The sequence below is a fragment of the Acinetobacter sp. UBA991 genome (assembly GCF_002292065.1).
Lineage (GTDB): Bacteria > Pseudomonadota > Gammaproteobacteria > Pseudomonadales > Moraxellaceae > Acinetobacter > Acinetobacter higginsii.
Genome location: NZ_DBBF01000015.1, coordinates 57,672 through 115,342 on the forward strand (window position 1 = coordinate 57,672; position 57,671 = coordinate 115,342).

A 57,671-nucleotide genomic window follows, 5' to 3' on the forward strand; every position below is an offset into this window, starting at 1 on the left:
AGCTCAAAACTTGTTGAACTTACTTGTTGGTCAGCCAGTTCCTCAGAACTTACTCCCTCAACAACAAGTGGCGAGTATCACGCAACAAAACGTGTTTAGCGCTGGCTTACCAAGTGACTTGCTCAATAACCGTCCAGATGTGAAAGCATCTGAATACCAGTTAAGTGCTGCGGGTGCGAATATTGGTGCTGCTAAAGCCCAACTCTTCCCAACTATTAGCCTGACTGGTTCTGCTGGTTATGCATCAACTGACTTGAGTGACTTATTCAAATCAGGGAATGCGTTATGGTCAATTGGTCCAAGCTTGAATATCCCAATTTTTGACTGGGGTACTCGTAAGGCCAATGTCAAAATCTCTGAAACTGATCAGAAAATTGCACTTGCTAACTATGAGAAGTCAGTACAGTCAGCTTTCCGTGAAGTAAATGATGCTTTGGCAACACGTGCTAACATTGGTGACCGTTTAACCGCTCAACGTCGTTTGGTTGATGCAACTAATACAACATACAAGCTTTCAAATGCCCGCTTCCGTGCTGGTATTGATAGCTATTTAACCGTATTGGATGCACAACGTTCTGCTTATTCAGCAGAACAAGGTTTATTGTTATTACAACAAGCAAACCTCAACAACCAAGTTGAACTTTACAAAACACTTGGCGGTGGTCTCAAAGCCTCAAGCAGTGAAACGGTAACGCATCAGCCATCGAGCTCTGAACAACATTACGCAAAAAAATAATTTCATCTTTTGCGGATAAAAAAGCTCACTTCGGTGAGCTTTTTTATTGCAACCATTGCCAATATTTCTTATCTTCAAACTGAATATATTAATGATTTAGAAAATACGATGTTACTAAGCAGTTTAGAGTCTGTACCGGGCCATGAAATCTTACGCCAGCTAGATGTGGTGTATGGCAGCACCGTTCGTAGTAAACATGTTGGTCGTGATTTGATGGCAGGTTTAAAGAATATTGTGGGTGGTGAGTTAACGGGTTATACCGAATTGCTGGAAGAGTCACGTCAGGAAGCCACTCAACGTATGATTGATAAGGCCAAAGGTTTAGGTGCCAATGCCATTGTCGGTATTCGTTTCTCAACTTCAAATATTGCCCAAGGCGCATCAGAGTTATTTGTCTATGGTACAGCGGTAGTAGTACAACCCGTTGCGCCTAAACTTCCTGATCCATTTGGCGCATAGGCAAAATTATGGATGGATTAATTTTTCAGATTGTCCTGTTTCTGATCCTATTTTCAGTCGGTTGGGGTTTTGGTCGTCATATCGAGCAGAAACACTTACGTGAACTGGATCAGAAAGAAAAGCAATTTTCCCATATCCGTATTGACACCAATCGCTTTGTAGAAACCTCAGCCTATGGGCAAATGGTCAGCAGCAATGTGGTGATCTCCCACGATTATTTTAAGTATGTACTGGCAACCATTCGAAACTTCTTTGGTGGGCGTTTGGTCAGCTATGAAAGTGTGGTGGAACGGGCGCGTCGTGAAGCTGTGGTTCGCCTGAAGCAAGAAGCGCATGCCATGGGTGCGAACCATATTATGGGGGTTCGACTCAGTACCACTGAATTGGGTATGCAAGGTGGAATGGTTGAAGTATTTGCTTATGGTACGGCAATCATCCATACACAATAAAAAAATCCTGTGCCATGCACAGGATTTTTGCTTAGGATTCGGCAAAGATCGCTTGCCAATAATGATAGGTTTTCTCTTCCCCATCTTCTAACTTAAACTGGTATGACATCTGACGAATTTCAGTAATTTCAAATTCAACAGGATGTTTGAATATACCGCCTGCATAAGCAAAGGTATGGTATTCGCCATTTTCACCACAAACATCAACGTCGCTTGGCATCCGTTTAATCAAAGCTGCATCGATATCCTGCCCAATAAACGACTCATCGAGCTTACTGGCATCAGTTACAATGATTTTGGTTTGAATGCCTGAATCCAAGAAATCCTGCATCACTTCAAGCGAGTTCAGATTCCATATCGGCTCAACCACTTCAATACCTAAAGGATGCAAACGGTCTTCACGATATTTGCGTACATCGCTGAGGTAAATATCACCAAAGATAAAGTGCTCAACACCCTGTGCCTTAAAATGATTGGCTGCATCGAGCATACGTTGCTCATAGACAGGCAGACTTTTTGGTAGAAATACAGGATAAAGTGGAATACCAATACTTTCAGCCTGCTTTTCAAGCAATGCATGTGGAATGGCATGCATAGATGACAACGCTGTTTCTTCATTGACCGTGGTTAATAAAGCAACTACCTCAAATTCATTTTGCTGTAAGACTTTATACAGTGCCAATGAAGAGTCTTTACCACCGCTCCAATTAAAAACGGCTTTCTTACGATTATTCACACTCATTTCACTTTCATTTTGCGAATCATCTTATACAACAAGTTTGGTGACAATCGAGAAACCAACACACCTAATTGTTCTTTTTTGCCACCGACCACAATATATTGCTCGCCTGCCATCAACGACTCCACCACCCGCTCAGCAAACACATCAGCATCTAAACCATTTTCAATGGCTTCATCCTGATGGCCTTGTGGCTTGCCTTCACCATTTAAGGCATTAAAAGAGACATTGGTTTTGACAAAGCCAGGGAAAACCACCGAAACTTCAACGCCATCTTTCGACACTTCAGCACGCAAACTGTTGGCCCACATATGAATCGCTGCCTTAGCCGCAGAATACGTAGCACGATATTGTGTTCCTAAAAGACCCGCGACACTGGAAACGAACACTACTCGACCTGATTTTTGTTGCAGCAAAGTCGGTAACACGGTTTTAGTAAAAAAGACCTGTGAAAAGTAGTCAACCTCCATGATGGCACGTTCAGTTTGCATCGCAGTGTCTTGAATCAAGGCACGTTGACTCAAACCTGCATTATTGATCAGCCAGTCAATACGTCCTTTACAGGCCAAGACCTGTTCATGCGCATGGCGGACTTGAGCTTCATCGGTAATATCTGCGGCAATCGAAAGATGCTGTTCGGGCTTGAGTAATCCAACGCGTACTGCTTCCAGTTCATCATAACGACGCGAGGTCAGCACCACTTGTGCACCTTGCAATGCGCATTCACGAGCTAAAGCTTTGCCTAAGCCAGATGAAGCGCCAGTAATCCAGACCACTTTATTTTCGAGAGTTTTGAGTTTTGCCATGTCCATGTCCTACCTATGCTTGATGACGCATAAATTTCAGGAAGTAATCTACATATGTTGCCGCGACTTGCTGATCAATTTGCGTGCCTAATTTTTCCAAACGCTTATAACCCAAATGTGTAGTCATATTAATGACCCCATTAAGGGTTTTATCGACCACGAAATTAAACTTGAGACATTTCTTTGGTTCACGAATCAAATGGGTCACACCAGCATCAATCACTTCAGTGAGAAGTTTGAGTGCATTTGAAATTTCTCGATGATCTCCGCCTGCCAACTTTTGGCTAGAAGCGATGACCTTCTGAGCCAAATGCTGCTCAACAGGATAAGTCATATATACCTGTTCATCTTCAAGTTGTAAGGTTTTAGAGAGGTATTCCACCAAAGGGATTAAGCGGTCATTGCCAAAAAATGAAATCGACCATGGCATATATTTGCGAATTGCTTCCAAAATTTGCTGAATCACTTTTTCAGATTCACCCGTTTGTGAATACTGCTGATTTTCTTGTAACAGCACCATAAACACTTGTTCAATCACTTCACAAGCCATTTCTGACAATACACTGCCCAAAGCATTGGCCTGACTTTCTTTATGTCCTTGCAATAATTGCGCTCGAATATGTGCAAACCTTGCATAAGTATCCGCATGAATATTTAAAAAAACGGCGGTGTCCATTTTAATAACCCTAATTGTAAGATTCCATAAAAAAAGAGCTTGTTAAACAAGCCCTTTTATCAAATCTATTTTTCTATCATTTTTGGCATTGTACACGCCGAATTTAGCACAATCTATTCTGTATCGACATGCATAAATGCTAAAAAATGATTGACGCAATCGGTTGCTGCATTGCTATCCACTTGATTACCCATTTTCTCTAAACGCTTATAACTTAAATGGGCAGTCATATTGATCACCCCATTTAAGGTTTTATCCACCACAGTATTAAAGTTGAGACATTTTTTCGGTTCACGGATCAAACTGGTCACACCCAAATCCACGATTTGAATCAAGGTTTGAAACACATCGACCATATCACTGATTTCATTATTCTTGAGTTGCGTGACCAAACGATGTGCCTGCTGCACCAATTGTCGATCAATCGGATAAGATACATAAACCTGCTCATCGTGATACTTGATCATATTGGAAAAATAATTGGCAAAGGGACACAGACGTTCATTCCCAAATAAAGCAATCGACCACGGCATATATTTACGTACCGCCCCAATGATCTGTTGAATCACCCTTTCAGATTCAGCAGTATTTTTCTGGGTGAGCTGCGTCGGCTGACGATTTTGAATCAAGAGTACCGAAAACACTTGCTCGACAATCTCACACGCAATTTCGGATAACACCTCACCCAAGATACGGGATTGGCTCTCATGCGTACCAGCATTGAGCTGTTGGCGGATGGTTTCAAATTGTCCATGTGTGACGTCATTAATTTTCAACAGGATTGAATAACTCATGAGAAGCATCCCTTTTTTAGTTTTTTGCATTCTTATATTGTTGTTTTGAGCATCAATATTTTTAAGTTATGTGATGCATTACACAAATCTAATCCTATTTGTATAAAAATCCAACGCCTTTCATCGGCTTTTTTCAAAAAAATGAAGTCTATAAAGACTTTATCTTGATTGAGCTGTCGATCATCAGGCATAAAAGCCACATGATGAAGCTGTACTAAACGTCTCCTTTATAAAAGCTCAAAAAACAGCAATTCAGACATTATTTAAGCAGCTTTTCGCATTAACACTTGGCGCGGCTGAAATGCCTACAGAAGCGAGGATTTTTTGCTACAATAGATCTAATTTTTTATTCAATTTTAATCTTCTGTACTATGACTGACGCTCAATCTGCTCAAAATATTGCAACCACTTACGATCCAACCGAGATCGAAAAGAAATGGTATCAAATCTGGGAACAACAAGGTTATTTCAAACCATCAGGTCAAGGTGAATCATTCTGTATCATGATTCCACCACCGAACGTCACCGGTAGCTTGCACATGGGACATGGCTTTAACAATGCCATCATGGATGCACTAACCCGTTACAACCGTATGATGGGTAAAAATACCTTATGGCAGCCAGGAACCGACCATGCGGGGATTGCAACGCAGATGGTGGTCGAGCGTCAATTGGGTGCGCAAGGTGTCAGCCGTCATGACTTAGGTCGTGAAAAGTTCATCGAAAAAATTTGGGAATGGAAAGAGCAATCGGGCAATACCATCACCCGTCAGATTCGTCGTTTAGGTTCGTCAGTCGACTGGTCACGCGAACGCTTCACTATGGATGAAGGCTTGTCTAATGCAGTAAAAGAAGTGTTCGTAAAACTGCATGAAGATGGCTTGATCTATCGCGGTAAACGTCTGGTTAACTGGGATCCGAAACTACAAACAGCACTATCAGACTTAGAAGTTGAATCGGATAAAGAAGAAGCAGGTTCATTGTGGCACTTCAAATATTTCTTTGAAGATAAAAACCTACGTACCCATGATGGTAAAGACCACATCGTTGTCGCGACCACTCGTCCTGAAACCTTGTTAGGTGATACCGCGGTTGCTGTGGCACTTGATGATGAACGCTATACGCACCTTGTGGGTCAGAATATTATCCTGCCAATTACAGGCCGTGCTGTTCCAATCGTTAAAGATGAATATGTAGATAAAGAATTCGGTACAGGCTGTGTGAAAATCACCCCGGCACATGACTTTAATGACTATGAAGTCGGTAAGCGTTGTGAATTGCCAATCATCAATATCTTCAACAAAAATGCTGAAGTATTGGCTGAGTTTGAATATATCGCCAAAGCGGGCGAGCAAATTTCTAAAACCATCCCTGCCCCTGCAGACTATGTTGGTTTAGAGCGTTTTGAAGCACGTAAAAAACTGGTCGAACAAGCAGAAGCTGAAGGCTGGTTAGATCAAATCCAACCTTATACGCTTAAACCACCTCGCGGTGACCGTTCAGGTGTGATCGTTGAGCCTTTATTGACAGATCAATGGTATGTAAAAATTGCACCATTGGCGCAACCTGCAATTGAAGCGGTTCAAGACGGTCGTATCAAGTTTGTTCCTGAACAGTACAGTAACATGTACATGGCGTGGATGAACAACATCCAAGACTGGTGTATCTCTCGTCAGCTTTGGTGGGGTCACCGTATCCCAGCTTGGTACGATGCTGAAGGCAACATCTATGTGGGTCGTGACGAAGCAGAAGTCCGTGCCAAAAACAACATCCCTGCTGATGTTGTGTTAAACCAAGATGAAGACGTACTGGATACGTGGTTCTCATCTGCGCTGTGGACCTTCTCAACTTTGGGTTGGACTGGCGATGCCAAGAAAGATGCGGAAAACTATTTCCTCAATACGTTCCACCCAACTGATGTATTGGTGACTGGTTTTGACATCATCTTCTTCTGGGTTGCTCGTATGATCATGTTTACGATGCACTTCATGAAGAATGAAGATGGTACGCCACAAGTACCGTTTAAAACGGTCTATGTTCACGGTCTGGTTCGTGATGGCGAAGGTCAAAAAATGTCGAAGTCTAAGGGTAACGTGCTTGACCCTCTTGACTTGATTGATGGTGTTGACCTTGAGACCTTGGTACAAAAACGTACTACGGGTCTAATGAACCCGAAACAAGCGGCGAAGATTGAGAAATCAACCCGTAAAGAATTCCCAGAAGGTATTCAAGCTTATGGTACCGATGCAGTTCGTTTCACGTTCTGTGCATTGGCGAACACGGGCCGTGACATCAAATTCGACATGAAGCGTGTTGAAGGCTACCGTAACTTTGCCAACAAAATCTGGAACGCAACCCGTTTCGTATTGATGAATGTTGAAGGTCAAACGGTTGCTCAAGAAGCGCGTCCTGAGCTGTGGGAACTTCCAGAAAAATGGATCATGAGCCGTCTGCAAAAAGCAGAGGCTGCGGTACATCAAGCATTTGCTACCTATCGTTTAGACCTTGCTGCACAAGCGATCTATGACTTTATCTGGAATGAATACTGTGACTGGTATGTTGAGTTAACTAAGCCAGTTCTGAACGATGCCAATGTCTCTGAAGAGCGTAAAGCTGAAGTTCGTCGTGTGTTACTTGCGGTGATGGAAGCATCTTTACGTTTGGCTCATCCGTTGATGCCTTATTTGACTGAAGAAATCTGGCAAACCCTTGCGCCAATGTTAGGCAAAGGCGGTGCAACGATTATGACTGCGCAATACCCTGTTCCTGATCAAGCGAAAGTGAATGATCAAGCTGAAGCAGACATGCAGTGGTTACAAGGTTTGATTGGTGCGGTACGTAATATTCGTGGTGAAATGGGCTTAGGTAATGCGCGTTTATTGCCTGTATTACTCAAGAACATTTCTGACGCTGAGCGCGAGCAAATCATCCGTATTGAAGCTTTATTCAAAGCATTGGCTAAAGTTGAAAGCATTGAGTTCTTGAGCAATGAGCAAGAACCACCGTTGTCTTGTTCTAGCGTTGTCAGCCATGCATCGGTATTTGTACCAATGAAAGGCTTGATTGATCCTAAAGCTGAATTAGGTCGTTTGCAGAAGGACTTGGATAAAGTTCAAAAGCAACATGATCAAATTGCCAATAAACTTTCAAATGAAGGTTTTGTTGCTAAAGCACCAGCAGCGGTTGTTGAGGGTGAAAAAGTGAAATTGGCTGAGTTTGCTGATCAGTTAGCGAAAATTAAGCAAAGTATGGAGCAGATTGCTGCGCTTTAAATAATTGCTAAATGATTAAAAATTAAGATAAAATCCCCTCAAATTCGAGGGGATTTTTTACATATATGAAATTAATAAATAAGTTCCAAGAGAGCTAAAAAATGTCCAAGGCCTATTCATACAGATGACAAAGACTGTTCTATAAAAAGCTAAATATAGAAGTCCTAATACTCTTTCATTTCAGTTCTTTTTTGTATATCTGTTTCTTTAAGAAAACATGCATATTCACTCAACTTAGAGAGCCTCTTCTCTCTAGGTTTTATGTCCAACCAATATTTCACATCCAAGAAGATATCATTCTCAATATCCCATATTTGCTTATAGCGGATATCAATTTCTTTTTTCCCACCAATAAACAGTTGAAAAGTATTTTTTAGAAAACCATCTTTTTGAATTACTGTTAAGTGCTCATCATCTAAACGATACAATTTTCTATCGAATAGAAAAAAAATAAACTCTTCGCAACCCAAAATTGCTACTAATTTTTTATGTTTATCTACATCAATAAAAAAACCATATCCATCCGCTGCACGATTTGTTATAGATATATTTGATTGGTCTAATTCTTTATTTTCAAAATTAAAAGAATAAAGTTTTTCTTCGTTATTAATATTTAAAAAAATTACTGGATTATTGTCCATTCTTTAAAATCCAAATAATTCTAATACTACTATGTTGCTGGATTCTATTCACGCTAAAAGTAGCAGATTTTCTAACACAGATTCGATATATCGATATTCCCTCTCCTTTTAGGAGATGAGCAGCACTGCTGCGCAAGGGGAGAGGTCTTATTAGAAAGCGACCAACATTTATTCCATAAATCATCCAAAACTCTCTCAGTATTTTTTAAAATTTCATGATTCCAATACCGTACTACTTTTAAATCCAAAGCCTCTAAAAACTTGGTTCGTCCAGCATCATATTCAATCGCATCTTCAGCTCCGTGCTGGCTGCCATCTAGTTCAATCACCAAACCCAATTCATGACAGTAAAAATCGACAATATAGGGGGCAATCACATGCTGTCTGCGAAATTTAAGATTCATAAATCGTTTAGCACGAAGTAGTTGCCACATCAGGTGTTCTGCCTCAGTTGCATTACTTCGCATAGTTTTGGCGAATTCTAATAACTGTGGGTCTAGTTTCATTTTTTTCCTATTTTTAATTTCCCTCACCCCAACCCTCTCCCTAAGGGAGAGGGAGCATCCTTTGTGAATTTGATAGTTATTCGATACGCAATAAAGTTCACTCTCCTTTCAGGAGAGGGCTAGGGATAGGTATTTTTAAAAAAGCTTACAAAACCCCATGCCCCAACAACATCTCCACCCCACTCACTTTTTTCATATGCTTTAAACGCTCTTTTTCCCACTTCAATTGCTGCTTTAACTCAGCACAATCCGCATCTATGGCTTTATACACATCCCCAATATTCAGATGCTCGGCTTTGACTTTCTTCGCCAACTGAAAAGAATCCAAAATCTCTTCAATTTGACTTTCAAGCTGCTGACTTTGTGCATCCAAAGCCAGTTTATAAAACTTCACTTGCTCGGCCGATAGCTCTTTAGCGCCTACACCTTTATTCTGTTCAAGCTGTAATTGAAGTTTCAATAAATAAAACAAATCCTGCTGTTCATAAGCCTGACTCGCTTGCTGGAATAACTCGGTTTTTTCTTCTTTCTTGGTCTCGTCTTGCTCACGGTCAGGATGAATCATCGCAGCAATTTTTAAATACACGGTTTTCAATGACTGCGCTGCCATCTGCTCAGCTTGTTCACGTTTCTGCTGTTGTCGAAGTTGTTTGGCCTGTTCCCTTGCTTGTTGCTGCTCGGCTGCATACTGCTCAAAATCATCTTGTTCTAATGCTGCACTTTGCTCATAACTTTGATGCTGTTCCAACTTGGCTGACTGTACTTTTTTAGTCTTTTTAAGCGATTGCTGGGCATGTTGCTGATAAAAAGTATCAATCTGCTTGACCAGCTTTAACTGTTCATCACTCAACATCTTGGAACGCTTTAACATTTGGGCAAGCTGAGCAATTTTTTCATCCAGTTGCTGTATATCCGCTTTGGAAAACTCATGCTGCTGTAACAGCGTCCAAAGCTGATCTAACTGCTGAAACAAAATTTCATGCAATTCACTATACACAGGCATCAGCTTTTGCCGTGTGTGTTGTTGAATCTCGGCTTGCGCATTCTGCCATGCGGCAAGGCTGATTTTTTGCTGTTCTATTTGATCAATCAGGCGATTCAGCTTCTTCTGCTGTGCAGAAGGTTGAGCCCTTTGCTTTAAATTGACTTTGAGATCAAAGGACATAATGCTGCCGCCTAAAAATTAAAAAGTGTAGCAATAATCAACCAACAAAGTCAGCAAACACTTTCAATATCGTGTTTGGACAAACAAATCGCTTAACTAAGCTTTACTCATCGCCAAATAAGGCATTGGCTGAAACGACCTTGGTGATTTTAACTTTATCTTGTTTCAGCAAGGGATAGATTTTTTGTCTAAGTACATCACTGGTCATGCTGCCATTCAAATTCAGTAACACAGGCTCTTCGCTCAGTGACCCTTTACCTAAGTATTCTTGATTCAAATCATTGGTGGTTGCTTGATTGACCACCACAAAATAGCCTGAAATGCCTTTGACCTGACCACAAGCCAAACTTTGTGGTGACCAATCCCCTTGGCGAATCACTTTTTGCAACGTATAGCCTTTGCTTTTTAATTGCTGCGCTTGCTCTGCTGTTGCGATTGGAAAATCAATCCGCTTTTGCTGTCCTTTCCAGCTCACCAACAAATGACTGGATTGACAAGATTCACGCATAACACCTCCACTTCCTCTCAGCGCGCCTTCATCTGGATCAAAACAGGATGAAATCACTTGAAAAGTCGCTTCACCACAATGCAACGACTCGGATTGATAGGTCTTGAATGGTGTTGCTTGGGCTTGGCTCAACTGAGTTAAACAGACTGATAAAAGACAAAAACTGATGAATTTATTGTTCATATGAAGTCGTATTAGAATTAAAGGTTGACTCATTCTATCTTAAAAATTGAGTGACTAAAGAAAGTCCTCATACTCCTCAATTTGAATTAAACATTAAAAATGACAAACCCAACTTTTAAGCTAAAATCCGTTATATACATCATCATTTAAATACTCGAATTGTATGAAGAATAAAGTCCTATTGCTCACCTCATTTATTTTGCTCGCTGGATGTAATGAAAAACCAAAAACATCATCAGAAAGCGATCACCCCACACAAAAGGCAGTTCAACAGACTCAAGCCGTATCAGAACCTGTGCTTATTCCCACTACACCTGAATCCGATTATCTCGCCAATAATTCAACTCCACTACCAAAAGGCTATTCAGTCGATACAACCCATCTCAAAAAGCCTTTGTTTATTGATTTTGATGGCGATGGAAATCTGGATACCTTTCGAGTGCTGAAAAACCCAAATAAAAAAGGAATGAAATATCTCTTTGAATTCCGTATCTCAAGTAGCAACAAAGTTTATTACTACGAAAATACAGATAAAGATTATGACCTCGATATTTTCGGAACTTTTGAAGTTGCACCTAAAACAGATATTTACGTGAATGAAGACTATCGCTTTGATGAAGATGGAAATATCTTAGCTGATGAGCAAATTGATCCAAAACATTATCTAAAGTTCAAAGGTGATGGTATTTCTGTCAATGTTCTAGAAGAAACCTGTGCAACTTCTGTTTTTTTCTTAACAGATGAAAAAATTAAACGAATTGCGCTGTGCTAACGCATCACGTTCATTTCATAAAAAAGCCGCCCAATTGAGCGGCTTTTTTAATCAGATAAACGTATTACTGTGCGGTATAGCCACCATCCATCACCACCGCCTGTCCTGTAATCCCTGCCCCTTTGTTGCTGGCTAAGAAAATCGCATAGTCGGCAATTTCTTCAACGCTGAGTAAACGCTTCTGTGGCACCATCGCCAAAATCACATCTTCCAAAGCACTTTCCAGACTGACATTACGGTTTTTGGCCAAGTCAGCAATTTGCCCACGCACCAAAGGCGTATCCACATAACCCGGACATAATGCATTCACGGTAATCCCGTCACGGGCACATTCCAGAGCTGCCACTTTGGTCAAACCAATCACCCCATGCTTGGCGCTGTTATACCCTGCCTTACCCGCAAAACCAATCAAGCCATTGATCGAAGACATATTGATAATCCGACCATATTGCTGCGCTTTCATAATCGGAAAAGCATGTTTAATTCCGATAAATGAACCTGTCAACATCACCTGTACCAGTTTCTGATAAATCTCTGTTGAGAAGTCTTCAATTGCTGCAACATGCTGAAAACCTGCATTGTTAATCAGGATATCTAAACATCCAAAAGTTTGTGTGGTCAAATCAATTGCCGCTTTATAAGCCTGTTCATCTGTTACATCACAAGGCGCAGACAAAGCCTCAAAACCCTGCTGTTTTAACTGCTCCACCGCTTGCTGGCATTTCTCGGCATTAACATCAGAAATCACCACTTTCGCACCTTCCTGAGCAAATTTTTTCGCAATTTCTAATCCAATACCGCTCGCCGAACCAGTAATAAAGGCCACTTTGGCTTCGAGTTGTTGAGTCACTGTGTTACTACTCCTATTCTTAATCATTTTGATTGCTCACCAGTCAGTACTGGCAAGCTCAAATTAAAATTCAACTAGACAATACCGAACCATGTAAATGCAGCAATCACCACAAATACCGCTAAGGTTTTAATAATGGTGACCGCAAAAATATCTTTATAGGATTGCTTATGAGTTAAACCTGTGACCGCAAGCAAGGTAATCACCGCGCCATTATGCGGCAGTGTGTCCATACCGCCCGATGCCATCGCCACCACGCGATGCATCACTTCTGGTGGAATACCTGCCGCCACAATAGCGGCGTTATAAGTTTCAGCCATCGCACTCAAGGCAATACTCATCCCCCCCGATGCCGAACCAGTAATCCCTGCCAATACGGTCGTGGTCACCGCACCATTGACCAAAGGATTGGTAAAGGTGGTACCGAGTGCATGACTAATCAAAGCAAAGCCCGGCAATGCCGCAATAATCGCACCAAAACCATATTCAGAAGCGGTATTCATCACTGCCAATAATGAACCACTGATACTGGCATTGACGCCTTCTTTAAAGTTGGTTACCACGCGCTGATAATCAAATAAAATTGCGGCAATAATCCCGACAATCAAGGCCAAACCCACTGCCCAAATCGCCCCAGTTTTTGCTACATCAACAGTGTAGTTGGCTAAACCAATTGCATTAAAATCAAAACCATTCGGATACCATTCTTTGATGGCTGTGGATAGATAACGGTTCATCACCGCAACCAGAATCAACGGCACAAAGGCCATGCCTTGACGTAGTACTGAACCATTGTGCTGCGTAGATTGTTCAACATCGGCAGTCGCTGGTGTGACTGCCTCTTCAGCAGCAAAACCAGCATAACCTTCACCTGTACGAACAGCAGCTTTACGGCGTGATTCCAGATAGAGTAGACCCATGCTCAAGACGAAAATCGCCCCAATGACACCTAAAAACGGCGCTGCATAAATATTGGTGCCAAAGAAGGTGGTCGGAATTACGTTCTGAATTTGTGGTGTCCCCGGCAAGGCATCCATGGTGAATGTAAATGCGCCTAGGGCAATAGTGCCGGGAATCAAACGTTTTGGAATATTGGCTTGTTGGAACAACTGATTGGCAAATGGATAAATCGCAAATACCGCCACAAACAGACTGACACCGCTATACGTCAGAATTGCACCGAGTAAAACCACCGTTAAAATGGCTTTCTTTGCACCAATCAAATTGACAATAGTACGGGCAATCGACTCGGCAATACCCGACATTTCTACCACTTTGCCAAAGATTGCACCAAGCAAGAACACCAAGAAATAGTCTTTAATGAAATTGACCATCTTCGGCATGAAAACGCCCGAATAAAACGGCAGCACATTGGCGGGGTTAATCAGAAAAACCGCGAGCAATGCACATAACGGCGCCATGAGAATCACGGAAAAACCGCGATAGGCCGTGTACATCAGCAAGCCTAAAGACAGCAGAATGACAAATAAGTCCCACATATTCTTTTACTCCATTCCAAAGAATATATGTCAGGGTCAACCAAATTATTTTTTTTATACTGTGTGGTGGTTATCCTAACCATAAATAAAATCAAAATACTGCTAATTACAGTACAGAATCTAAAACCATGACGCATGTTAAAACGTATTTTAAAATAGCATTAAAATCACAAAAAACAAGATGATTAAAACAAAATACAATATTTTTAATTGTTTATAAAAATCAATATCTTACATAAATTAAAATTAAATAATTTAATTGATTAATAAAACAAATCAACTATTCAAAAATACTCATCAATCCCATTCAGTTATATTTAGCTTATTCTTTTTAAAATCCATTTTTCGATATTAAGCTACAATAAATCAATAATCGCATATCGCATTTTTAAAAATAAACGGCTTGCCTCTCGCCACCGAATTAACAAAAATGCCAGTCACAATGTGCTGTTTTTTTTATAAATTACAGCATATAAATCAAAAACTTTCCGCATAGGTCGTCCACCATGACTTTAAAGCAACTCAAAGCATTTCTGGCTTTGACTCGTACCCTGAATTATGCAAATGCCTCTGCTGAATTGCATCTCAGTCAATCTGCTTTAAGTCTAAGTATCAAATCACTGGAAGAAGAACTGGGCGGCAAGCTGTTTAAACGCAATACCCGTCGGGTTGAACTAACACAGGAAGGAAAATCATTGATCCCCTATGCCAAGAAATTACTGGCCAATTGGGAAGATATGGAAAAAGACGTCAAGCAACGATTTAAACTCAATCGCGGCACACTGAATATTGCCTCGATGCCCTTTGTCACCCATGCGATTTTGCCGCAAGTCATTCATAGTTTTTTAGCCAAACATCCCAATATCAGCTTTTCCATTCATGATATTCCCAATGAAAAAGTACTGGAAAATGTTCAGGATGGTATTTTTGAAATTGGGATTTGCTTTGAGCCACCGCGCAATGATCAACTGGAATTTAAGCCTTTATTTGAGGAAGATTTCCTTGCGCTCTTACCGAAAACACATCCACTAGCAAGCGCGGATTCGATCAGTTGGAAACAGCTGTGTGCCAATCCCTTTGTGACCTTGCAGCATCCCTCCATTGTTCGGCATCTGATTGAAGAAAACTGTCTTAAAAACCATCTAACTTTAGATTTAAAAGTCGAATGTCATCAAATCAGTTCCCTCTCCAGCTTTGTCGCATTGGATATGGGAGTCAGTGCCATCCCCCGTCATTTTCAAAACTTTATCGACAAGGAACATAATGTCTTAATCGAAATTGAGGATGGCAAATTGCCGCAAGCGATTGGCATTGTCTATAAAAAAGACTTTGAGCTTTCCAATATTTCAGCCGAGTTTATCGAGATCTTGCTACAACATGATTTTGGCTAACCCTGATTGACTGCTACACCAATACAGACTCGCTCCGTCATCCTGCCCTTTTGAGTAAAATAGATGAAATTTATTGTATTAATGAGTTTCCCTCATTAATCCTTTAAAAATTTAAACTTCTGTAAATAATCCCTGAGTGCTAAAACTATTAGAAACCAAGGAATTTACAGGTGAAAAAAATGAATAAAGTCTATTCAACCGCAGCACTGGCACTGCAAGATGTGGTGCAAGATCAACAGACATTTGCGGTTGGCGGTTTTGGCCTATGTGGTATTCCTGAGGCATTAATCCAAGCACTGAAAGAAACTGGTGTAACAGGCCTCACTTGTATTTCCAATAATGCAGGCATTGATGATTTTGGCTTGGGTGTCTTGCTCAAAACCCGACAAATTAAAAAAATGATCTCGTCTTATGTGGGCGAAAATAAAGAATTTGAACGCCAGTATCTGAATGGCGAACTTGAAGTTGAACTCACACCCCAAGGCACATTGGCGGAAAAACTACGCGCTGGTGGTGCAGGTATTCCTGCCTTTTATACCGCAACAGGTGCAGGCACCTTGGTGGCTGAAGGTAAGGAACAACGTGAATTTAATGGCCGTACTTACATCCTTGAACCATCACTGACCGCAGATGTGGCACTGGTCAAAGCCTATAAGGCGGATAAAGCTGGCAATCTGGTATTCCGTAAAACCGCTCAAAACTTTAACCCTGAATGTGCGATGGCTGGAAAAATCACCATTGCCGAAGTCGAGCAAATTGTTGAAATCGGCGAACTTGATCCAGATGAAATTCATTTGGCGGGCATTTACGTCAATCGTGTGGTGCTGAATGCCTCACCAGAAAAACGTATCGAACAAAAAACCCTAAAAGCACAGGACGCATAATCATGGCATGGACACGTGAACAAATGGCACAACGTGCCGCGCAAGAATTACAAGATGGTTTCTACGTCAATCTTGGTATTGGCCTGCCAACCCTCGTTGCCAACTACATCCCAGAGGATATGGATGTATGGTTGCAATCGGAGAATGGTCTGCTCGGGATTGGTGAATTTCCTACCGAACAGCAACTCGACCCAGATTTAATCAATGCAGGCAAACAAACTGTCACCGCTCGTGCAGGTGCGGCATTTTTCTCTAGCAGTGAATCCTTTGCCATGATTCGTGGCGGCCACGTCAATATCGCCATTCTGGGGGCTATGGAAGTCTCTGAACAAGGTGACCTCGCCAACTGGATGATTCCGGGCAAAAAAGTCAAAGGCATGGGCGGCGCGATGGACTTGGTTGCAGGCGTTCAACGTGTGGTGGTGCTGATGGAACACAATGCCAAAGATGGTACCGCTAAAATTGTCAAACAGTGCAGCTTACCGCTGACAGGTCAAAAAGTGGTGCATCGTATTATTACCGACTTGGGCGTTTTGGATGTTGTCGCAGAAGGCATCAAACTGGTGGAGTTAGCACCGGATGTGACTGAACAACAAATTCTAGATGCTACAGGTGTTGAGCTGTTGATTGAAGCCAAAGCTTAACGCTCCCCCCCCTTTATTTTTCTCGTTGAAGTGATGCTGTAATGGCATCACTTTTCGCTGTTTTCGGGAGCAGCACATTCATTTAGGACAAATGAATCAGATACAACAAAATTAAAAATGGATGCTATACATGAATAAACAACCTGCCTTGTTAGAACGGTTTGCCCTGCGGATTAGTAACTGGTCGGAAAAATGGTTTCCTGACTCTTATATCTTTGCCCTGCTCGGTGTGATTATCGTTTCCTTTGCTGCAATCAGTATCGGTGCATCGGTACAAGATGTGGCGAGCTCCTTTGGGAATGGTTTTTGGAGTTTAATCCCTTTCACTCTGCAAATGACCATGCTGATTATTGTTGGCTATGTCGTTTCGGTTTCTGCACCTGTGAAAAAACTGATTCAGAAGATGGCGCGTATCCCCCATTCGGGACGCAGTGCCATTGTGTTGGTGGCCACGGTCAGTTTATTGATTTCTTTGGTCAATTGGGCAGTCAGTACTATTCTGACGGCGTTATTGGTGATTGCGCTGGCAAAACGTAAAGAACTACAGATGGACTATCGTGCTGCCGCAGCTGCCGCAATCATTGGTATGGGCGCAACGTGGGCACTGGGTATCAGCTCTTCTGCAGCTCAATTACAGGCCAATAAAGCCAGCCTGCCTGAGTCGATCTATAACTTAACCGGTGTGATTCCATTTACCGAAACCATCTTCCTGTGGCAATCCATGCTGATGACCCTAATTTTAGTGATTGTCTCGATTGCGATTGCCTATTGGTCTGCACCGAAAGGCGATAATGTCAAAACCATGCAGGATTTTGAGCTGAGTTTTGAAGAAGAGGAAAAGACCGAAGTCAAATCGACCCGACCGGGTGATTGGTTGGAGAACTCACCGCTTTTGACCATTATTGTGGTGGCATTAGGCTTGATCTGGATGTTTATCGAATTTTCTAAAACCAATCCGATCATCGCCATTTCCAGTCTCAATACCTATAACTTTGTGTTTTTGATGCTGGGTCTGGCACTACACCGCACCCCGCGTAACTTCCTTAATGCCGTGAGTCAGGCGGTGCCTGCTGTATCAGGGATTCTGATCCAATTCCCACTCTACGGCAGTATCGCCTTTATTATGACCCAAGCGCTGAATAGCCAGGATTTATCGCTATCGCACTATATCGCTGAATTCTTTGTCTCGATCGCATCCAAGGAAACCTTTGCGATTGTGATGGGCATCTACTCTGCGGTACTCGGTTTCTTTGTGCCATCAGGCGGTGGGAAATGGATTATCGAGGCACCTTATGTGATGCAGGCCGCCAATGATTTGCAGGTGCATTTAGGTTGGTCGGTGCAGATTTATAATGCGGCAGAAGCATTGCCCAATCTGATCAATCCCTTCTTTATGCTGCCGATGCTGGGAATTTTAAAACTCAAGGCCAAAGATGTGATTGGTTTTACCGTCACTCAATTGGTGTTCCATCTGCCTTTAGTACTGTTCTTATTGTGGATTTTAGGCCGTACCCTCAGCTATAGCCCACCTGTTATGTAAGACCAGCAACAATTACACAGCGCTGCTTTTTATATTGAACATCACAGATATAAAAAGTGGCGTGAGCAACTCCTGAACACAGCAAAAAACCTCTCCTCATTTGCATTCAAATCCCCCTAGACGCCTTTCATTTAGAAATGCCCAAAACTGTGCTATTTTTAGGCAAATTGCACCACTTTTCATCAAAATGATAATTTAACCTCTAAATTGGTGCGTTTTTTGCATTAGATATTTCATCAAATTGAGCTGTTGCGATATAGCTTGAGTTTTTAGATTTACTAAATCTATTTTGGTGCAAAAAACGAATCAAATATTTGCACCAAAATAAAATTTAGCACTTTTTTTGAGCGCCACTATGCAAAACGTAGATCTATTTTTTTTACTGCTCGGGGCAGTACTGGTATTAGCAATGCACGCTGGCTTTGCATTCTTGGAATTGGGCACGGTACGCCATAAAAACCAAGTCAATGCATTGAGTAAAATCCTCACCGATTTTGCCATTTCAGCAATTGCCTATTTCTTTGTAGGCTATTGGATTGCATATGGCCAAAACTTTTTCCATGCAGGCAGTACCTTAGCAGCTGATCATGGCTATAACCTGATGCGCTGTTTCTTCTTACTGACCTTTGCTGCTGCAATTCCTGCGATTATTTCAGGTGGGATCGCAGAACGTGCCAAAATGCGTGCTCAAGCGATTGCAACATTGATTTTGGTGGCACTCATCTATCCGTTCTTCGAAGGCATGATCTGGAATGGTAATTATGGCCTACAAAAGTGGTTAGAGAACTCTTTTGGTGCAAGTTTCCATGACTTTGCAGGCTCCGTTGTGGTGCATGCCATGGGCGGTTGGATTGCCCTTGCTGCAGTAATTTTACTTGGTGCCCGTCATGGTCGTTATAAAAATGATGGTCGTGTCAGTGCTCATCCACCATCATCTATTCCATTCCTTGCTTTAGGTTCATGGATTCTGATTGTTGGTTGGTTTGGCTTTAACGTGATGAGTGCACAACGGGTTGAAGCGATTTCTGGTCTGGTTGCAATCAATTCTCTCATGGCAATGGTCGGTGGTACTTTAGCAGCCAACTTTATGGGCCGTAATGACCCTGGTTTCTTACACAATGGTCCATTGGCTGGCTTAGTCGCAATCTGTGCGGGTTCTGATATTGTGCACCCAATTGGTGCACTAGTGATTGGTGGTACGGCGGGTGCACTGTTTGTTTACCTGTTCACCTATACCCAAAACAAACTTAAAATTGATGATGTCCTTGGGGTATGGCCTTTACACGGTGTTTGTGGTGCATTGGGTGGAATTGCAGCGGGCATCTTTGGTCAACAAGCTTTAGGTGGCTTAGGTGGTGTCTCCATCATCTCACAAGTCATTGGTACGGGGCTTGGCATTATCATTGCCTTGGTCGGTGGTTTTATTGTCTATGGTCTATTAAAAGCGACTATGGGTATTCGCCTGTCACAAGAAGATGAGTATCGTGGTGCGGATCTTTCAATCCATAAAATTTCAGCCAATTCGGAAGAATCAATGTTCTAATTTTTTAAACTCTTTTAAGCGACGGAAACGTCGCTTTTTTTATCTCGACTAAAAACGAGCTAACTTTTCGTTTTCGTATTTGATCATTCTATTCCAATCAACCTTGCCTATACATAGCGGTTTTAATATTGGGATAAAGCAGTTGTACAACCGACTCTGCCCCAGTGAATCCAAGCGATCATGGCACATATCATGCTTTATATTTCTTGCAATTTTTACTGTAATTTACAGCTTTTAAATTACGCCATTCATCCACCATTACGATTAACAAAACCGTAAAGAATATCGCTTGAGCATGCGCATTGAACTCTATTAAGATGAAAAATAATGTTTTTTAATACATCAAAAAGAACACATTATTTTTCATAACAATGAACGGTTAAACCGCAACAATGACGCATGCGATCATAACGATACAAAAGGAGTTTTGTACATGATTTATAAACGCACCATGACCTCTCTGCTTTGTGCAGGCACATTGGTATTCGGACTCAGTGCTTGTAGTGACAACAAAGCGCCGGCTACTGGCGACAAAGCGACTGAAGCGGGTGCCTCCACTTCGGGAACATTAAACAAAATCAAAAGCTCTGGCACGATAGTGCTGGGATATCGAGATTCATCAATTCCCTTTTCTTATATTGCATCGACCCCAAACCAACCTGTCGGTTATGCGCATGATCTGCAACTTAAAGTTGTTGAAGCCGTAAAGCAGAAGCTGAATATGCCAGACCTGAAGATTCGCTATAACTTGGTCACCAGCCAGAACCGTATTCCACTGGTCTCGAATGGGACTGTCGATCTGGAATGTGGCTCAACCACCAATAATAAAGAACGACAACAGCAAGTCGATTTCTCTGTCGGTTTCTTTGAAGTGGGCTCTCGGCTGTTGACTGCAAAAAATTCAGGAATTAAAGATTTTTCAGATTTAAAAGGCAAAAAACTGGTCACCACAGCAGGAACCACATCTGAACGCTATATTCGTCAACACCAACAAGAACTTGGCATTGGCGAAATCATTTCTGCCAAAGACCATGCTGAATCCTTCCTGATGCTGCAAAATGGTCGTGCTGTCGCTTTTATGATGGATGATATTCTGCTCGCAGGTGAAAAATCTAAAGCCAAAGATCCGAATCAATGGGACATCGTTGGTACTGCGCCAATTCATGAAATCTATGGTTGTATGCTGCGTAAAGGAGATACTGGTTTTAAACAGGTGGTCGATGATGCCATCAAGGCAACTTATGCCTCTGGTGAAATCAACAAGATGTATGAAAAATGGTTCCAGCAACCGATTCCACCAAAGAATATTAATTTGAATTTTGCCATGTCGGATCAGCTCAAAGCCTTAATCAGCAATCCACATGATCGCGATCAATAATTCGCTCCCCTTATCGCAAGCATAGTAGTGTGAGATCGGGAAACAGTGGATGTTGTCCCGACTCTACTCAGGAGTTGTTATGAATTATAGCTGGAACTGGGGAGTTTTATGGCAATCCACAGGTATCGGAGATACCACCTACCTGAACTGGATCATTACGGGTCTGGGCTGGCTGGTTGTGATTGCTGTGGTCGCATGGACTATTGCCCTGCTGCTGGGCAGTATCCTCGGCATTATGCGCACGCTCCCCAATAAAACCGCCAGAGCCATCGGTACCACCTACGTTACCCTGTTTAGAAATGTACCTTTACTGGTTCAATTATTTATCTGGTTTTATGTGGTTCCCAACTTTCTGCCCGCCCCGATTAAAAACTGGTGGATGAATGATCTAGGAGCCAATACCACTGCCCTGATTTCGGCCAGTATCGGGCTGGGTCTGTTCACTGCTGCGCGGGTATGTGAGCAAGTCCGAACTGGGATTGAAGCCCTGCCCAAGGGACAAATCAATGCAGGCTATGCTATGGGCTTTTCCACGGCGCAACTGTATCGCTATGTCATTCTACCGCAGTCATTTCGCACCATTTTACCGCCGCTAAGTTCAGAGTTGACCAACTGTGTCAAAAACACCTCGGTCGCCTCTTTAGTCGGTGTTGCAGAAATTATTTCGCAGATGAAAACCATCAGTGAATACACTCAGAATACCATCGAAATTTATACCTATGTCACGCTGATTTTTATTCTGATTAACATCTGTCTTATTTTTAGCATGAACCTGTTGGAAAAGCGTCTGCGTATTCCTGGTTTAATATCAGGAGGAAAGTAGTATGGAATGGCTAATCTCTTTTCTCAGTGACTTACAGCAGTCTGGACCTGCGCTGTGGTATGGATTCAGCATTACCTTAAAAGTCGTGGTGATTGCGACCATTGGTGGTATTGCGATTGGTACTCTCGTGGCCCTGATGCGCCTGTCATCAATCAAAATTTTAAATTGGATTGCACAGGCTTATGTGGATCTGTTCCGTTCCATTCCGCTGTTACTGGTGCTGATGTGGTTCTACTTTGCCGTGCCATTTTTTTATACCGCAATTACAGGACAATATCTGACCATTGATACCGCTTTGGTTTCAAGTATCGTGGCCTTCATGCTGTTTGAAGCCGCTTATTTTTCTGAAATTGTCCGTGCAGGAATTCAGTCCATTCCCAAAGGTCAAGCTGCCGCTGCTTCTGCATTGGGCATGAGCTATGGCCAATCCATGCGTCTGATTATTCTGCCACAGGCATTCAGAAAAATGACACCCTTACTGCTTCAACAGACCATCATCCTGTTTCAGGATTCCACCATGGTCTATGCCATTGGCTTACTCGATTTTTTCAGAACAAATTATGTTCGTGGCGATTTAATGTCTCTACTCACCCAATATATTTTATTTGCAGGGCTGGTGTACTTCACGATTAGTGCTTTAGCAACATTCGCAGTGAAACGTTTACAAAGGAGGTTAAGTGTATGAGCAACAATAAAGTAATGATAGACCTCCAGAATGTCAGTAAATGGTACGATCAATTTCAGGTCCTAACCGAATGCAGTACCCAAATCTGCCAAGGTGAAGTGGTGGTGGTCTGCGGTCCATCAGGTTCAGGAAAATCAACCTTGATTAAAACCGTAAATGGGCTAGAACCCTTTCAGCAAGGTAAGATCTTTGTCGATGGCGTGCCCGTTCACGAACCTAAAACGGATATGACTAAACTACGTAGCCGTGTCGGTATGGTGTTCCAGCACTTTGAATTGTTTCCTCATCTCAGCATTACCGAAAATCTGACCATTGCGCAGATCAAAGTGCTGGGCCGTTCAGAAGCGGAAGCCAATAAAAAAGGACTGGCCTATCTGGATCGGGTGGGGCTCAGTGCCCATGCCAATAAATACCCTGCTCAGCTTTCAGGAGGGCAACAACAGCGAGTTGCGATTGCGCGTGCCCTTAGCATGGATCCGATCGCAATGCTGTTTGATGAGCCAACTTCTGCGCTTGACCCTGAAATGATCAATGAAGTTCTCGATGTGATGGTGGGACTAGCCAAAGAAGGTATGACCATGATGTGTGTAACGCATGAAATGGGCTTTGCCCGTCAGGTCGCCAATCGGATAATTTTCATGGACCAAGGCAAAATCGTAGAAGACTGTTCTAAAGATGAATTCTTTGGTACACCACGTGGCGAACGTGCACAGCAATTCCTGAATAAAATTCTGCACTAATCAGTTCTGGCTTACAGCAGAAATAAAGCAGCCAAATGGCTGCTTTATGCTGAAATGGGACAAGGAAGAATCATAAAATATACTTAAACAAAAAATTAAATAAATATTTTCAAATATTTAAGAAATAAACTTACACTTATTTTTAACTCCCCTCCACTACCATTTTTTTATGATAATTTAAGAGCCAATTAAGCTTATTCACATTAAATAACACAATTGTCATCTGATTTTAATAATACGTTCCATGATTTTGAAAACACCTTTCTTCGCATTGATAAGCTTTCTATTATTGGTCAGCTTTTTCATCTTGTTGTTCGTGTTTCCAGTCGGTGGAACCATTGACATGCAACTGATTCAACCTTGGGTCAGTCAACATGGTGGCTTCCCTTATAAAAATGATTGGTTTCTCGATAAACTTAACCATACTTACGTCAAACAACTTTTAACGCTTGTTTATGTGGTTTTTTTCTTTTTGTGGTGCGCCTCTTTTAAAGTCGAAAAGCTGAAACCACAACGTTGGCAATATGGTTATATGTTTTGGGTCAGCATGCTCTGTACAGGTATCGTAGGACTACTCAAAGCCCATTCTTATCACGCTTGTCCATGGTATATGACCCATGAAACGCCAACAGGCTTTATCTGGGATTTCTCTGCAACTGCTGGACACTGTTTTCCTGGTGGGCATGCTAGTACAGGCTTCGCACTGGTCACAGGCTATTTTGTCTATCGTTTGCATCAAACACAACGTGCTTGGTTTTATCTCGTTGCAGCAATGATCATTGGCTTTGCGATGGGTTGGGCACAGATGATGCGTGGCGCCCATTTTTTGAGTCATAATTTGTGGACTGCATGGGTTTGTGTTGCTGTGAACCTTGTGTTGTATGCGTTCACTTATAAACGCCACCAAGCCATTACAAATCGTAATTCTATACCGTTATCGACAATTGATGTGGTAAAGTGAACGCCCGTACTCAAACAACGAGTATGTTTGACGCTCACATTAGGATTATTTTTGCTGCCGTATGTCTGACTATCAATCTTTTTTGGAATCCACTTTAGCAACGCAATCCGACTCTATTCAGTCTTATGAACTAGATTCACGTAAAGTATGGCTTAAAAAAGCATCTGAACGTCATGGTTTGTGGTTATATACGCCTCTGAAATGGCTAGCAAAAATATTTAATCTCGGCTCCATTACCCCAGTTCCTAACCAAGGGGGATCAGTTGCAATCCAATGTGAATTCAAACGTATCCATCAGCTCAAAGCATTAGGGATTTCAACACCGAATGTATTGGCGCTCTCAAAAAAAGGCATTTTGCTCGAAGATGTCGGCTCACAACGTCAAAGCCATGTCAGCCAACTAGACCAGAAAATTGCAAGCCTTAAAGATCATCCAGAACAACAATTCGGCTTATTTCATCAGGCCATTCAGGCCATTCGCAAGTTGCATGCGAATGATGGTTATTTAAGTGAAGCCTTTGCGCGGAACATTCTGGTCGATGAACAAAATCAGTTTACTTTTATTGATTTTGAAACAGATCCGCGGGATGTGCTCAGCCTGCATGACTGTTTTGTTCGTGACTGGTTACTGTTTATCTTCTCGACAGCCTATCATTTTGAATTTGAACGACTCGAGCCAGCCAGCCAACTGCTTTATCAAGCTTTACTGGATGAACCTCAAGTCTATAAAGATATTTGTAAGGTCGGTAAACGTTTAAACTGGGTATTACGCTTGAATGTCAGCAAAGTCGGCAATGATGGTAAACGTATCCAGAAATGTGTGTTATTTCTGCGCGATCTGAAACAGCAATCTGAAGCCAATACTCAGTCAAATTAAGCCCTCGTTATATTCAATGCGGTTCATGATGCGCAAGTTTCTTTGGTAATCTGACCAATACGCTCAAACCGCCTAATTCAATACTCCGAGATAAAGTCAAAACCCCACCTAAACGTTGGGTGGCTTTATCTACAATTGAAAGTCCAAGCCCACTACCCACTTCTAAGTGATGGTGGACACGATAAAAACGTTTTAGTACTTTGTCGTATTGTTCAGGATCAATTCCATGACCACTATCTTCGATTTGAATATAGGCAAAATCATCGGTATCGCTATAGACTGAAATATTAATAATGCCTTGATTCGGGGTATATTTAATTGCATTGTCAATCAGGTTAAAAATAATCGAATGTACCGTTGATTCAAGACTCTGCATTTCAATCGGATCATTGCGCTCAAAGCCTAAATCAATCTCCTTTTGCATGGCTAAATTCACCAATTGCTCAACACAGTTGAGTGCAACATCGTTCAATCTGAAATTAGTATTGGGTTCAATCAGGCTTAGTGCAACATCCTGCTTAGCCAATGCCAAAAGCTGGGTGACTAAATGTTGAATACGGGCTAAGCCTTTACTCAGATTTTGCAAAGCCTCATGTTCTGGAAACTGACTGATCAAAATTCGGGTTTGCAAATTCAGTGCAGTCACAGGTGTTCTAAGTTCATGCGCGGCATCGGCAATAAATTGCTTTTGCTCAGTTTGAGCATGCTGAATACGCTCAAATAAACGATTCATTTCTTCAATGGTGGGTAACAGTTCTTGTGGATAATCTTTCACATCTATCGGTGATAAACCATCCGAATCACGTTGGGTCAATTCCGTTTTAAAATCATCTAAGGGTTTTAAGCTCAAACTGATAATAAATGCTAACACCAAAATCGCAATCGGCAATAAGAGCAGATAAGGGACAAACATACTCCCGGCCAACTCCCACGCAAACGCATGGCGTACCTCTTCTTGTTGACTGACTTGAATCTGATAGTCTTTTAATGGAATCACATACACACGCCACTTTCCTTGCGGTGTGTTTTGGGTATAAAAACCAGCTTGTTTCACAGGCGGGAGCAAGAGATGGGTCTGATGCCATAAATGACTTTGATCTTTATAGGCCCAAATATCAATCAACAAATCCTCTTCATGGTAGGTTCTGTGCAACTCCACCCGACTTGCCGTTGGCGTTACTGGCTGAGAACTTGAACGTTCCGCCATATACTGCATTTGGGTATCTAAAATTTCATCGACTTCATGCAATGAAATTTTATATGCGGCTAAAATCAAGAAACAACCCAGCACAATACTGAAAATAGAGGTCCCCCAAATCAGTCTTTTCTTGAGTGAATAATGCTGAGTTTTTTTCATAAGTTTAAGCTTGCCCCAAACGATAACCTAGACCACGAATGGTTCGAATAAAGTCTTTTCCAAGTTTGGCTCGTAAATGGTGCACATAGACTTCAATGGTATTACTGGTCACTTCACTGTCAAAATCATACAGTTTGTCTTCCAAATTAGCTTTCGAGAAAATTTTATTTGGATGAGAAACCATCGGGATCAGAATGGCCCATTCCCGATTAGAAAGTTCAATCTGTTGTCCTTTAAATGTCGCCAAGTGCTGTTCAACATCAAGAATCAACTCACCACTTTTTAACAATTGTGACTGACTTTTCAATTGTGCTGTTTCTACACTGCCACGACGTAATAACGCATTGATTCGTGCAAGTAATTCATCAAACTCATACGGTTTGATCAAATAATCATCTGCACCTTGATTGAGACCATCAACACGATTTTGTAACTGATCTCGTGCAGAAATAATCAACACAGGTATTGAACTACGTTGACGAATCTGTCTGAGAATTTGCATCCCATCCATCAAAGGTAGACCTAAATCCAACAAGATTAAATCAAAAGACTGTTTGGTTAACAAAGCTAATCCATCGACCCCGTTATTGACCCACTCCACCTCAAACTGATGATATCGCAATAAAGTCAATGTTGACTCAGCAATCATAAAATCATCTTCTATCATCAAGATCTTAGTCATGATTTCATTACACCTTATGGGTTAGGACATGTCTGCAACATGTCATTTTTAGCATTAATTACCTTGGTTTTGATATCAAGCAAACTCAGCATGGTTGGGAACAAGTTATCTTGGCTCAGCTTATTTTTACTTTGTTGTGCCAAACATTTGACTTGCTTCGCTGCTTGTTGTTGCCATGCCTGAGAGAACCACATCACCATCGGGACATGGGTTTGTTGCGTCGGTGCAATCGCATAAGGTGCACCATGCAAATACATCCCACTCTCACCTGTTGATTCACCATGATCAGACAAATACCACAAACCTGTTTGATATTTCGTTGTATTTTTTAATGTTTCAATAAATGAATCTAAAACATAATCGGTATAAAGCAAAGTATTATCATAGCTATTCACGAGTGCTTCTTGAGTACAGCCCTGAATCGCATTGGTATCACAGGTTGGTTTAAATACACGGTATTCAGCAGGTACCCGCTTATAATAGGCTGGTCCATGGCTGCCCATTTGATGCAATACCACTAAATGTGGACGGGTATCATCTTTCGGGATTGTTTCAATATAAGCTTTCAGACTATCAATCAAAATGTCATCCAGACATTCGCCATCCTTACACCATTTCTGTTGAATTGGCTCAGGGATTTTGAATTGCTCAACACGGTCACAAGTCCCTTTACAACCCGAATTATTATCAATCCAAGTCACTTGGTAACCCGCTCGTTTTGCAATATCCAGTAGGCCTTCTCGATGACTCGCAAGACGTTCATCGTAATCTTCTCTTGGCATACCAGAGAACATACAAGGTACTGAAACTGCCGTTGCTGTACCACACGAACTCACCTGAGAGAAATTTAAAATATCCTGTTTGGCGAGTTTGGGATTAGTATCTTTTGCATAACCATTTAAAGAAAAATTTTCTGCACGTGCCGTTTCACCCACCACCAATACCATCAGTTTGGGTACAGTTGTTGATGATTGCGTTGCTTGAGCATCTTCGCCATAAGTCACCAGAGGAAGATTTTCCTTAGGCGCTTTCTTTTTATAATACGATACAAATGAAGCAATCATATTTTGAGGAGAAATCATGCCTTTTAAATCGCGGTTTTCACGAAAGATTGCAGCAAAATCGACATAAAAGACAAATAGCAAACCACCAACCATAGCTAAAGAAACAAGTGAAGCCAGCACCTTTTTCCAAATTTGTCGAATAACAGGTTCAGGTTTTAGTTTAATTAGCAAAATCACAATAATCGGCACAATCACCATACCAATGATCCAGACCAGCAAATGCCAAGACCATGTATCTTTTGCTTCAGCGATATCCGTTTGCATCAGGTTTTGAATTTGGTCTGAGGTGATCCAGACCCCTAGAGTATTAACCGCATAAGAGGCAAAACCACCAATAAAAACTAAGGCGATTGCAATTGGTTTTGCGGTCCATTTCCAATTCAAAACTTGAAAAAGAAAAGTATAGAATGCAGTTACCACACCGACTGAGGCTAAAACAAATAGTCCTGCTTTAAAACCTGTATAAGGGGTCAGTGTCTGCATCTTTTCATAAAATGCAAAATTCAGAAAAACCCCTAACCAAACTGCGAGTAACACATTGAAGGTAAGTAATGAAATGGTCTTGGTTTTGAGTCTTTTTAGCAACATAAGCATCACAATCTAAAAATAAATTTCTTAGCTTTTTTTAAGATAAGAATAAAAACTTAAAAATGACTTAAACAAAACAATAGCAACCCAACAAATGACAGGTTGAAAATTGAGTTAATTAAGAATTGGAGTAATTAAAGTATGAATAAGGTCCTATTTTTATAAATCCTTGTTGAAGTAATCCTCCATCCTTGTAGCCTAGCGTTTTATGAAAATAAATTATTCTATTTAAAGAAAAAACAATATAAACAAAAATGCCCTTTAAGCAAACTTAAAGGGCATTTTTTTAAATAAAAGCAGATTAGAATTTGAACTCTAAACCTAAGCCTGCAACAGGTTGTTTATCCTTTTTGCTTGCTTGCTCAAGCGTTAGATAACCTGCATAACCATAAGTCTTAACTTGTTTGTTAAATGCATAATCTGCACCAGCAATAATTTGTTTTGCTTTAAAGTCAGCAGTATTGGTTTTAAAGCTCGTATCATTCTGGCTATATTGACCTTTCACCGTCCAGTTCTTCGCTTGAGGGATATTATATTCCGCACCTAACAACCAACCTTGTGTATCATCAATATTTTCTGAACCTGGCGCATTACCAGACACAGCTTCTACTTCTGAAGTCTGATACAGTGCTTTAAGTGCCAAGCCTTCAAGCGGCGTGATTTTACCAATTGCACGTACCGTATTTGCCGCTGCAAACAAGCCACCACCAGCAATTGCAGGCTCAGCAGCATTTAAGAAACCACGACCAAGGAAGGTGCTTGGAATCGCTTTGTCATAACCAAGACCAGCTACCACCAATGGATTTTCATAAGTTACAGATGCTGACCATGCATCGCCTAGACCACGACCAGCAACTTTTGCACCACCACTGGTTGCTTTAATACCAGAAGACTCACCTGTTGCAAGTAAGGCATTAAATTTAAATGCGCCATCAAGTAGTTTCACTGCTGGCGATTCATAAATCACTGCATTATCAATACGGTTTTCACCTGTGAAAATACCTGTGATATCGGCCTTATTGGCAACATAGTTGTTAAAAGTATCGACAACACTCGATAATTGTTTTACAGGGGTATCGTGCTTACCAATTTTCAAAGTACCCAATTGCGCATCTTTCAAACCGACAAAACGATTACGCTGTACCCAATCATTGCTATCGCCATCAGCGCTAAAGCCCCATTCGATTGCATAAACTGCGCTTAAGCGTTCAGTGAGTTTTTCATCACCTTTAAGTCCAAGGAATGAACTGTTTGAGCTGATTTCCCAAACGTCTTTGTTTGACTTAGTTGCATTTTTTTCTGGTAAATAATCAACACTGGCATCAATTTCACCATAAAATGTTGGTGCTGCAAATGTGGTTGTTGCAAGCAGACTGAGCACTGCTGCTGTTACAATTTTGATTTTCATTGTTTACATCCTGGTTAAATTTGTAACAAATCCTACACATTAACTTTATATGACAAAACGATTAAAATCTTATTAATTTATTCCAATTTCGACTAAAGTTTAATTTTTATACACTCAGTTATTCATTCTAATTGACTTATTTACGACAACATCCACTCTAAATTTAATATCTATATCAATTAATTATCGTAATATTTCTTTATTTTTATTCACAGAATTCTCTATATTCATAAAATGATAAAATCCGACGAAAATCATTCCATTCCTATATAAGCCGAGTCATGTACCCAGTTTTTATTTCAACATACGTTTTTTAAACACAAAAATTGTAATAAAAAGTGACCTTTATCTTGCTTTATTTTTCCAATAAAAGATCGGACTCAAACACAGCATTGCAATGATGCAGATCACCAACAAATAATCCGCATAGCCCAGCCAGTCGCCCACCACACCACTGAATAAATACAACAAACCACTGACCGTTGCCATAATTGAGACCTGAAAGGTAAAGTCCGTTCCTGCAAATTGTTTACGACTATATTGCATGACCAGTGTCAGCATCACCACCAGCAGCATTGCAGAACAAGCATCTTCAACCGCATTTACCACATACAACCAAAGTGGCGCAATTTGAAACTGTGATTCGTAGGCATAGCCGAGAACGGCATAGGCCCCCAAACTGATCAATTTCAAAAATGAGAACACGATTAAACAAGAGCTTCTCGAGAAATATTTTAATAATAGTCCAGCGACAGCCGCCCCCAATAATGCAGCAACCGCTCCAAACATGGTAATAAACACCCCAATCTGGGTAAAGTTCAGTCCCATATCCACCATCAATGGTTTCAATAAAGGGCCAGCTAAACCATCAGCCACTTTAAAACTGATCAATACCAGTAACCATGCTTTTAACTCTGGAGAAGACTGGAAATAATTTAAATAGCTTTTGACTGCCTGTATAAAAGATTGTGAGCTGGCTTGCTGAAGTACAACTTTACTTTGATGGTGCGGTTCTCGATAAAACAGAACTGGTAAGGTATTGACCAACACCAATGCAGCCAAAGCCAGAAAAGTCTTTTGCCAATCCAGCCAATCCAAACACCAGAGTACTGCTCCCCCACCGACAATAAAGCCCAAGCGTGATCCGATCACCTGAAAGGTATTGCCCCAATGCTGTTGATCACTTTTGAGTAAATTAACGGCCAGGCCATCGGTTGCGATGTCTTGGGTTGCACCAGTTAAATTCATGAATAGCAATAAGCCAAAGAAAACCAATAAATAAATCGGCTGATCTAAGGATTGAATCGGGAAAAATGAGAGAATAATCAGAATAACAACGCTGCAAAGTTGCGTCGGAATGATCCAGCTACGGTAGTGCCCAAATCCAGATAAGGCAAAACGATCCACATAAGCGGCCCAAAAAATCTTAATCGACCAAGGCAGCATTAATAAGCCAAAGCCACCAATATGGGCTAAAGACACCCCTTGTGCTCTTAAAATTACAGGCAATGCATGGGTCATAAAACCTACAGGTAAACCCTGCGCCCAATATAAAGAAAACAATAAAATGTAAACCTGTCGAAGATTAAGCATTTAGAGTTTTCCATGGCTGCACAATAAGGTCGCTCAAGTATCCAATCCTTTCATCTGTAAGGCAATAAAATCTTATTTTTTGCCAATGCAGTCGATGTCATGAGCGTTTAACATGATTATAGTTGTCATTACATATCGTGATTTATGCCACAGCATTTTCCAGATTTACCTCCGTTGGTTCCCCAACGTGGGACTGCTTATAGTCGTGCATTGTGTAAAAAACTTTTTCTCGGTCAAGGCTGGACTGTCGTAGGTGAAATTCCCAATTTACCCAAAGCTGTTGCGATTATCTCGCCGCATACCTCCAACATTGATGGTTGGTATGGCTTTTTAGCCATTGGCGGCTTAGGTCTAAAGATTACCGTCTTGGGTAAAGATAGTCTGTTCAAACCACCATTTCAGCCGTTATTAAATTGGGCTGGGCTGATTCCCGTGCGTCGTGACAGCGCACATGGACTGACTGAACAAGTCGTTGCCACGATTCATGCACACGATAAAATCTGGATCGGCATGGCGCCTGAAGGTACGCGTAAAAAAGCCGAAAAAATGAAAAGTGGCTTTTATCATATCGCACATGCCGCTGGGATTCCCATCGTGATGTTTGCCTTTGATTATGACCACAAAACTATCTATTGTTTAGGTGCATTCACTCCGACAGGTCACTATCAACAAGACCTAGCGCAAATCATGCAACGCTATGTCGGACACTTCTCACCAAAGAATCCAGATTGGCTGGCTGAACCCTTACAAAAACTTGTGAAAAAAAACTAGAAAGTTGAGGGCAAATCTGCTCTGATGTGCCCATCTTTTTGTACATTTTATCTGCACCTGATATGAAAATTGCTCGACTGTCTTGCCTCGCTATTGTTAGCTTGGCTTTATTTGGATGTGATCAAACAGCAAAGAAAACACCCTCTACAACAGCAATTAAAGCGCGTGAACCCGTGATCGCACTCGCCTTAGGCGGTGGTGGTGCCAAGGGCTTTGCCCATATTGGTGTGATCAAAGTTTTAGAGTCTCATGGCATTAAAGCCAAAATCGTGACAGGTACCAGTGCAGGTAGCTTCGTGGGCAGTATTTACGCCAGCGGTCAAACACCTTATCAAATGCAAAATCTGGCTTTAAAACTGCAAGAATCTGATTTGCGTGACTTAACTATAAATAGTCAAGGCATTATTCTCGGACAAAAACTACAGAATTATGTGAATACACAAGTCGGCAATAAACCGATTGAACAATTTCCAATTCGCTTTGCTGCAGTCGCAACGCGCTTAGATAGTGGTAAAAAAGCTGAGTTTATTAAAGGCAATGCAGGTCAAGCCGTACGTGCGTCTTGTAGTATTCCAAACGTGTTTGTGCCTGCGGTGATTGGCAATACCAAATATGTAGATGGTGGCCTAGTCAGCCCAATCCCTGTTAAAACAGCCAAAGATATGGGGGCCGATATTGTGATTGCAGTAGATATTTCTGCACGTCCAGTCGGTGGTAAACCGCTCAGTATGTGGGGCTTATTAGATCAAACCATTAATATTATGGGACAACAAAGTATCAATGAGGAGCTCAATCAAGCCACTGTCGTGATTCAACCTAAAGTTGGTCATCTCGGTGCGCTTGATCTTAAATCAAGTAATGAAGCAATTTTGGAAGGTGAAAAAGCGGCTCAAGCCAAGATCACTGCAATTCGAAATGCGATTACGACATTTAAAAACTCTCCTGCTGCCCTTAAACCTGCACCAAAGTCTAAATTCTAAAACCCTCCTCAAGGGCTGTTGATCTGCATAATGACTTGCAATCCAAGCAAGATTACTCGTGACCATCAGCCCTAAATTCCAAAAAAACAATCTTTGTATATTCATAAAGATAATGATCTGCTAGAGTGCTAAAGGTGAATATTTTTTCACCTCCACTCCGTTTAATGATGCGAGCAAATCTATGGAATTTGTAGTTGAACCTTGGCACTGGTTTGTATTAGGGATTTTACTGATTCTTTCAGAGTTAATTTTGCCTGCTTTTGCTGCATTATGGTTTGGCATAGCAGCAGTCATGGTCTGTATTTTACTGTGGCTTTTCCCAATGATGGGCTTTACCACCCAAGTGATTACTTGGGGAATTTTATCTATTTTATGCACGATTCTTTGGTTCAAATTTATCAAACCTCTCTCCATTGATAAAACCAAAGCAGGACTTCCTCGTGAAGCAACCATTGGTCAAGTGGGTATGGTGATCCAAACTGGACTTGAGCATGGACAAATTATTGTGCGCTTTCCGATGCCTGTTTTAGGTAATGATGAATGGAATTGCCGTTGTACCGTACCTGTACAAGTCGGCGATCGCGTTCGAGTTGTTGATATTTTGGGTAATGATTTAGTCGTTCAACCGCATAGCACGTCATAAACACAAAAGAGGGTTTTCAATGTCTGTCGGTACTATTGTTGTTTTAGCACTTTTAGCTTTTATTGCTATAACCATCTTTAAAGGGGTTCGTATTGTTCCCCAAGGTTATAAATGGATTGTTCAACGTCTGGGTAAATACCATACTACGTTGAATCCTGGTCTCAATTTCGTTATCCCCTATGTAGACGAAGTTGCTTATAAAATTACCACTAAAGATATTGTTTTAGATATTCCTTCACAAGAAGTAATTACCCGAGACAATGCCGTACTGGTGATGAATGCCGTAGCTTATATCAACCTGACAACACCAGAAAAAGCGGTGTACGGGATTGAAAACTATACTTGGGCAATTCAAAACCTTGTTCAAACTTCACTCCGCTCAATCGTTGGTGAAATGGATTTGGATGATGCGCTTTCTTCACGTGATCATATCAAAGCGAAGTTAAAAGCAGCCATTTCTGATGATATTTCAGATTGGGGGATTACACTTAAAACGGTTGAAATCCAAGATATTCAGCCATCTCATACCATGCAAGCAGCGATGGAAGCTCAAGCGGCTGCTGAACGCCAACGTCGTGCAACTGTGACTAAAGCTGATGGTGAAAAACAAGCTGCAATTTTAGAAGCAGATGGCCGTTTGGAAGCATCGCGTCGTGATGCAGAAGCGCAAGTTGTTCTTGCGGAATCTTCACAACGTGCGATTGAAATGGTCACTACAGCTGTCGGTGATAAAGAAATCCCTGTTGCTTACTTACTCGGTGAGCAATATGTAAAAGCGATGCAAGATCTTTCTAAATCAAGCAATGCAAAAACTGTGGTACTTCCAGCGGATGTACTCAATGCCATTCGTGGAATTATGGGCAAACACTAAGTCCTGTTTCCAATCAAAATAAAGCAGCGATAACGCTGCTTTATTTTTTATACATTCTGAATTCGCTTTCGATCTTTAAGTGGGAGTTTTCCCACCACCAAATCATAAGAATCTTTAATCAGATCTTGCAGCAAATCAGCTGTAATTTCATGACCACTAGCAATTGATATCCAGTGTTTCTTATTCATATGATAACCTGCGGAAATTGAAGGATACAGCTCCTGATATTCCAAACTTTTCTCAGGCTTGCATTTAATCGTCACCAGCAACTTGCCAGAATAAACACCAATCAACATAAATACCTTGTCAAAGACCTTAAAGACCTCACAGTCTGGACCAAAAGGTTGTGATTGGATGGAAAAAGCCAGTTGTTGTCCATATTCAAGCGCACATTGTTCTAATTGATCGTCATTCATAAAGCGATGCTCTGTGGTTATTTCTATGGATCATCTATTTATCTTAGATTCACTTTTATATTAAAACAATGATTTATAAACTGCTTAAATCTATGCTGTTGATCATCTTAAGGTATATACCGACTCCAAAAATAAAGACCATACAAGGATGGTCTTTTATAACATTCAATAATTGATCAAAGCTGACGCAAGATTAACTTTTGCGTGCCAGTAAAAACTGTGAAATCTCGACCAACTCTTTGGCGTCTTCACCAAAATAAGCCAAAGCGTCAAAAGCTTGATCATGTAGGCTTTGTGCATAGGCCTGTGCTTGTGCTAAGCCCATTAAGGCAGGATAAGTTGATTTCTGTACTTGCTCATCTTTACCCGCGGTTTTACCTAAGGTTTCAGTGCTTGCAGTAATATCCAAGATATCATCTTGCACTTGGAAGGCTAAACCAATCGTTTGTCCAAATTGGCGTAATTTCGGAATGGCCTGATCCGTCCCATTAAAAATGGTCACTGCCCCCATCATAATCGCCGCTTGAATCAAGGCACCCGTTTTATTACGGTGAATGTTCTCTAATTCCGTTTGATCGACCTGCTTACCTTCCGCTTGCAGGTCTAATACCTGACCACAAACCATTTTTGAACTGGCTGTTGCTAAAATCTGCATTTGCTTTAAAACGATTGCAGCCTCTGTGCCTTGTCCCTGTTCATCGAACAAACGACTGCCCAAAATCTCAAATGCCATCGACTGTAAAATGTCACCAGCTAATAACGCGGTATCTTCACCAAATGCCACATGGCAAGTGGGTTGACCACGGCGTAATAGATCATTGTCCATACATGGCAAGTCATCATGTGCCAATGAATAGCAATGAATCAATTCAACCGCAACAGCAGCACGACGCGCTGCAGCAAAATGATGATTCGGCTGTAAGGATGCTGCTGCATAACATAAAGCTGGGCGAACACGTTTACCACCTAACATCACGGCATGATGAACGGCGGCTTTTAAAGGTTCTGGAATGGAAAATGCAGCCAATGCTGTCAATAAATCTTGTTGAATACGTTGTTGAGCTTGTTGTAAAACATCCGCATTAACTTGAGAAATAGATGACACAGTTGCCTCGGGAAATCTTAATGAAAGGAAAATGACAAGACTTGCCAGAATGGCGACATCATAACACTATTTATATCAGGAAATTGTGTTTGTATTTTGAATCAATTCAAAATAATAAGGCCTTCAAATGAAGGCCTTATCAAATAGCACAATACACAAATCAGAAACTATCGCCTGGTACACGCACCCAACCTTCCATCAGCACACGTGCGCTACGACTCATAATGGCTTTTTTCACAGACCATTTACCATCAATCAATTCAGCTTGAGCACCCACACGCAAAGTCCCAGATGGATGACCAAAGCGCACTGCTTCACGTTCACCACCGCCTGCAGCTAAATTTACCAAGGTACCCGGAATAGCTGCTGCTGTTCCAATTGCCACTGCTGCCGTTCCCATCATGGCATGATGTAATTTACCCATCGACAAGGCACGAACCAATAAGTCGACATCATTGGTCTCAACGGGTTTACCACTAGATGAACTATAGCTTTTCGGTTGTGAGACAAAAGCAATTTTAGGGGTATGCTGACGCGCAGCTGCTTCTGAAATATCTTTAATCAAGCCCATTTGTACTGCGCCATAGGCACGAATTTTCTCAAAACGTGCTAAAGCTGCGGCATCAGCATTAATCTGATCCTGTAATTCTGTCCCTTGATAACCAATATCTTCTGCATTGAGGAAAATGGTCGGAATACCTGCATTGATAAATGTGGCTTGGAATGTGCCAATTTCAGGAACAACCAGTTGATCCACAACGTTTCCTGTCGGGAACATATCGCCGCCTTCTTCGCCATCATCCGCCGGGTCTAAAAATTCAATCTGAACTTCAGCTGCGGGGAAAGTCACACCGTCCAGTTCAAAATCACCTGTTTCCTGAACTTGACCATTGGTCACAGGAACATGTGCAATAATGGTTTTTTGAATATTCTTCTGCCAGATCCGTACCGTACAAATCCCATTTTCAGGAATACGCGCTGCATCGACCAAACCATTTGAAATGGCAAAGGAACCCACTGCTGCGGTTAGGTTGCCACAGTTACCACTCCAGTCGACAAACGGCTGATCAATTGATACTTGACCAAATAGATAATCAACGTCGTGTTCTGACTCAGAACTTTTTGCCAAAATTACCGTTTTACTGGTGCTTGAGGTCGCCCCACCCATGCCATCAATCTGTTTGCCATAAGGGTCTGGACTGCCAATCACACGGAGAAGAAGTTGATCACGTGCCTTGCCCGCTATTTGTGCCGCTTCAGGTAAATCATCCAGTTTGAAAAACACACCTTTACTTGTCCCCCCACGCATATAGGTTGCTGGGACTTTTATTTGCGGTACTGAGCTCATGTCAATGTCTTCCTTTTATCATATTCTTGGTGCAGATTGGTTTTGAATCTAAAGGTACTGCACGGCCATCAAAAATACCATACGACCAATGGTTTTGGGATTGGTCATAATGTGTAAAATCTGTGCATTATAGTGAGTAGATTTCAAGACTTTCACAATGGCAAAAATACTATTCCATCCGTCGGGAAAAACAAAGGCATTCTCCAACTGTACAAAATTGCAGCATATTTCATTTTAATGTTCATATAAATATAAGATTTTAAATAACTTTTAAAAACAACTTTCCAGTCATAGCATCGCTGTACTTTTACTAGGCGAAAATCTTTGAATCTATTAGAATAATCCAGTTAATTCCTCGTCGAGCTCAGTCCTTTGAACAACGATTCTTCTCAACTTCAGCGTGGACTAAAAAACCGCCATATCCAACTCATTGCGATGGGTGGAGCGATTGGTACGGGCTTATTTTTAGGTTCTGCGCAAATTATCCAGTCTGCTGGGCCATCTATTATTTTGGGGTATGCGATTGGCGGCTTGATTGTTTTTCTAATCATGCGTCATTTAGGTGAAATGATTGTTGAAGAACCTGTTGCAGGTTCATTTAGCCATTTTGCTTATAAGTATTGGGGTAAATTTCCAGGTTTTATCACTGGCTGGAATTATTGGGTACTGTATATCCTTGTCGCAATGACTGAGCTAACGGCAGTAGGTAAATACATTAATTACTGGTGGCCACAAATCCCCGCTTGGCAGTCTGTATTGTTCTTCTTTGTCGTGATTACGGCAGTGAACCTAACCAATGTTAAATTCTATGGTGAATCAGAGTTCTGGTTAGCGATCATCAAGGTAACTGCCGTCGTTGCTATGATCTTGTTTGGTCTATTCTTGCTCTTCACTGCGGATGCAAATTCAACAGCCTCATTTAGCAACCTGTGGTCACATGGCGGCTTTTTCCCGCATGGCTTCGATGGCTTGTTCTATATGCTGGCTTTCTTGATGTTTGCCTTCGGGGGTATTGAACTGATTGGTATGGCCGCAGCAGAAGCCAAAGATCCAAAGACCACCATTCCTAAAGCGATTAACCAAGTGGTGATTCGTATTTTAGTGTTCTATGTGGGTTCGCTTGCTATTCTCTTGTCACTTGTGCCTTGGAACCAATTGGACTTAGGTGGCTTAGATAAAAGTCCATTCGTGATGATTTTCAGTCAAATGGGGATTGGTTGGGCAGCCCACCTACTTAACTTTATTATCCTGACAGCAGCATTATCTGTATACAACAGTGGTATGTATGCCAATAGCCGTATGGTATTTGGCCTAGCTCAACAAGGTAATGCACCAAAAATCTTTACCAAAACCAATAAACAAGGCGTCCCTGTTCCAGCAGTCCTGCTCTCGGCATTCCTGATCTTTGGTTGTGTCTTGTTAAACTACTTTGTACCTGAAGATGCACTTGGACATTTGATGTATGTGGTTGTTGGTGCACTGGTTTTAAACTGGGCCATGATCAGTTTGACCCATTTGAAATATAGAAGTCATATCAAAAAAGCTCAAATTAAAACCTCTTACCCTGCTTTATGGTCTCCATTTAGTAACTATTTGGTATTAGGTTTTATTGCTGTAGTGCTGTATATCATGTGGCAACAAGGCTTCAAAGAATCTGTACTGATGATTCCGATCTGGATCGTCGCCATGTTTATTTTCTATAAGTTTTTAAATCGCAAAACTGAAAACTAACAGTTAATCGGTTTCATTAAAAAGTGATTGCTTCTGCAATCACTTTTTTGTTTATAATCATAAAATTATGCGCTTATAGCTTAACTGGATAGAGCAGTTGCCTCCTAAGCGACCGACGTGGGTTCGAGTCCCGCTGAGCGCATAACCCATCAGCATCTTAGTTATATTGCAGCAGCACATTGAGCTGCTAAATATCCCAATTCTTTTCAATGGCAGTAATTTGGCTATAAACACTTTGATACTCTGCCTGCTTTAGCGTACACCAAAGCGTGGCAAAGTCCGTTCCTAAGTATTCGATTAAAACCGAATTGGCTTGGAATAATTGCAATGCTTGCATTTGCTCAGTCGGCAAGAATACATGCTCACTTTTCAGTTTTAACTGATGCGCTTGCTTTGGAATATCTAATCCCTGTGTTAGACCATGCAATGTACCTATCAAAATTATAGCGACAGCCAAATAAGGATTACAATCAGCTCCTGCCACGCGGTATTCCAGTCTCTGATTTTCTTGATCTGAACATGGAATTCGAATCGCCACATTTCGATTATTCAGCCCCCAATTGGCTTCAAGTGGCACATGATTGCCAAATTTAAAGCGTCTAAAAGAGTTTAAATTAGGCGCTAAAATCGCCATTGAATCAGGCATCAATAACAGTAATCCACTCACCGCTTTTAATAAATTGTCAGAGATTTTTTCTTGCGCCGAACTAAAAAGGTTCTCCTGATTCTGATCTAAAAGACTCATATGGAAGTGCATACCACTGCCCGCCTTATGCATATCAGGCTTGGCAAGGAAGTTTGCACGTAGTCCATGCTTATTCGCAATCTGCTTGATGCTTCTTTTCAGCAACATAATCTGATCACATAAGCTCAATAGATCCGTTGTATGTTGCAGATTAATCTCATACTGACCTGAAGAGGATTCAGAAACGATTCCTGTAATTTGAATACGCTGTCGTTTTGCGACTGCTTCGATCTCATTCAGAATATTTTGATAATGATCGGAGGTATTAATATCAAAGCATTGGCTCATGGTTTCTTCAACCTCATCAGCCTCACTTAAGGGATGCAGATAGAACTCGACTTCGGCAGCGATACAGGGAAAGTAACTTTTATCATGAAGTTGAGAGAGGATTTTTTTCAACATATTGCGAGGTTCAAATACGCAATCTTGCTGATGATCATCCTTCATACTGAGCAGTAGTTGGGCTGTTGTTTCTGGCTCAAGTGCGTGTGGTTTCAATGTGCCTAAAACAGGTTCACATAAATGATCAGGCTCTCCAATATATTTACCGAGTCCTGTCTCTTCAATCACTTTGCCATCCAAACTCATAGCATAAATCGACAATGGAAAATAACAGCCTTTACTCAGATTTTTGAGGCAACCGACATCTATACGTTTACCGCGTAAATGTCCATTTAAGTCACATAAATAAATATCGACGTGTTGAGTCTGTGGATAATGTTTTAAATAAGTTTCAACTTCTTCTATAAATCGTTTTTTTAGCGTAACACCATTAATATCATTGTTGCAGATTGCCGTTTGAATATACTTTTTAAGCGCAGATGGATGATTGATCTCAACAAGTACAGCACTCATAGCTGAAAGCTCAAGTTATATAGATAAATTTAGCTTAGTTGAGGCTTGGGTAGAAGTAACGTAAACAGTGCGTAAACTCTTGGGGTAATCGAATAAATTTCTTATAACTCGGACAATAAAAAACGGAGCAATGCTCCGTTTTTTATAAATTCATTTAGGCCAGATATCAATCCATCAATTGAACTGGCTTTATACGTCTAATTCTAATTGCCAATTCTTTCAGTGCATAATTGACTGATACCACCAGCATAAAACCAATCACAAAAGAACCAATCACATCAAAGGGAAAATGAACACCGACAAAAACTCTCGATAGACCGACAACTACACTACACAATAATCCGATCAAACCAATCTTTTTAAAGCCCGCCATCCAATAAGAAAAGCCAATAATCACAACCGTTATCGTATGCTGACTTGGGAAAGATGAAGTTGAACCATGGCCAATTAACTTATGACCTAAGTCAATTTGAAATGGGCGAGGATGATGATAAAAGAATTCAATAATGTCGCTTAAAAGTAAAGAAAACAGCACAATCACTAAAGTTTTGGCAAATAAAAGATGATATGTTTTCCATTGGATGACCAATAAAAATACCAGAAAACTGATCAGTACCGTATTTAAATCCTCCGCCAAAAAAATTGCGGCCTTGTCTAGCGCGGCATGCTCCTTTGCAAAAGAATTTATACTATTAAACAAAGAGATATTTAAATCTTTAAAAATCATTTCCTTTTCTATCCACACTATCCATGAAGATCAATGCGCTCAATATACAGGAGAATAATGAAGAAATTATTAATAATTTTTATATTTTATTATTCACATATCCTAAAAGGAATTAAGTCAAGCCTTGCTTTATCAACGAGAAAAACCCTTCAAATAAAGCCACCAATAAATAGGACAAAGTTACCCTATTTATTGATGTTAATTCACTGAAATTTAGAACTTAAATTCTAGACCAGTCCCCGCAATCGGTTGCTTGTCTTTAGCGCTTGCTTGCTCGAATGTTGAGTATCCAGCATAGCCATAGACTTTCACTTGTTTGTTAAATGAATAGTCTGTACCAAGCAATAACTGCTTGGCATCGAAATCCGCCTCATTGCTTTTAAAGCTGGTACTGTTTTGGCTGTATTGTGCCTTTACCGTCCATTTCGATTGCTTCGGTAATTTGTATTCCGCACCAATCAGCCAACCTTGTGAATCATCAATATTACGAATAAATCCTTCTGGATCTAAAGTTGTTGGATCAACAACTTTATTGCCCGGCTTATCTACAATCTTTGATGTCTGATAAAGAGCCTTTATGGCAAGCCCTTCAATTGGTGTCAAACGACCAATCACACGCACGGTATTCGCAGCAGCGAACACTTCATCCACTTGCGTTTCAGTCTCAGCTGCATTTAATAGACCATGCCCCAAGAAATCACTTGGAATGGCTTTGTCATAGCCGACACCGACTAAGAATACCGGATGACTATAGCTCAATGATGCAGACCATGCATCCCCTAAGCCACGCCCTGCGGTATTCACCCCACCACGTTTGTCATCTTCAATCCCACGGCTTTCCCCTGTTGCAAGCAAGACACTGGCTTCCAGATTACCGCCATTCAAAGCAATTTCAGGAGAATCATACACCACCGCATTATTGACACGGTTTTCACCCGTCATAATGCCGGTGATATCTGCTTTATTACTAATATAGTTATTAAAACTATCTACAGGACTGGATAAATCTTTTAACGGTGTATTATGTTTACCGATTTTGACTGTACCAAAACGATCATCTTTTAATCCGACAAAACGATTACGTTGCGACCAATCAGTTTTGTCGCCATCCGCATAAAATGCCCATTCTGCTAAATAAACTGCACTCAAATTTTCGGTTAATTTTTCTTCACCTTTAATTCCAACAAATGAACTATTACTATTTACTTTCCAAACATCATGATCTGCCGAATTTGCATTTTTTTCTGGTAGATAATCAATACTGGCATCAATCTCTCCATAAAATTTTTGTGCTGCAAATGCAGAACAGGTCGCAATACTCATCATCGTCGCGAGTGCAATTTTCATCTTCATTGTTATGTTCCTAACCATCTAAAAAAGTGTAAAAAATCTCTATTTCGCTGTGTTTCAAGCAAAATTTAGAATTAAGTGGGAATGCGTAAATAAGTATGCTTTTATATTCTCATGAATATAAAAGCATTATAACAATTTGATTTACATATTATAAAATGGAAATACACCAAATATTAAGGCACTGCCCATCAACACGCAGCAAGTAATAAATGCCCATTTCAACGTGAATTTCTGATGATCCCCCATTTCTACCGCAGCCAAACCACAGAGTAAGTAGGTTGAAGGAACCAATGGCGATAATAAATGAATCGGTTGTCCAATAATCGACGCACGTGCGATTTCAACCGGTGCAATGCCATAGTGTGATGCTGCTTCTGCCAAAATCGGTAGGACACCAAAATAAAAGGCGTCATTTGACATAAAGAAGGTTAAAGGCATACTTAATACGCCCGTAATCGGTGCCAAATAAGGTCCCATGCTCGGTGGAATCACCGCAACGAAACCTTTAGACATGGCCTCAACCATACCTGTGCCCGATAAAATCCCTGTAAAAACACCCGCAGCAAAGATTACCCCCACTACCGCTAAGACACTGTCTGCATGCATGGCGATACGCTTTTTCTGCATGTTGACACACGGATAGTTCACCACCAATGCAATACAGAAACCCAGCATAAATAAGATCGACATTGGTAAAATCCCTTTTACCAAAGATGCCATCAAGACTAAGGTTAAAATACCGTTAAACCAACGTAAATGTGGACGTTGAGCTTCTGGATCTTTTGAAATCGAAATATCATCTGCATGGCTGATGTCTACAAGTTCAATCACGCCTAAACGTTTGCGTTCATACATGCCATACATATAAGCCAAGAAGAATAACCAAGCAGCCGCCACAATCATTGATGGGATCATTGGAATGAAGACTTCACTGGCATCGACTTGAAGTGCACTCGCAGCACGTGCTGTTGGTCCACCCCATGGCGTCAAATTCATCACACCACTACAAAGCAACATCAAGCAAGTCATGATCAGTGGATTCATACCGACTCGTTTATAAAGCGGCATCATTGCTGCCACACAAATCATATATGTGGTTGAACCATCGCCATCTAAAGAGACCAATAATGTGAGAAAAACTGTACCCAAAGTGATTTTTAATGGATCGCCTTTTACTTTCTTTAAAATCCATCTTACCGAAGGGTCAAATAACCCAGAATCAATCATTAAGGCAAAATATAAAATAGCGAAAAGAAGCATAACGCCTGTTGGTGCGAGCTTTTTAATACCCTCTAACATGGTATTGCCAAGTTCGGCCAATTGAATATGACTTAAGCTGTCAAAATAAAAACCTAAGCCCCAAGCGATAATAGCGAATATGAATGGGATTAAAATTAATGCAACTAATGCACTGAGACGTTTTGACATGATCAAATACATAAAGCACATGATCATGCTGATACCTAAAAAAGTCAGCATTGAATGCAATCCTTAGCATAATAAATTTTTTTAATGGGTAGACCTACCCTAATCCAGCACAGATTCTATGCGATTTAACTTTAGCTAATTCATTTAATTTAATTATATAGTGAACATAGCCATTCACATGAAAAATACCTTAAAAGTATACAAATATACTTTTAAATATAAGACTCTAATTATTAATATGTTTTTATTAAAAAATATAGATCAATCGATCAAAAACCATGAAGAATAACTAATCAAAATGCTATATATTTAAAAACTTAATGCAATATTATGGTGCATTTTTTGATTAAAAAATAACATATTTAATTAAATGATAATTAAAACAAATATCATTCATTTATAAAACTTCTATCGTATTTAAAATAAATAGCTATTTATGAACATTCCAACAATTACAATCATCATTATTATCGCGTGATATTAAAATTAAATTAAAAAATTCATATTTTGAGAATAAAACCTATTTTTTAAACTAAATTATCTTATTTTTATCGGCTCGATATTCATTTGGTGAAACCCCCACCCAATTACGATAGGCTTTTCTAAAATTTGAGGTATCAGAAAATCCTAAGCGTTCTGCGATTTCATCAATGCTCAAACTTGTTGCCAAATATTCATCTGCAAGTCGCCTTCTGGTGCTGTCTAAAATCTCTTGATAACTGACTTCAGCATCTGACAAACGGCGGTATAAAGTTCGCTTGGATAAATGCAATTGATCAGCAATCTCTTGTGCGCTCGGAAAGCTGCCCACTGCATCTAATAAGATCAGACGGATCGTTCGGACTAAATCGGGTTCTTGTTCATCATCATCGCTCCCCAACATCCTTTCGCAAAAGGATTGACACATATCTGCAGTAATCGGATTGGCATTCGGACAAGGTTTATCGAGCCAATCAAGATCAAAATGCCATTGCATTACCTCTGCATCGAATTCCACAGGACAGCGAAAGACTTTTTCATATTCATCTGCATAGTCAGGCGCAGAATAAGGCAGTAACAGTTTTTTGGCCTGAAATGGTGCCTCTAATACACATTCAATCAGGGTTTGCATTGAACTAAACCAAAACTCACACACCAAAGGCAATAATTGACCCAGCGCAATAATTTCATGACCTTCAAAAATGGCAACTTGCTTTTGAATCGAAAAGCTTTTCTTGAGTACAGGTGCCGCGAGTTTGATATGACGAATACCAAACTCTACAGCCTGTTGGAAATTACGAGAGGAAGACAGCGCATAACCATAAACGCCAAAGTCCGATAGTCGCTGTTTTTGCCCAGCCCGCATGCCAATCAGCGGATCTTTAGATAAACGCTGAATGGTTTGAAAAAGCTGTAATTTTTGATAGGGGGAAATATGAGAAGCTGCACTATTCAGCGCATCTTGAGAAATGCCTATGCCCGCTAAAACCTCATCCAAACGATAACCTTGCTGTTGCATGGCTTCCAGCAGACTGGTTAGACCTAAAATCGGCGTACCTTGAGCCAATTGATTTTGATCATAACGCGCTTCAATCAGCATCGGGCTCACATCCTGTTTTACGCATTTTTTCACCTCATCCCTTGAGTGATGATGCATAATGGCACTAAATTACCTTTTGTTGTCTCAATTTAACATCGACTACAAATCTCATCAATCATAAAGTCTATTCTACTAATAAGCATGAAAGGAGCAACAATGACACTTTCAACTTCACAACAATTCAGTGATCCTGCAACCGAACATATGTATTCGGTGTTTAAGCAACAGCGTGCTGCTTTTGATGCCAAGCCCTACCCAGATCTCGATGCTCGACGTACCAAATTATTGCAAATAAAAAAACAAATTATTCGTTATCAAGATGTGATTGCGACTGCAATTAATACCGACTTTAGTTCACGCTCAGTGGATGAATCAAAACTGCTTGATTTACTCGGTTCAGTGCTTGAAGCAGAACATGCCATTCGTCATGTCCGCCGTTGGATGCGACCAAGTAAACGTAGCACTGAACTGCTATTTTTATCGAATCGCCTACGTGTGCAATACCAGCCTAAAGGTGTAGTGGGTGTTATTGTTCCATGGAACTTCCCTGTTTATTTAGCCTTGGGACCCTTAATTGCCGCAATTGCAGCAGGCAATCGGGTGATGATCAAGTTACCTGAAGTGACTCCAGTAACCAATGCTGTAGTTAAACGGATGCTGGCTGAAATTTTCAGTGAAGATGAAGTAGCTGTTTTTGGTGAAGAGATCCTTGATCCAGCACAATTCACCTCGCTGCCCTTCAACCATATTGTATTTACAGGTTCACCAGCAATTGGTCGGGTGGTCATGCGTGCGGCAGCAGATAATTTAACCCCAGTCACCTTAGAACTTGGTGGTAAATCCCCAGCATTAGTCAGCCGCAACTATCCGCTTGCTGATGCAGCGAAACGCGTTTTACATGGTAAAGCGACCAACTGTGGTCAGATCTGCGTTGCGCCCGACTATGCACTGGTGCCAAAAGAAAAAGTGGATCAATTCGTTGCAGAATGCCAAGCAAATTTCACTACGATGTATGGCAATAATATTAGCCAAAATACAAACTACACTTCGATTGTGAATGATCGTCATCTAAAACGTTTACTCGATATCTTAGATGATGCCAAAGCCAAAGGCGCTCAAATCATTGCCTGTGGTGAATATGATCGTGACAAAGATGCACGTCGTATGCCAGTGCATATCGTCCTCAATTGCACCCCAGAGATGCGGATTCTTAAAGAAGAGTTATTTGGCCCAGTTTTGCCTGTGGTTGCTTACGGTACAGTGGATGATGCAATTGATTATATTCAAGCGAGTGAACGACCATTAGCCTTATACCTCTTTACCCACGATGCTAATGAACGTGATTATGTCTTAAAGCAGACTCATTCAGGCGGTGTAACCTTAAATGATTGGGGCTGGCATGTGGTCAATCATGATGCACCTTTTGGGGGAATCGGAAACTCGGGCATGGGCACATATCATGGCGAAGAAGGTTTCCGTGAGCTTTCCCATGCAAAAACTGTTTTTGCACGTCATCGCTTCTTCCCAACCCAACTGTTCTATCCACCTTATGGTACTTGGGTACAGAAACTCGCCTTACGTTTCTTCTTGAAACAAGGTGATCCAAATATTAAATAAGATTCGATAATAAAAAAGCCTCATCAAGAGGCTTTTTTATTCTGCAAATGAAACATGAATTACTTCACTACGCCATCTTGTTGGTATTTCGGTGAACGAGGTCCGTAAAGCAAACCCAAACCAGGGTTATGCTGCGTCGGGGTAAAGAGTTGGGTATTTACAATCGTTGCCAAGGGATAAGCACGATCATTTAAGCTCCCCGCAATTTGTTCAACCAATGCCCCGACCAGTGCTGTGAGTAAGTCATTGTTGCCACTATTGCTCGATTGCACGGCTTTCTTTTCACCCGACCAAAGCGTCTCATTGGTGTTTAAATCGACCAGTTTTGCTTCCACACTCACCGTTGCAACACTTTGAATGACTTGATACTGAGAACCATATTCTTTAATTCGAATATACAAAGCCGCATCAGCACCAAAGATTTCCTTCAATTTCTGTGTTGAAATGCTTTGCGCGTCATGACCATTGGTCACGCCATTCTCTTTAAACATCGAATCCACAACAGAAATTGGAAAGACATAGTAACCCGCTTCAGCAACAGGCATAACGACTGTCGGCCAATAGCTATAAGTTGCCTTTACATCAGGAGAATCGTTAACGGGCGGTAATACCAAAATAGATTTCGGCATATGCTGTTTATACACCGTCATATCCTTATTTACCGCTGGAGATGAAGCACAGCCTGTAACCAGTAAGCCTGCAAGCACAAGGTTTGAAACTAAAAATGCCTTGATCATGGCTTTGCAATTCCCCCATTGGCACCCATCTTCTGCAACAACCGATCCATCAATACCGTAGATTCAGGATAAACTTGTCGTTCCAATTGAAAATATTCAACTGCTTTTTGCGCATTATTCACTTGTAAAGATAGCCATCCTAGATGTGCATATAAGCCTGGTGGAACAGCCAAATTTTTCGCTTTGGCTTTTTCAATTTCCGCTTCTAACTTAATGATTTGTGCACTGGGTGTGGCTTTTTCTGGCTGGCTATACATCAGATAGGTCTGTTGTGTATAAGAGCCCCAACTATATAAAGGTTGAGGCCCCGCAGCGCAGCCAACCAAGCCGATCGTCATCAGACTGCTGAACAGAATTTTTTTCATTTTACAGCGGTCCAGCCTTATTGCGCAGTCCAACGATTATTTTGAATATCAGTCACCAAATTGTTGACCGCTTCGCGTACCGCTAAGTCAAGCACCTTACCATTCAAGGTTGAGTCATAAGAGGCTGTAGAACCAAAACCGAGTACTTCACGCGCACTCAATGCATACTCACCCGCGCCTTGTACTGAATGTACAATCTCTGAGGTTTTTACATCCACAATATTCAAGTTCACTTTGGCATAAGCAATTTGCTGTTTACCGCGCCCTAAAATCCCAAATAATTGCTGATCACCCACTTCTTTGCGACCAAATTCAGACACATCACCAGTGATCACATAACGTGCACCTTTAATGCTTTGAGTGCTGTTGCTAAATCCCACTTCTTGTTTAAGTTCAGACAAATTATCACGATTTAGAACCGAGAAATAACCCGTTTGCTGTAAATGCGTTTCTAAAATAGTTTTCGCCTGCCCACCAAGACGGTCAACATTATCAGAGAAGATACCTCTCATATAACTTGAACGGTTATCAAACTTACCAATCGAAACAGGTACTTTTACCCCGTTATATTTAATCTGTTGTACTGCTGCTGTCACTTGAGGACTTTGAATTGATTTGGATGTTTCTGTTGTTGAGCAGGCCATTAAGCCGAAAGCACTGAATACTGTAACCGCTAATAATTTTTTCATTGTCGCTCGATCAAAATAAAGATTAAAAAACGTGAAAATTATAGCTTAAAAACTGTGAACTATCTAACATTTTACAATTCAAGCTCCACCTTTAAATCATCATAAATAATTTTATAATCCAACCAATTAGCTCAACTTAATCCAGATTATTCGCAAAAACGTAACCCTACACCCGCAATAGTAAAAATATACTTGGGCGTCACAGCAGAATCACCGATTTTGGTTCTAAGCTTTTTCACCAAGATACGAAGATAATGGGTATCCTCTTCATGAGTAATGCCCCATAGCTCGGTCATGATTTGTTTTTGTGTGACAATCTTACCCTGATGACGAATCAATAAAGTCAGCAACTGAAATTCTTTTTTGGTTAAAGTAATGTCCTCGCCTGCCAGTTTGGCTGCATGTTCAGCCACGTCAACCCAGAGCTGTCCATCATTAAACATCAGATTGTGTTCTGCCTGTTGTGGCTTATTGCGGAACATCACCCGAATACGCGCACAGAGTTCTTGAATACTAAACGGCTTGGTAACATAGTCATTCGCGCCTGCATCTAACAGTTTAATTTTTTGATTTTCATCTGGGCGGGCCGACAAGACAATCACAGGAATATCTGACCATTGTCGCAACTCAAGCAATACCGCCTGTCCATCCATATCCGGCAGACCCAGATCCAGAATCAACAAATCAGCACCACGCGTCGCCAAAGTCTCCAGCCCTTTCATACCATTTTCAGCCACATGCACCTGATAGCCCTGTGCACGTAAGGCAATATCCAAAAACTTCCGAATTTGTGGCTCATCATCAATAATCAGAATTGATGCTTGAGAATTTAATGTTTGTGGCATAGATGATAATTTTAATCCTGATGCAGTGGTAATCGTATTCTAATTAAGCTGCCCTGACCATATGTGCCAGCCAAAGCTTCAATACTGCCCATATGTGCACCGATAATGGCTTGGACAATGGCGAGGCCTAAGCCCGTTCCTGTTTTGCCCCGATCACCACGTTGCATGGTATAGAACATATCAAAGATTTGCTCTCTCTCCTCTTCAGGAATGCCAACACCTTGGTCGATAATATCAATTTGAAGATAACCGTCATCCTGCTGAATATGTACTTCAATCGGGATATCATCTGGTGAAAACTTGGCTGCATTTTCCAGCACATTAAAAATAGCCTGCTCAATCAGAGCAGGATGCACATGCAATTGCGGCAAGTCATCTGTCATTGTGACATCAATATTGACCTTGGGTTGATAACGCTTCAGCCGTTGCGTCGCAGAGCCAATCAGCTCATCCACCCCAATCCAGTCTCGACTGAGACTCAAACCTTGATGGCCGAGTCGGGTCATATCCAGTAAGTTTTGAATATAACGATCCAGACGCTCACCTTCTACATGAATGGTATCTAACAATTCGTGTCGGTCCTCCTCGGACATTTGCTCGCCATAGTATTTCAGACTATCAGCAGAACCGATCATTGCTGCCAATGGTGAGCGTAGGTCATGCGAAACAGATGAAAGTAGAGCTGAACGTAACTTTTCAGTTTCAGCCACCACACGGGAATTTTCCAACTGTAAGGACAACTGTACACGAGAAGCGGTTTGAGCAATATCATCAATCATCAATTCTGCAAGGCGTTGTTGTTCAAAATTAATGTTTTCTGCATTTTGATGAAAGCGGATCGCAATCACCCCAAATCCACCGACCAGATTAAGTGGATTAAACCACCATTCGGATTGCGTTAATGTATTGGTAAAACGTCCACAAGATTTAGCATTTTTTTGGGTCCAATTTGCTGCAATCTGATCTTTTTCATTAAATAAAGAGTGATCACCTAACTCTTGTGTTCCGATCCGAAGCCAAACGGCTGCATTTAAAGAACTTTCTAAATGCTGCTTAGCGACATTTAAGACTTGTTCAATATCGACGCAGCTCGATAGTTTCCGCTCCAATTCTTGTAGCTGCAAAGAAACTGAATTTGCTGCACGTAAACTCAGTACCTGAGCACGTAATTGATTGGCTAAACGCCCTACTAACAATGCCGAAATGATAAAAATGATGATGGTCATCACCCCACGCTCAGCACTAATTCGAAGCGTAAATCGTGGTTCAATAAAGAAATAGTTATACAGCAAGAAGCAAATCAGGACGCTGATAATGGTGATAAACATCCTTGCTCGCATCGCCACGATAAGCACGGTGACCACAAAGATTAAAGCCAGTTCACTATAACCAATAAAATGATCACTCACAGTTGCCGCAATCAATCCCAATAGAACAATCAAAATACTTTCGATCATCTCTCGTGGGTTAAATGCCAAGCCTTGTTCTAACCAAAAAGCATAAATCCTGTCTGTCTGTGGCTTAGCCTCATTATTGTTTTTAACTTTTAAGGGTTGAACAAAAGTGATCTCAAATGGATGCTGTTTTTCTAAAAGTTGATCAGCAATATGGTCTGAAAATAGACGCTGCCAGAGTGACTTTTTAGGACTTTTCCCGAGTAAAATATTGGACGCACCATAATCATAAGCTGCTTGTAAAATGGTCGATGCAATATGATTACTATGTAACAAATAAGTATCAGCCCCCAGCTTACGTGCCAAATTGAATGCTTTGGTCACGGCTAATGTCTGTGTTGTGGTTTTCTGGCTCTTTTGAATCGAAATCACACTCCAGATTGCATTGCGTCTTTCTGCAATGCGATGTGCCCGCCGTACCAGATCTTCAGAAAATTCTGATCCATCAATCGCCAACATCACATGATTTTGAATCGGGATAATCTGCCCTTGTGCAACAAACTTCTCCCGATAATCAATTTCAACTTGCCCTGCAACGGTTTGAATCGCTAAATCACGTAAAGCAGTTAAATGTGCGGGCTTAAAAAAACCTTGCAGTGCATGTGGTGCAACATCGGCTAAATAAATTTTGCCATGATTCATGCGTTCTAATAGTTCTGGAACAGGTAGATCCACTAAGCGAATGTCTTTTAATCGTTTTAGCAACGCATCAGGAACAGTTTCATTGACCCGAATCCCTGTAATTTGATAAACCACATCATTCAGACTTTCTAGATGCTGAATGTTTAAAGTGCTATAAACATCAATGCCTGCATCCAGTAATTCATTGACATCTTGCCAGCGATATTCATGCCGGCTATTCGGAACATTACGATGTGCGAGTTCATCCACCAGCACAATTTCAGGCTTTAATTTGAGGATTTGATCAAGATCCATCTCTTCCAACATTCGCCCTTGATATTCCAACGTCTTTCTAGGAATAACATTAAGCCCCTGAATCAAACGCTCGGTATCAGATCGACCGTGAGTTTCTACGATCCCAACCACCACATGTTGCCCTTGCTGCATCAATTCATGTGCTCGAGTCAGCATGGCATAGGTTTTACCAACCCCCGGTGCTGCACCCAAGAAAATGGTCAAACGTCCAGACTGTTCACGCTGGCTATGTGCCAGCCATGCATCTGCTTTGTGATTACGGTCGATCTGCATAAGTGGACTCTACTAACGAGGTGTAGATGACAATTGGTCTAAGGCTAGATTCAACTGCAGTACATTGACTCGTGCTTGCCCATATAAACTAAGCTGTGCAGGCTGAATCTGTTGTTGCACTAAATCTCGCAATTGCTGCTCTGCTAAATGGCGTTGTTGTACCACTCGTTTCACTTGTAATAATGCACTCTCAGGTGAAATATCAGGATCAATCCCACTGCCTGATGCCGTAACCATATCGTTCGGTACCTGCTGTTCTGAAATGTGATTATTGTGAGCAAATTGCACGGCTCTTTCCTTCATTTGTTTTTGTAAGTCAGGATTAGAAACCGCCAAATTACTGCCTGCCATCCCATCAACATTGTAACTTACCGCACTAGGGCGGCCATGGAAATATTGTTCACCAACAAAATTTTGCCCCACCAAACTTGAACCAACAATTCTGCCATCAAGTTCGATTAAGCTGCCATTGGCCTGCTTCGGAAAAATCAACTGAGCAATCGATACACTCGCAGTAGAATATAAGACCCCAGCGATCACAAATCCGACCACAATCAAACCAAGACTTGGACGTAAAATTGCATGCACTGAATTGGATAATGGTAGGTCCTGTTTATTCAATTGCTCATGATTCAATAAAGTATTCATCTCTCACTCCTAAATCCACAATGACACAATAAGGTCAATCAACTTGATCGCAATAAACGGAAAGATCACGCCACCTACACCGTAAATCAGCATATTACGGCGTAACAATTGCAATGCACTGGCGGGTTTAAATTGCACCCCTCTCAATGCCAATGGGATCAACATCGGAATAATCAGTGCATTAAAAATCAAGGCCGAAATTACTGCACTGCTTGGACTACTGAGTTGCAGAATATTCAATACCCCAAGTTGTGGAATTGCTACTGCAAACAGTGCAGGTAAGATCACAAAGTATTTGGAGACATCATTTGCCAGAGAAAAGGTGGTTAAGGCGCCACGGGTAATCAATTGCTGTTTCCCAATTTCCACCACATCCAACAGTTTGGTTGGGTCGGAGTCCAAGTCCACCATATTGCCTGCTTCTTTTGCGGCTTGAGTACCTGAATTCATGGCTAAGCCAATATCAGCCTGAGCCAATGCAGGTGCATCATTAGTACCGTCACCCACCATTGCCACCAGTTTACCTGCGGCTTGTTCTTTACGGATGCAAGCCAATTTATCTTCAGGTTTGGCCTCTGCAATATAATCATCCACACCCGCTTCTGCGGCAATCGCTGCTGCAGTCAACGGATTGTCTCCTGTAACCATAATGGTTTTAATACCCATCTCACGTAACAGTGCAAAACGTTCTTTAATCCCAGACTTGATTACATCCGAGAGCTCAATCACCCCTAAAATGCTGTGATTCGAAGCCACCACAAGCGGGGTTGCACCTTTTGATGCCACTTGTTCGACACGAGTCTTAAGCTCAACGTTATCCTTGATTTCTTGGTTGGTAAATTTAAGAATCGCGTCCACGGCACCTTTACGAATCTTTTGCCCCGTGACTAAGTCCACCCCAGATAAACGTGTCGAGGCACTAAACTGAATGAATTCGGCATCTTGAGGCTCACGAATGCTCTCTCCCATTTCTTTACCTAAACTCACCACGGATTTACCTTCAGGAGTTGGATCAGCAAAAGAAGTTAGCATGGCTGCTTGGCGCAATTCACTTGGGCTCACGCCCGCCAATGGATAAAAAGCAGTCGCTTGGCGGTCGCCATAGGTAATCGTGCCGGTCTTATCCAACAGCAACACATCAATATCACCCGCAACTTCAACTGCTTTACCTGATTTGGCTAAGACATTGGCTTTTAAAGCACGGTTCATCCCAGCAATCCCAATTGCAGGCAACAAGCCCCCAATCGTGGTTGGAATCAAACATACCAACAGTGCAATCAACAAAACCATACTGATTTTGATCCCAACCATGGAACCAATGAATGGTAATGTCGCCACCACCACAATAAAGGTAATGGTCATGATATTGAGCAAAATACTCAGTGCGATCTCATTGGGTGTTTTTTGGCGGTTGGCACCTTCAACCAAAGCAATCATACGGTCTAAGAAGCTATGACCAGCTTCATTACTGACCCGAATAATAATTTCATCGGACAAGACCTTGGTACCGCCAATCACGCCTGAACGATCGGTATGAGCTTCACGGAGTACAGGTGCAGATTCACCAGTAACGGCTGATTCATTGATGGTGGCAAAGCCTTGAATAATCTCACCATCCGCAGGGACTATCTCACCTGCTTTAACAACGACAAGATCATCTTTTTTAAGTAGATTGGCAGAAATGGTATTCGGTACCGCATTTAAATCGAGGATACGATTTGCAGTTAAGTTTTCACGGGCCTGACGCAATGATGCGGCTTGTCCGCGACCTTTGGCTTCTGCAACCGCTTCTGCATAATTGGCGAATAAGACCGTCACCAATAGAATCAAGCTCAGTACCAAACCAAAACCTAAACTGGCACTACCCATCAAGGTTGCAATAATGGTTAAGATTGTTCCCACCCAGACACAGGCCATCACTGGATTTTTAAAAGCATACTGTGGTAACAGCTTATGAAAGGTTTGTTGAATAATTTCTTTATTCAAAATATCCATTTGTTGTGTCGCATTTGAATGTTTCATTGTGCTTGCTCCACACTTAAACTTTTATAGACAAGTAGTCAGCAATTGGCCCAATCACCAACACTGGCATGAATTGCAATAAGGTGAGAATTAACACGATCCCGATTAAGGTCAGTGCAAATGTCGGTGACTCAATATGTAAAGAACCTTTGCTTTCTGTTGCTTGAGCTTTGGTAGCCAAACTGACTGCAATCAACACAGGGATGATCAGTACGCTGTAACGACCTGCCAATAACGCGACACTGGCACTCAGATTCCACCACAGAGTGTTATCGCCTAAACCTTCAAAACCAGAACCATTGTTGGCATAAGCAGAGACATACTCATAAAACACTTGGCTGATGCCGTGAAATGCTGGATTTGAATTCCCTGTAATCGATGGAAATGCAATGGCGATGGCTGTTAAGCCAAGAATCACCACCGGCTGTAATAGAATCACCAGTGCTAACAACTTAATTTCAGTCACTTCAATTTTTCGGCCAAATAACTCAGGAGTACGCCCCGTCATCAAGCCCGCGATAAAGACAGCAAGAAACAGGTAAATAAAGAACTGCAATAAGCCACAACCAATCCCGCCCCAAATGGCATTAATCAACATATTGCACAGCTCAATCAATCCTGTCAGTGGTGAGGCAGAATCATGCATCATATTGACCGAACCGTTATTCACTTGCGTGGTCAAACTTCCCCATAATGCAGATGCATCCGCACCGAAACGAAGCTCTTTCCCTTCCATAAACGCGGCATTAACACTTAAAGATGATTTTTCAGTCCACAACGTTAATGAGGTTGAAGCCAACGACATCAGCAACATGCTGCCAAAAATCATCCACATCAATTTCTTGCGTTGAATAAAGCGCCCGACCATAAATACTGCCGACAACGGAATCAGTAAGATCGCGATCATCTCGATCACATTGGATAACGGCGTTGGATTTTCTAAAGGCACACTACTATTTGGACCATACCAGCCACCACCATTGCTCCCCAATTGTTTAATCGCCACCATCGGCGCAACAGGACCCAATGGAATATGTTGGTTTTTTACTTCTGTGCTTTGATCCAAGACCTGTGCGGTTGGACCGGCAGATAGTGTTGCAGGCACGCCTTGAAAAGTGAGTAGCAAAGAAAAAATAAGACCTAATGGAATAAAGAATCTAAATAATGGTCGGACGATATCCATCCAGTAATTACCTAAATTAATCGTATTCCAATTTTTTTTATCCGAGCCTTCTTCTCGACCTGATTGCAAAAATAAAGCTCGCAACATTGCCACCAACAAAGCCAGCCCAATAATTGGCGATAAATATTGCAATCCAA

At 41.3% G+C, this 57,671-nt stretch carries 53 protein-coding genes and 1 tRNA gene (2 of these 54 cut by a window edge); 23 read left to right on the forward strand and 31 right to left on the reverse strand.

Going from position 1 to position 57,671, the window contains the following annotated elements:
* The 3 genes from adeK to B2727_RS06360 all read left to right on the forward strand — a co-directional run.
* A protein-coding gene (adeK, locus tag B2727_RS06350) for a multidrug efflux RND transporter AdeIJK outer membrane channel subunit AdeK (protein ID WP_005205918.1) crosses the window boundary here: on the forward strand, window positions 1-736 show its 3' portion. It extends 728 nt beyond the left edge of the window; only the last 736 of its 1,464 coding nucleotides appear in the window; its start codon lies off the left edge, out of view; its stop codon occupies window positions 734-736.
* Window positions 737-844: 108 nt separating this feature from the next.
* Window positions 845-1,195, forward strand: a complete 351-nt coding sequence (locus B2727_RS06355) for a YbjQ family protein (RefSeq protein WP_005296351.1) — start codon at window positions 845-847, stop codon at window positions 1,193-1,195.
* Window positions 1,196-1,203: 8 nt separating this feature from the next.
* The gene (locus B2727_RS06360; protein ID WP_033133586.1) at window positions 1,204-1,644 is read left to right on the forward strand and encodes a YbjQ family protein; all 441 of its coding nucleotides are present in this window, start codon (window positions 1,204-1,206) and stop codon (window positions 1,642-1,644) included.
* A 31-nt stretch (window positions 1,645-1,675) separates the two neighbouring features.
* Here B2727_RS06360 and B2727_RS06365 read toward each other — a convergent pair whose 3' ends face one another.
* The 4 genes from B2727_RS06365 to B2727_RS06380 form a co-directional block, all read right to left on the reverse strand.
* A complete protein-coding gene (locus tag B2727_RS06365) occupies window positions 1,676-2,386 on the reverse strand; it encodes a diphthine--ammonia ligase (RefSeq protein ID WP_033133587.1) in 711 nt (236 codons plus the stop codon).
* Window positions 2,383-3,189 carry an SDR family NAD(P)-dependent oxidoreductase gene (locus B2727_RS06370; RefSeq protein WP_033133588.1) on the reverse strand — a complete coding sequence of 269 codons (807 nt, stop codon included), beginning with the start codon at window positions 3,187-3,189 and terminating at the stop codon, window positions 2,383-2,385. Before B2727_RS06370 ends, B2727_RS06365 begins: the two co-directional genes overlap by 4 nt.
* 13 nt (window positions 3,190-3,202) lie before the next feature.
* Window positions 3,203-3,865 (reverse strand): hypothetical protein, encoded by a 663-nt coding sequence (locus B2727_RS06375; RefSeq protein ID WP_033133589.1) that lies wholly within the window; start codon window positions 3,863-3,865, stop codon window positions 3,203-3,205.
* Between the two features lie 113 nt (window positions 3,866-3,978).
* A complete protein-coding gene (locus tag B2727_RS06380) occupies window positions 3,979-4,659 on the reverse strand; it encodes a hypothetical protein (protein WP_005322691.1) in 681 nt (226 codons plus the stop codon).
* A gap of 371 nt (window positions 4,660-5,030) precedes the next feature.
* On the opposite strand from B2727_RS06380, the gene B2727_RS06385 reads away from it, so the two are divergent.
* Window positions 5,031-7,931, forward strand: coding sequence for a valine--tRNA ligase (locus B2727_RS06385; protein WP_033133590.1), 2,901 nt, complete (start codon window positions 5,031-5,033; stop codon window positions 7,929-7,931).
* Window positions 7,932-8,095: 164 nt separating this feature from the next.
* Here the strand turns inward: B2727_RS06385 and B2727_RS06390 are convergent, their stop codons facing one another.
* The 4 genes from B2727_RS06390 to B2727_RS06405 form a co-directional block, all read right to left on the reverse strand.
* Window positions 8,096-8,572, reverse strand: a complete 477-nt coding sequence (locus B2727_RS06390) for a hypothetical protein (RefSeq protein ID WP_033133591.1) — start codon at window positions 8,570-8,572, stop codon at window positions 8,096-8,098.
* 71 nt (window positions 8,573-8,643) lie between these two features.
* Complete coding sequence (locus tag B2727_RS06395; RefSeq protein WP_081406948.1) at window positions 8,644-9,078, reverse strand: endonuclease domain-containing protein; 435 nt, start codon at window positions 9,076-9,078, stop codon at window positions 8,644-8,646.
* A 145-nt stretch (window positions 9,079-9,223) separates the two neighbouring features.
* The gene (locus tag B2727_RS06400) at window positions 9,224-10,243 is read right to left on the reverse strand and encodes a molecular chaperone DnaJ (protein ID WP_033133592.1); all 1,020 of its coding nucleotides are present in this window, start codon (window positions 10,241-10,243) and stop codon (window positions 9,224-9,226) included.
* Between the two features lie 103 nt (window positions 10,244-10,346).
* Complete coding sequence (locus B2727_RS06405) at window positions 10,347-10,934, reverse strand: hypothetical protein (RefSeq protein ID WP_033133593.1); 588 nt, start codon at window positions 10,932-10,934, stop codon at window positions 10,347-10,349.
* A 163-nt stretch (window positions 10,935-11,097) separates the two neighbouring features.
* Here B2727_RS06405 and B2727_RS06410 point away from each other — a divergent pair, with 163 nt between their 5' ends.
* Window positions 11,098-11,706: a hypothetical protein gene (locus tag B2727_RS06410; protein ID WP_033133594.1), complete on the forward strand. Its 609-nt coding sequence runs from the start codon at window positions 11,098-11,100 to the stop codon at window positions 11,704-11,706.
* 64 nt (window positions 11,707-11,770) lie between these two features.
* Here the strand turns inward: B2727_RS06410 and B2727_RS06415 are convergent, their stop codons facing one another.
* Together B2727_RS06415 and B2727_RS06420 are read right to left on the reverse strand one after the other, a co-directional pair.
* A complete protein-coding gene (locus B2727_RS06415; RefSeq protein WP_033133595.1) occupies window positions 11,771-12,556 on the reverse strand; it encodes a 3-hydroxybutyrate dehydrogenase in 786 nt (261 codons plus the stop codon).
* 74 nt (window positions 12,557-12,630) lie between these two features.
* Complete coding sequence (locus tag B2727_RS06420) at window positions 12,631-14,055, reverse strand: GntP family permease (protein WP_033133596.1); 1,425 nt, start codon at window positions 14,053-14,055, stop codon at window positions 12,631-12,633.
* Between the two features lie 506 nt (window positions 14,056-14,561).
* Here B2727_RS06420 and B2727_RS06425 point away from each other — a divergent pair.
* From B2727_RS06425 to B2727_RS06475, 11 genes are all read left to right on the forward strand, one after another.
* Window positions 14,562-15,446, forward strand: a complete 885-nt coding sequence (locus B2727_RS06425) for a LysR family transcriptional regulator (protein WP_004803082.1) — start codon at window positions 14,562-14,564, stop codon at window positions 15,444-15,446.
* A 179-nt stretch (window positions 15,447-15,625) separates the two neighbouring features.
* Window positions 15,626-16,330 carry a CoA transferase subunit A gene (locus B2727_RS06430; RefSeq protein ID WP_033133623.1) on the forward strand — a complete coding sequence of 235 codons (705 nt, stop codon included), beginning with the start codon at window positions 15,626-15,628 and terminating at the stop codon, window positions 16,328-16,330.
* Window positions 16,331-16,332: 2 nt separating this feature from the next.
* Window positions 16,333-16,974, forward strand: coding sequence for a CoA transferase subunit B (locus B2727_RS06435; protein WP_033133597.1), 642 nt, complete (start codon window positions 16,333-16,335; stop codon window positions 16,972-16,974).
* Between the two features lie 130 nt (window positions 16,975-17,104).
* Window positions 17,105-18,514 (forward strand): short-chain fatty acid transporter, encoded by a 1,410-nt coding sequence (locus B2727_RS06440; protein ID WP_151715045.1) that lies wholly within the window; start codon window positions 17,105-17,107, stop codon window positions 18,512-18,514.
* A gap of 355 nt (window positions 18,515-18,869) precedes the next feature.
* The gene (locus B2727_RS06445; RefSeq protein WP_033133599.1) at window positions 18,870-20,057 is read left to right on the forward strand and encodes an ammonium transporter; all 1,188 of its coding nucleotides are present in this window, start codon (window positions 18,870-18,872) and stop codon (window positions 20,055-20,057) included.
* Window positions 20,058-20,490: 433 nt separating this feature from the next.
* Window positions 20,491-21,435, forward strand: a complete 945-nt coding sequence (locus B2727_RS06450; RefSeq protein ID WP_033133600.1) for a transporter substrate-binding domain-containing protein — start codon at window positions 20,491-20,493, stop codon at window positions 21,433-21,435.
* Between the two features lie 79 nt (window positions 21,436-21,514).
* A complete protein-coding gene (locus tag B2727_RS06455; protein ID WP_004803070.1) occupies window positions 21,515-22,258 on the forward strand; it encodes an amino acid ABC transporter permease in 744 nt (247 codons plus the stop codon).
* A gap of 1 nt (window position 22,259) precedes the next feature.
* Window positions 22,260-22,943: an ABC transporter permease subunit gene (locus B2727_RS06460; protein WP_033133601.1), complete on the forward strand. Its 684-nt coding sequence runs from the start codon at window positions 22,260-22,262 to the stop codon at window positions 22,941-22,943.
* A 14-nt stretch (window positions 22,944-22,957) separates the two neighbouring features.
* On the forward strand, window positions 22,958-23,683 hold the full coding sequence (locus B2727_RS06465; protein WP_171248656.1) for an amino acid ABC transporter ATP-binding protein: 726 nt from the start codon (window positions 22,958-22,960) through the stop codon (window positions 23,681-23,683).
* Window positions 23,684-23,927: 244 nt separating this feature from the next.
* Window positions 23,928-24,644: a phosphatase PAP2 family protein gene (locus B2727_RS06470; RefSeq protein ID WP_033133603.1), complete on the forward strand. Its 717-nt coding sequence runs from the start codon at window positions 23,928-23,930 to the stop codon at window positions 24,642-24,644.
* Window positions 24,645-24,705: 61 nt separating this feature from the next.
* Window positions 24,706-25,521 carry a lipopolysaccharide kinase InaA family protein gene (locus B2727_RS06475; protein WP_004803062.1) on the forward strand — a complete coding sequence of 272 codons (816 nt, stop codon included), beginning with the start codon at window positions 24,706-24,708 and terminating at the stop codon, window positions 25,519-25,521.
* A gap of 13 nt (window positions 25,522-25,534) precedes the next feature.
* Here the strand turns inward: B2727_RS06475 and B2727_RS06480 are convergent, their stop codons facing one another.
* From B2727_RS06480 to B2727_RS06500, 5 genes are all read right to left on the reverse strand, one after another.
* The gene (locus B2727_RS06480; RefSeq protein ID WP_004803061.1) at window positions 25,535-26,878 is read right to left on the reverse strand and encodes an ATP-binding protein; all 1,344 of its coding nucleotides are present in this window, start codon (window positions 26,876-26,878) and stop codon (window positions 25,535-25,537) included.
* Between the two features lie 4 nt (window positions 26,879-26,882).
* Window positions 26,883-27,560, reverse strand: coding sequence for a DNA-binding response regulator PmrA (locus B2727_RS06485; RefSeq protein WP_005205969.1), 678 nt, complete (start codon window positions 27,558-27,560; stop codon window positions 26,883-26,885).
* 14 nt (window positions 27,561-27,574) lie between these two features.
* The gene (locus tag B2727_RS06490) at window positions 27,575-29,212 is read right to left on the reverse strand and encodes a phosphoethanolamine transferase (protein WP_033133604.1); all 1,638 of its coding nucleotides are present in this window, start codon (window positions 29,210-29,212) and stop codon (window positions 27,575-27,577) included.
* Window positions 29,213-29,513: 301 nt separating this feature from the next.
* Window positions 29,514-30,620: a porin gene (locus B2727_RS06495; RefSeq protein WP_033133605.1), complete on the reverse strand. Its 1,107-nt coding sequence runs from the start codon at window positions 30,618-30,620 to the stop codon at window positions 29,514-29,516.
* A 345-nt stretch (window positions 30,621-30,965) separates the two neighbouring features.
* Window positions 30,966-32,213: an MFS transporter gene (locus B2727_RS06500; protein ID WP_033133606.1), complete on the reverse strand. Its 1,248-nt coding sequence runs from the start codon at window positions 32,211-32,213 to the stop codon at window positions 30,966-30,968.
* 144 nt (window positions 32,214-32,357) lie between these two features.
* Between B2727_RS06500 and B2727_RS06505 the strand changes: the two genes are divergently transcribed.
* From B2727_RS06505 to B2727_RS06520, 4 genes are all read left to right on the forward strand, one after another.
* On the forward strand, window positions 32,358-32,984 hold the full coding sequence (locus B2727_RS06505) for a lysophospholipid acyltransferase family protein (RefSeq protein ID WP_033133607.1): 627 nt from the start codon (window positions 32,358-32,360) through the stop codon (window positions 32,982-32,984).
* 62 nt (window positions 32,985-33,046) lie between these two features.
* Window positions 33,047-33,964 (forward strand): patatin-like phospholipase family protein, encoded by a 918-nt coding sequence (locus tag B2727_RS06510; protein WP_033133624.1) that lies wholly within the window; start codon window positions 33,047-33,049, stop codon window positions 33,962-33,964.
* 181 nt (window positions 33,965-34,145) lie between these two features.
* Window positions 34,146-34,607: an NfeD family protein gene (locus B2727_RS06515; RefSeq protein WP_005192694.1), complete on the forward strand. Its 462-nt coding sequence runs from the start codon at window positions 34,146-34,148 to the stop codon at window positions 34,605-34,607.
* Window positions 34,608-34,626: 19 nt separating this feature from the next.
* On the forward strand, window positions 34,627-35,478 hold the full coding sequence (locus B2727_RS06520; RefSeq protein WP_005150204.1) for an SPFH domain-containing protein: 852 nt from the start codon (window positions 34,627-34,629) through the stop codon (window positions 35,476-35,478).
* 47 nt (window positions 35,479-35,525) lie between these two features.
* On the opposite strand, the gene B2727_RS06525 is transcribed toward B2727_RS06520, so the two are convergent.
* The 3 genes from B2727_RS06525 to prpF all read right to left on the reverse strand — a co-directional run bounded on the left by B2727_RS06525 (window position 35,526) and on the right by prpF (window position 38,347).
* A complete protein-coding gene (locus B2727_RS06525; protein WP_033133608.1) occupies window positions 35,526-35,894 on the reverse strand; it encodes an MmcQ/YjbR family DNA-binding protein in 369 nt (122 codons plus the stop codon).
* Window positions 35,895-36,087: 193 nt separating this feature from the next.
* Window positions 36,088-36,999, reverse strand: coding sequence for a polyprenyl synthetase family protein (locus tag B2727_RS06530; protein ID WP_033133609.1), 912 nt, complete (start codon window positions 36,997-36,999; stop codon window positions 36,088-36,090).
* A 160-nt stretch (window positions 37,000-37,159) separates the two neighbouring features.
* Complete coding sequence (gene prpF / locus B2727_RS06535) at window positions 37,160-38,347, reverse strand: 2-methylaconitate cis-trans isomerase PrpF (protein ID WP_033133610.1); 1,188 nt, start codon at window positions 38,345-38,347, stop codon at window positions 37,160-37,162.
* Between the two features lie 372 nt (window positions 38,348-38,719).
* On the opposite strand from prpF, the gene B2727_RS06540 reads away from it, so the two are divergent.
* Both B2727_RS06540 and B2727_RS06545 read left to right on the forward strand, forming a co-directional pair.
* Window positions 38,720-40,078: an amino acid permease gene (locus tag B2727_RS06540; RefSeq protein ID WP_004803037.1), complete on the forward strand. Its 1,359-nt coding sequence runs from the start codon at window positions 38,720-38,722 to the stop codon at window positions 40,076-40,078.
* Window positions 40,079-40,147: 69 nt separating this feature from the next.
* Window positions 40,148-40,220: transfer RNA gene (locus tag B2727_RS06545), tRNA-Arg, on the forward strand.
* A 45-nt stretch (window positions 40,221-40,265) separates the two neighbouring features.
* Here B2727_RS06545 and B2727_RS06550 read toward each other — a convergent pair.
* The 5 genes from B2727_RS06550 to B2727_RS06570 all read right to left on the reverse strand — a co-directional run bounded on the left by B2727_RS06550 (window position 40,266) and on the right by B2727_RS06570 (window position 46,765).
* Window positions 40,266-41,678, reverse strand: a complete 1,413-nt coding sequence (locus B2727_RS06550; protein ID WP_033133611.1) for a glutamine synthetase family protein — start codon at window positions 41,676-41,678, stop codon at window positions 40,266-40,268.
* Between the two features lie 166 nt (window positions 41,679-41,844).
* Window positions 41,845-42,405: an undecaprenyl-diphosphatase gene (locus tag B2727_RS06555; protein WP_005322644.1), complete on the reverse strand. Its 561-nt coding sequence runs from the start codon at window positions 42,403-42,405 to the stop codon at window positions 41,845-41,847.
* A 213-nt stretch (window positions 42,406-42,618) separates the two neighbouring features.
* Entirely contained in the window at window positions 42,619-43,758 is a 1,140-nt protein-coding gene (locus tag B2727_RS06560) for a porin (RefSeq protein ID WP_033133612.1), read from the reverse strand.
* Between the two features lie 141 nt (window positions 43,759-43,899).
* On the reverse strand, window positions 43,900-45,237 hold the full coding sequence (locus tag B2727_RS06565; RefSeq protein WP_005205988.1) for a CitMHS family transporter: 1,338 nt from the start codon (window positions 45,235-45,237) through the stop codon (window positions 43,900-43,902).
* 481 nt (window positions 45,238-45,718) lie between these two features.
* Window positions 45,719-46,765: an AraC family transcriptional regulator gene (locus B2727_RS06570; RefSeq protein WP_033133613.1), complete on the reverse strand. Its 1,047-nt coding sequence runs from the start codon at window positions 46,763-46,765 to the stop codon at window positions 45,719-45,721.
* 156 nt (window positions 46,766-46,921) lie between these two features.
* Between B2727_RS06570 and B2727_RS06575 the strand changes: the two genes are divergently transcribed.
* Window positions 46,922-48,382 (forward strand): coniferyl aldehyde dehydrogenase, encoded by a 1,461-nt coding sequence (locus tag B2727_RS06575; RefSeq protein WP_033133614.1) that lies wholly within the window; start codon window positions 46,922-46,924, stop codon window positions 48,380-48,382.
* 59 nt (window positions 48,383-48,441) lie between these two features.
* Here B2727_RS06575 and B2727_RS06580 read toward each other — a convergent pair whose 3' ends face one another.
* The 8 genes from B2727_RS06580 to kdpA form a co-directional block, all read right to left on the reverse strand.
* Window positions 48,442-49,119: a DUF799 domain-containing protein gene (locus B2727_RS06580; RefSeq protein WP_005205993.1), complete on the reverse strand. Its 678-nt coding sequence runs from the start codon at window positions 49,117-49,119 to the stop codon at window positions 48,442-48,444.
* On the reverse strand, window positions 49,116-49,484 hold the full coding sequence (locus B2727_RS06585; RefSeq protein ID WP_005205995.1) for a DUF4810 domain-containing protein: 369 nt from the start codon (window positions 49,482-49,484) through the stop codon (window positions 49,116-49,118). Before B2727_RS06585 ends, B2727_RS06580 begins: the two co-directional genes overlap by 4 nt.
* Window positions 49,485-49,501: 17 nt before the next feature.
* Window positions 49,502-50,173: a CsgG/HfaB family protein gene (locus tag B2727_RS06590; RefSeq protein ID WP_033133615.1), complete on the reverse strand. Its 672-nt coding sequence runs from the start codon at window positions 50,171-50,173 to the stop codon at window positions 49,502-49,504.
* A gap of 146 nt (window positions 50,174-50,319) precedes the next feature.
* Window positions 50,320-51,018 carry a response regulator gene (locus B2727_RS06595; RefSeq protein ID WP_033133616.1) on the reverse strand — a complete coding sequence of 233 codons (699 nt, stop codon included), beginning with the start codon at window positions 51,016-51,018 and terminating at the stop codon, window positions 50,320-50,322.
* Window positions 51,019-51,029: 11 nt separating this feature from the next.
* Window positions 51,030-53,681: an ATP-binding protein gene (locus B2727_RS06600; RefSeq protein ID WP_033133617.1), complete on the reverse strand. Its 2,652-nt coding sequence runs from the start codon at window positions 53,679-53,681 to the stop codon at window positions 51,030-51,032.
* A gap of 12 nt (window positions 53,682-53,693) precedes the next feature.
* Window positions 53,694-54,329, reverse strand: coding sequence for a potassium-transporting ATPase subunit KdpC (gene kdpC / locus B2727_RS06605; RefSeq protein ID WP_033133618.1), 636 nt, complete (start codon window positions 54,327-54,329; stop codon window positions 53,694-53,696).
* A 9-nt stretch (window positions 54,330-54,338) separates the two neighbouring features.
* A complete protein-coding gene (gene kdpB / locus B2727_RS06610; protein ID WP_033133619.1) occupies window positions 54,339-56,351 on the reverse strand; it encodes a potassium-transporting ATPase subunit KdpB in 2,013 nt (670 codons plus the stop codon).
* Window positions 56,352-56,367: 16 nt separating this feature from the next.
* Window positions 56,368-57,671 carry the 3' portion of a potassium-transporting ATPase subunit KdpA gene (kdpA, locus tag B2727_RS06615; RefSeq protein ID WP_033133620.1) on the reverse strand. Its footprint extends 394 nt past the window's final position, so only the last 1,304 of its 1,698 coding nucleotides appear in the window; its start codon lies beyond the right edge, outside the window — the gene reads right to left on this strand; the stop codon is at window positions 56,368-56,370.

What these genes read in the sequence shown, in the direction of transcription:
- B2727_RS06355 (WP_005296351.1), top strand. Translation starts at nt 845, where the DNA reads ATGTTACTAAGCAGTTTAGAGTCTGTACCGGGCCATGAAATCTTACGC.
- B2727_RS06360 (WP_033133586.1), top strand. Translation starts at nt 1,204, where the DNA reads ATGGATGGATTAATTTTTCAGATTGTCCTGTTTCTGATCCTATTTTCA.
- B2727_RS06365 (WP_033133587.1), bottom strand. Translation starts at nt 2,386, where the DNA reads ATGAGTGTGAATAATCGTAAGAAAGCCGTTTTTAATTGGAGCGGTGGT.
- B2727_RS06370 (WP_033133588.1), bottom strand. Translation starts at nt 3,189, where the DNA reads ATGGCAAAACTCAAAACTCTCGAAAATAAAGTGGTCTGGATTACTGGC.
- B2727_RS06375 (WP_033133589.1), bottom strand. Translation starts at nt 3,865, where the DNA reads ATGGACACCGCCGTTTTTTTAAATATTCATGCGGATACTTATGCAAGG.
- B2727_RS06380 (WP_005322691.1), bottom strand. Translation starts at nt 4,659, where the DNA reads ATGAGTTATTCAATCCTGTTGAAAATTAATGACGTCACACATGGACAA.
- B2727_RS06385 (WP_033133590.1), top strand. Translation starts at nt 5,031, where the DNA reads ATGACTGACGCTCAATCTGCTCAAAATATTGCAACCACTTACGATCCA.
- B2727_RS06390 (WP_033133591.1), bottom strand. Translation starts at nt 8,572, where the DNA reads ATGGACAATAATCCAGTAATTTTTTTAAATATTAATAACGAAGAAAAA.
- B2727_RS06395 (WP_081406948.1), bottom strand. Translation starts at nt 9,078, where the DNA reads ATGAAACTAGACCCACAGTTATTAGAATTCGCCAAAACTATGCGAAGT.
- B2727_RS06400 (WP_033133592.1), bottom strand. Translation starts at nt 10,243, where the DNA reads ATGTCCTTTGATCTCAAAGTCAATTTAAAGCAAAGGGCTCAACCTTCT.
- B2727_RS06405 (WP_033133593.1), bottom strand. Translation starts at nt 10,934, where the DNA reads ATGAACAATAAATTCATCAGTTTTTGTCTTTTATCAGTCTGTTTAACT.
- B2727_RS06410 (WP_033133594.1), top strand. Translation starts at nt 11,098, where the DNA reads ATGAAGAATAAAGTCCTATTGCTCACCTCATTTATTTTGCTCGCTGGA.
- B2727_RS06420 (WP_033133596.1), bottom strand. Translation starts at nt 14,055, where the DNA reads ATGTGGGACTTATTTGTCATTCTGCTGTCTTTAGGCTTGCTGATGTAC.
- B2727_RS06425 (WP_004803082.1), top strand. Translation starts at nt 14,562, where the DNA reads ATGACTTTAAAGCAACTCAAAGCATTTCTGGCTTTGACTCGTACCCTG.
- B2727_RS06430 (WP_033133623.1), top strand. Translation starts at nt 15,626, where the DNA reads ATGAATAAAGTCTATTCAACCGCAGCACTGGCACTGCAAGATGTGGTG.
- B2727_RS06435 (WP_033133597.1), top strand. Translation starts at nt 16,333, where the DNA reads ATGGCATGGACACGTGAACAAATGGCACAACGTGCCGCGCAAGAATTA.
- B2727_RS06440 (WP_151715045.1), top strand. Translation starts at nt 17,105, where the DNA reads ATGAATAAACAACCTGCCTTGTTAGAACGGTTTGCCCTGCGGATTAGT.
- B2727_RS06445 (WP_033133599.1), top strand. Translation starts at nt 18,870, where the DNA reads ATGCAAAACGTAGATCTATTTTTTTTACTGCTCGGGGCAGTACTGGTA.
- B2727_RS06450 (WP_033133600.1), top strand. Translation starts at nt 20,491, where the DNA reads ATGATTTATAAACGCACCATGACCTCTCTGCTTTGTGCAGGCACATTG.
- B2727_RS06455 (WP_004803070.1), top strand. Translation starts at nt 21,515, where the DNA reads ATGAATTATAGCTGGAACTGGGGAGTTTTATGGCAATCCACAGGTATC.
- B2727_RS06460 (WP_033133601.1), top strand. Translation starts at nt 22,260, where the DNA reads ATGGAATGGCTAATCTCTTTTCTCAGTGACTTACAGCAGTCTGGACCT.
- B2727_RS06465 (WP_171248656.1), top strand. Translation starts at nt 22,958, where the DNA reads ATGATAGACCTCCAGAATGTCAGTAAATGGTACGATCAATTTCAGGTC.
- B2727_RS06470 (WP_033133603.1), top strand. Translation starts at nt 23,928, where the DNA reads ATGATTTTGAAAACACCTTTCTTCGCATTGATAAGCTTTCTATTATTG.
- B2727_RS06475 (WP_004803062.1), top strand. Translation starts at nt 24,706, where the DNA reads ATGTCTGACTATCAATCTTTTTTGGAATCCACTTTAGCAACGCAATCC.
- B2727_RS06480 (WP_004803061.1), bottom strand. Translation starts at nt 26,878, where the DNA reads ATGAAAAAAACTCAGCATTATTCACTCAAGAAAAGACTGATTTGGGGG.
- B2727_RS06485 (WP_005205969.1), bottom strand. Translation starts at nt 27,560, where the DNA reads ATGACTAAGATCTTGATGATAGAAGATGATTTTATGATTGCTGAGTCA.
- B2727_RS06490 (WP_033133604.1), bottom strand. Translation starts at nt 29,212, where the DNA reads ATGTTGCTAAAAAGACTCAAAACCAAGACCATTTCATTACTTACCTTC.
- B2727_RS06495 (WP_033133605.1), bottom strand. Translation starts at nt 30,620, where the DNA reads ATGAAAATCAAAATTGTAACAGCAGCAGTGCTCAGTCTGCTTGCAACA.
- B2727_RS06500 (WP_033133606.1), bottom strand. Translation starts at nt 32,213, where the DNA reads ATGCTTAATCTTCGACAGGTTTACATTTTATTGTTTTCTTTATATTGG.
- B2727_RS06505 (WP_033133607.1), top strand. Translation starts at nt 32,358, where the DNA reads ATGCCACAGCATTTTCCAGATTTACCTCCGTTGGTTCCCCAACGTGGG.
- B2727_RS06510 (WP_033133624.1), top strand. Translation starts at nt 33,047, where the DNA reads ATGAAAATTGCTCGACTGTCTTGCCTCGCTATTGTTAGCTTGGCTTTA.
- B2727_RS06515 (WP_005192694.1), top strand. Translation starts at nt 34,146, where the DNA reads ATGGAATTTGTAGTTGAACCTTGGCACTGGTTTGTATTAGGGATTTTA.
- B2727_RS06520 (WP_005150204.1), top strand. Translation starts at nt 34,627, where the DNA reads ATGTCTGTCGGTACTATTGTTGTTTTAGCACTTTTAGCTTTTATTGCT.
- B2727_RS06525 (WP_033133608.1), bottom strand. Translation starts at nt 35,894, where the DNA reads ATGAATGACGATCAATTAGAACAATGTGCGCTTGAATATGGACAACAA.
- prpF (WP_033133610.1), bottom strand. Translation starts at nt 38,347, where the DNA reads ATGAGCTCAGTACCGCAAATAAAAGTCCCAGCAACCTATATGCGTGGG.
- B2727_RS06550 (WP_033133611.1), bottom strand. Translation starts at nt 41,678, where the DNA reads ATGAGTGCTGTACTTGTTGAGATCAATCATCCATCTGCGCTTAAAAAG.
- B2727_RS06555 (WP_005322644.1), bottom strand. Translation starts at nt 42,405, where the DNA reads ATGATTTTTAAAGATTTAAATATCTCTTTGTTTAATAGTATAAATTCT.
- B2727_RS06560 (WP_033133612.1), bottom strand. Translation starts at nt 43,758, where the DNA reads ATGAAGATGAAAATTGCACTCGCGACGATGATGAGTATTGCGACCTGT.
- B2727_RS06565 (WP_005205988.1), bottom strand. Translation starts at nt 45,237, where the DNA reads ATGCTGACTTTTTTAGGTATCAGCATGATCATGTGCTTTATGTATTTG.
- B2727_RS06570 (WP_033133613.1), bottom strand. Translation starts at nt 46,765, where the DNA reads ATGCTGATTGAAGCGCGTTATGATCAAAATCAATTGGCTCAAGGTACG.
- B2727_RS06575 (WP_033133614.1), top strand. Translation starts at nt 46,922, where the DNA reads ATGACACTTTCAACTTCACAACAATTCAGTGATCCTGCAACCGAACAT.
- B2727_RS06580 (WP_005205993.1), bottom strand. Translation starts at nt 49,119, where the DNA reads ATGATCAAGGCATTTTTAGTTTCAAACCTTGTGCTTGCAGGCTTACTG.
- B2727_RS06585 (WP_005205995.1), bottom strand. Translation starts at nt 49,484, where the DNA reads ATGAAAAAAATTCTGTTCAGCAGTCTGATGACGATCGGCTTGGTTGGC.
- B2727_RS06590 (WP_033133615.1), bottom strand. Translation starts at nt 50,173, where the DNA reads ATGAAAAAATTATTAGCGGTTACAGTATTCAGTGCTTTCGGCTTAATG.
- B2727_RS06595 (WP_033133616.1), bottom strand. Translation starts at nt 51,018, where the DNA reads ATGCCACAAACATTAAATTCTCAAGCATCAATTCTGATTATTGATGAT.
- B2727_RS06600 (WP_033133617.1), bottom strand. Translation starts at nt 53,681, where the DNA reads ATGCAGATCGACCGTAATCACAAAGCAGATGCATGGCTGGCACATAGC.
- kdpC (WP_033133618.1), bottom strand. Translation starts at nt 54,329, where the DNA reads ATGAATACTTTATTGAATCATGAGCAATTGAATAAACAGGACCTACCA.
- kdpB (WP_033133619.1), bottom strand. Translation starts at nt 56,351, where the DNA reads ATGAAACATTCAAATGCGACACAACAAATGGATATTTTGAATAAAGAA.